General features: G+C 60.7%; 43 protein-coding genes and 1 riboswitch. Of the genes, 25 read left to right on the forward strand and 18 right to left on the reverse strand.

Annotated features, from left to right (window positions below):
- Positions 1 to 1,106, reverse strand: a 1,106-nt coding sequence (locus ACTNBB_RS05215; RefSeq protein ID WP_441071039.1) for a transposase, incomplete at its 3' end; no start/stop codon positions are given.
- Positions 1,107 to 1,634: 528 nt separating this feature from the next.
- Between ACTNBB_RS05215 and ACTNBB_RS05220 the strand changes: the two genes are divergently transcribed.
- The 3 genes from ACTNBB_RS05220 to ettA all read left to right on the forward strand — a co-directional run bounded on the left by ACTNBB_RS05220 (position 1,635) and on the right by ettA (position 4,471).
- Complete coding sequence (locus tag ACTNBB_RS05220) at positions 1,635 to 1,913, forward strand: autorepressor SdpR family transcription factor (protein WP_154517353.1); 279 nt, start codon at positions 1,635 to 1,637, stop codon at positions 1,911 to 1,913.
- Positions 1,906 to 2,607, forward strand: coding sequence for an SdpI family protein (locus ACTNBB_RS05225; RefSeq protein WP_441056997.1), 702 nt, complete (start codon positions 1,906 to 1,908; stop codon positions 2,605 to 2,607). Before ACTNBB_RS05220 ends, ACTNBB_RS05225 begins: the two co-directional genes overlap by 8 nt.
- Before the next feature lie 184 nt (positions 2,608 to 2,791).
- The gene (ettA, locus tag ACTNBB_RS05230; RefSeq protein WP_055251458.1) at positions 2,792 to 4,471 is read left to right on the forward strand and encodes an energy-dependent translational throttle protein EttA; all 1,680 of its coding nucleotides are present in this window, start codon (positions 2,792 to 2,794) and stop codon (positions 4,469 to 4,471) included.
- A gap of 215 nt (positions 4,472 to 4,686) precedes the next feature.
- On the opposite strand, the gene ACTNBB_RS05235 is transcribed toward ettA, so the two are convergent.
- Together ACTNBB_RS05235 and ACTNBB_RS05240 are read right to left on the reverse strand one after the other, a co-directional pair.
- On the reverse strand, positions 4,687 to 5,988 hold the full coding sequence (locus ACTNBB_RS05235) for a hypothetical protein (RefSeq protein ID WP_441056999.1): 1,302 nt from the start codon (positions 5,986 to 5,988) through the stop codon (positions 4,687 to 4,689).
- A gap of 138 nt (positions 5,989 to 6,126) precedes the next feature.
- On the reverse strand, positions 6,127 to 7,089 hold the full coding sequence (locus ACTNBB_RS05240) for a hypothetical protein (protein ID WP_441057001.1): 963 nt from the start codon (positions 7,087 to 7,089) through the stop codon (positions 6,127 to 6,129).
- A 203-nt stretch (positions 7,090 to 7,292) separates the two neighbouring features.
- Here ACTNBB_RS05240 and ACTNBB_RS05245 point away from each other — a divergent pair, with 203 nt between their 5' ends.
- From ACTNBB_RS05245 to ACTNBB_RS05260, 4 genes are all read left to right on the forward strand, one after another.
- On the forward strand, positions 7,293 to 9,272 hold the full coding sequence (locus ACTNBB_RS05245) for an NAD(+) synthase (protein WP_441057003.1): 1,980 nt from the start codon (positions 7,293 to 7,295) through the stop codon (positions 9,270 to 9,272).
- A gap of 118 nt (positions 9,273 to 9,390) precedes the next feature.
- Positions 9,391 to 10,554, forward strand: coding sequence for a pyridoxal phosphate-dependent aminotransferase (locus ACTNBB_RS05250; RefSeq protein WP_441057005.1), 1,164 nt, complete (start codon positions 9,391 to 9,393; stop codon positions 10,552 to 10,554).
- A 201-nt stretch (positions 10,555 to 10,755) separates the two neighbouring features.
- Positions 10,756 to 11,706 (forward strand): L-lactate dehydrogenase, encoded by a 951-nt coding sequence (locus ACTNBB_RS05255; RefSeq protein WP_022094138.1) that lies wholly within the window; start codon positions 10,756 to 10,758, stop codon positions 11,704 to 11,706.
- A 172-nt stretch (positions 11,707 to 11,878) separates the two neighbouring features.
- A complete protein-coding gene (locus ACTNBB_RS05260) occupies positions 11,879 to 12,883 on the forward strand; it encodes a nucleoid-associated protein (RefSeq protein ID WP_441057007.1) in 1,005 nt (334 codons plus the stop codon).
- Between the two features lie 247 nt (positions 12,884 to 13,130).
- Here ACTNBB_RS05260 and dapD read toward each other — a convergent pair whose 3' ends face one another.
- Genes dapD through dapA form a run of 3 tightly spaced genes read right to left on the reverse strand, consistent with a single transcriptional unit; the run spans position 13,131 to position 16,932 of the window.
- Positions 13,131 to 13,850, reverse strand: a complete 720-nt coding sequence (gene dapD, locus ACTNBB_RS05265) for a 2,3,4,5-tetrahydropyridine-2,6-dicarboxylate N-acetyltransferase (protein ID WP_427747945.1) — start codon at positions 13,848 to 13,850, stop codon at positions 13,131 to 13,133.
- Between the two features lie 39 nt (positions 13,851 to 13,889).
- Positions 13,890 to 14,630: a 4-hydroxy-tetrahydrodipicolinate reductase gene (gene dapB / locus ACTNBB_RS05270; protein ID WP_441057009.1), complete on the reverse strand. Its 741-nt coding sequence runs from the start codon at positions 14,628 to 14,630 to the stop codon at positions 13,890 to 13,892.
- Positions 14,623 to 16,932 carry a 4-hydroxy-tetrahydrodipicolinate synthase gene (gene dapA, locus ACTNBB_RS05275; RefSeq protein ID WP_441057011.1) on the reverse strand — a complete coding sequence of 770 codons (2,310 nt, stop codon included), beginning with the start codon at positions 16,930 to 16,932 and terminating at the stop codon, positions 14,623 to 14,625. Before dapA ends, dapB begins: the two co-directional genes overlap by 8 nt.
- Before the next feature lie 65 nt (positions 16,933 to 16,997).
- Positions 16,998 to 17,166, reverse strand: a riboswitch (Lysine riboswitch).
- Between the two features lie 144 nt (positions 17,167 to 17,310).
- On the opposite strand from dapA, the gene ACTNBB_RS05280 reads away from it, so the two are divergent.
- The 4 genes from ACTNBB_RS05280 to ACTNBB_RS05295 all read left to right on the forward strand — a co-directional run bounded on the left by ACTNBB_RS05280 (position 17,311) and on the right by ACTNBB_RS05295 (position 21,175).
- Positions 17,311 to 18,498, forward strand: coding sequence for an N-acetyldiaminopimelate deacetylase (locus ACTNBB_RS05280; RefSeq protein ID WP_441057013.1), 1,188 nt, complete (start codon positions 17,311 to 17,313; stop codon positions 18,496 to 18,498).
- A gap of 194 nt (positions 18,499 to 18,692) precedes the next feature.
- Positions 18,693 to 19,235: a DUF4352 domain-containing protein gene (locus ACTNBB_RS05285; protein ID WP_154517316.1), complete on the forward strand. Its 543-nt coding sequence runs from the start codon at positions 18,693 to 18,695 to the stop codon at positions 19,233 to 19,235.
- A gap of 39 nt (positions 19,236 to 19,274) precedes the next feature.
- Positions 19,275 to 19,697: an XRE family transcriptional regulator gene (locus ACTNBB_RS05290; protein WP_154517313.1), complete on the forward strand. Its 423-nt coding sequence runs from the start codon at positions 19,275 to 19,277 to the stop codon at positions 19,695 to 19,697.
- 98 nt (positions 19,698 to 19,795) lie between these two features.
- A complete protein-coding gene (locus ACTNBB_RS05295; protein ID WP_441057015.1) occupies positions 19,796 to 21,175 on the forward strand; it encodes a serine/threonine protein kinase in 1,380 nt (459 codons plus the stop codon).
- 37 nt (positions 21,176 to 21,212) lie between these two features.
- Here the strand turns inward: ACTNBB_RS05295 and ACTNBB_RS05300 are convergent, their stop codons facing one another.
- Positions 21,213 to 22,346, reverse strand: coding sequence for a coiled-coil domain-containing protein (locus ACTNBB_RS05300; protein WP_441057017.1), 1,134 nt, complete (start codon positions 22,344 to 22,346; stop codon positions 21,213 to 21,215).
- 234 nt (positions 22,347 to 22,580) lie between these two features.
- A complete protein-coding gene (locus ACTNBB_RS05305; protein WP_441057019.1) occupies positions 22,581 to 22,916 on the reverse strand; it encodes a hypothetical protein in 336 nt (111 codons plus the stop codon).
- Positions 22,917 to 23,136: 220 nt separating this feature from the next.
- Here ACTNBB_RS05305 and ACTNBB_RS05310 point away from each other — a divergent pair, with 220 nt between their 5' ends.
- On the forward strand, positions 23,137 to 24,393 hold the full coding sequence (locus ACTNBB_RS05310) for an ATP-grasp domain-containing protein (RefSeq protein WP_427748222.1): 1,257 nt from the start codon (positions 23,137 to 23,139) through the stop codon (positions 24,391 to 24,393).
- Positions 24,394 to 24,478: 85 nt separating this feature from the next.
- Complete coding sequence (locus ACTNBB_RS05315; protein ID WP_229770678.1) at positions 24,479 to 25,225, forward strand: aspartate/glutamate racemase family protein; 747 nt, start codon at positions 24,479 to 24,481, stop codon at positions 25,223 to 25,225.
- A gap of 194 nt (positions 25,226 to 25,419) precedes the next feature.
- On the opposite strand, the gene ACTNBB_RS05320 is transcribed toward ACTNBB_RS05315, so the two are convergent.
- The 5 genes from ACTNBB_RS05320 to ACTNBB_RS05340 all read right to left on the reverse strand — a co-directional run bounded on the left by ACTNBB_RS05320 (position 25,420) and on the right by ACTNBB_RS05340 (position 30,214).
- Positions 25,420 to 26,166 (reverse strand): energy-coupling factor transporter transmembrane component T family protein, encoded by a 747-nt coding sequence (locus ACTNBB_RS05320; RefSeq protein WP_441057021.1) that lies wholly within the window; start codon positions 26,164 to 26,166, stop codon positions 25,420 to 25,422.
- A complete protein-coding gene (locus ACTNBB_RS05325; protein ID WP_441057023.1) occupies positions 26,159 to 27,925 on the reverse strand; it encodes an ABC transporter ATP-binding protein in 1,767 nt (588 codons plus the stop codon). The genes ACTNBB_RS05320 and ACTNBB_RS05325 overlap by 8 nt, the downstream gene beginning before the upstream one ends.
- A gap of 162 nt (positions 27,926 to 28,087) precedes the next feature.
- On the reverse strand, positions 28,088 to 28,660 hold the full coding sequence (locus ACTNBB_RS05330) for a hypothetical protein (protein ID WP_441057025.1): 573 nt from the start codon (positions 28,658 to 28,660) through the stop codon (positions 28,088 to 28,090).
- Positions 28,661 to 28,804: 144 nt separating this feature from the next.
- Positions 28,805 to 29,035 (reverse strand): hypothetical protein, encoded by a 231-nt coding sequence (locus tag ACTNBB_RS05335; protein ID WP_441015732.1) that lies wholly within the window; start codon positions 29,033 to 29,035, stop codon positions 28,805 to 28,807.
- 261 nt (positions 29,036 to 29,296) lie between these two features.
- On the reverse strand, positions 29,297 to 30,214 hold the full coding sequence (locus tag ACTNBB_RS05340; protein WP_427727874.1) for a diacylglycerol/lipid kinase family protein: 918 nt from the start codon (positions 30,212 to 30,214) through the stop codon (positions 29,297 to 29,299).
- Positions 30,215 to 30,312: 98 nt separating this feature from the next.
- Here ACTNBB_RS05340 and rnd point away from each other — a divergent pair, with 98 nt between their 5' ends.
- From rnd to ACTNBB_RS05375, 7 genes are all read left to right on the forward strand, one after another.
- Positions 30,313 to 31,446 (forward strand): ribonuclease D, encoded by a 1,134-nt coding sequence (gene rnd, locus ACTNBB_RS05345; protein ID WP_441057027.1) that lies wholly within the window; start codon positions 30,313 to 30,315, stop codon positions 31,444 to 31,446.
- Between the two features lie 238 nt (positions 31,447 to 31,684).
- Positions 31,685 to 32,389: a zinc metallopeptidase gene (locus ACTNBB_RS05350; RefSeq protein WP_441057029.1), complete on the forward strand. Its 705-nt coding sequence runs from the start codon at positions 31,685 to 31,687 to the stop codon at positions 32,387 to 32,389.
- A gap of 115 nt (positions 32,390 to 32,504) precedes the next feature.
- The gene (gene xseA, locus ACTNBB_RS05355) at positions 32,505 to 33,965 is read left to right on the forward strand and encodes an exodeoxyribonuclease VII large subunit (RefSeq protein WP_441057031.1); all 1,461 of its coding nucleotides are present in this window, start codon (positions 32,505 to 32,507) and stop codon (positions 33,963 to 33,965) included.
- Positions 33,966 to 34,007: 42 nt separating this feature from the next.
- Positions 34,008 to 34,274 (forward strand): exodeoxyribonuclease VII small subunit, encoded by a 267-nt coding sequence (gene xseB / locus ACTNBB_RS05360; protein WP_006234311.1) that lies wholly within the window; start codon positions 34,008 to 34,010, stop codon positions 34,272 to 34,274.
- A 155-nt stretch (positions 34,275 to 34,429) separates the two neighbouring features.
- On the forward strand, positions 34,430 to 34,765 hold the full coding sequence (locus tag ACTNBB_RS05365) for a histidine triad nucleotide-binding protein (RefSeq protein WP_035137921.1): 336 nt from the start codon (positions 34,430 to 34,432) through the stop codon (positions 34,763 to 34,765).
- A 147-nt stretch (positions 34,766 to 34,912) separates the two neighbouring features.
- On the forward strand, positions 34,913 to 36,091 hold the full coding sequence (locus ACTNBB_RS05370; protein ID WP_195535873.1) for an acetate/propionate family kinase: 1,179 nt from the start codon (positions 34,913 to 34,915) through the stop codon (positions 36,089 to 36,091).
- Positions 36,092 to 36,255: 164 nt separating this feature from the next.
- Positions 36,256 to 37,434 (forward strand): acetate/propionate family kinase, encoded by a 1,179-nt coding sequence (locus ACTNBB_RS05375; RefSeq protein WP_117820680.1) that lies wholly within the window; start codon positions 36,256 to 36,258, stop codon positions 37,432 to 37,434.
- A 550-nt stretch (positions 37,435 to 37,984) separates the two neighbouring features.
- Here ACTNBB_RS05375 and pta read toward each other — a convergent pair.
- Positions 37,985 to 38,965, reverse strand: coding sequence for a phosphate acetyltransferase (gene pta, locus ACTNBB_RS05380; protein ID WP_427718446.1), 981 nt, complete (start codon positions 38,963 to 38,965; stop codon positions 37,985 to 37,987).
- A gap of 231 nt (positions 38,966 to 39,196) precedes the next feature.
- On the opposite strand from pta, the gene glf reads away from it, so the two are divergent.
- The gene (glf, locus tag ACTNBB_RS05385; protein ID WP_427729079.1) at positions 39,197 to 40,399 is read left to right on the forward strand and encodes a UDP-galactopyranose mutase; all 1,203 of its coding nucleotides are present in this window, start codon (positions 39,197 to 39,199) and stop codon (positions 40,397 to 40,399) included.
- Complete coding sequence (locus tag ACTNBB_RS05390; protein WP_441057034.1) at positions 40,392 to 41,423, forward strand: glycosyltransferase family 2 protein; 1,032 nt, start codon at positions 40,392 to 40,394, stop codon at positions 41,421 to 41,423. Before glf ends, ACTNBB_RS05390 begins: the two co-directional genes overlap by 8 nt.
- A gap of 364 nt (positions 41,424 to 41,787) precedes the next feature.
- Here ACTNBB_RS05390 and ACTNBB_RS05395 read toward each other — a convergent pair whose 3' ends face one another.
- The 4 genes from ACTNBB_RS05395 to ACTNBB_RS05410 form a co-directional block, all read right to left on the reverse strand.
- On the reverse strand, positions 41,788 to 42,789 hold the full coding sequence (locus ACTNBB_RS05395) for a P1 family peptidase (protein WP_441057036.1): 1,002 nt from the start codon (positions 42,787 to 42,789) through the stop codon (positions 41,788 to 41,790).
- A 100-nt stretch (positions 42,790 to 42,889) separates the two neighbouring features.
- Positions 42,890 to 43,471: a Maf family protein gene (locus tag ACTNBB_RS05400; RefSeq protein ID WP_154517256.1), complete on the reverse strand. Its 582-nt coding sequence runs from the start codon at positions 43,469 to 43,471 to the stop codon at positions 42,890 to 42,892.
- On the reverse strand, positions 43,468 to 44,010 hold the full coding sequence (locus tag ACTNBB_RS05405; protein WP_427729073.1) for a DJ-1 family glyoxalase III: 543 nt from the start codon (positions 44,008 to 44,010) through the stop codon (positions 43,468 to 43,470). Before ACTNBB_RS05405 ends, ACTNBB_RS05400 begins: the two co-directional genes overlap by 4 nt.
- A 577-nt stretch (positions 44,011 to 44,587) precedes the next feature.
- The gene (locus ACTNBB_RS05410) at positions 44,588 to 44,827 is read right to left on the reverse strand and encodes a hypothetical protein (protein ID WP_441057038.1); all 240 of its coding nucleotides are present in this window, start codon (positions 44,825 to 44,827) and stop codon (positions 44,588 to 44,590) included.
- 12 nt (positions 44,828 to 44,839) lie between these two features.
- Here ACTNBB_RS05410 and ACTNBB_RS05415 point away from each other — a divergent pair, with 12 nt between their 5' ends.
- The 3 genes from ACTNBB_RS05415 to ACTNBB_RS05425 all read left to right on the forward strand — a co-directional run bounded on the left by ACTNBB_RS05415 (position 44,840) and on the right by ACTNBB_RS05425 (position 48,605).
- On the forward strand, positions 44,840 to 45,571 hold the full coding sequence (locus tag ACTNBB_RS05415; RefSeq protein WP_441057040.1) for an EamA family transporter: 732 nt from the start codon (positions 44,840 to 44,842) through the stop codon (positions 45,569 to 45,571).
- A 123-nt stretch (positions 45,572 to 45,694) separates the two neighbouring features.
- Complete coding sequence (locus tag ACTNBB_RS05420) at positions 45,695 to 47,125, forward strand: 6-phospho-beta-glucosidase (protein ID WP_441040939.1); 1,431 nt, start codon at positions 45,695 to 45,697, stop codon at positions 47,123 to 47,125.
- A 31-nt stretch (positions 47,126 to 47,156) separates the two neighbouring features.
- A complete protein-coding gene (locus ACTNBB_RS05425; protein ID WP_441057042.1) occupies positions 47,157 to 48,605 on the forward strand; it encodes a PTS transporter subunit EIIC in 1,449 nt (482 codons plus the stop codon).
- The last annotated feature ends 292 nt before the right edge of the window (positions 48,606 to 48,897 follow it).

Consider the following 48,897-nt stretch of genomic DNA (forward strand, 5'->3'; position numbering starts at 1 on the left):
CGAGCCGTGACCGGAATCGGTGAAAATACGTTAGCGCAACCGGTGAAACCGCCTTTGCGCGAACGGCGCGCCTGTTTAGCGAAACTGGTGAAAAATAGATTGACGCTAACACCCTTCTGGTCGCTGCGCCCGGGGTCGCAGTAGAACAGCCTCGTCTCGCCCGGCCCCTCGCCGATGAGCGCCGCGATCGCCGCCTCGTCGGAGAACTCGGCGCCGTTGTCGGTGAGGACGGCGCGGAACACGCGGCGCGTCCCGTCGGCGCCGAGGACGGCCCGGACGCCCTCCAGGGCGCCCGCGACGCACCCGGCGGTCTTCTCCTCCAGCGGCAGCGCGAGCTGGAGCCTGCTGGGGCGGTGCAGCAGCGTGAGCAGGCAGGCGGAGTCCTCCCGGGCCCCCTCGACGGTGTCCATCTCCCAGGCCGCGGCGCACGCGTCCTCCCCGAGGGCGAGGAACGCGGCATGCGACCTGCGGGCGGAGTGGCGGGTCGCCGCCCGGCCCGCGGCGCGCTTCCTCGGCCTGTAGCCGACCTTGCGCCTGAGCTCCATGTTGGTCATGCCGTCGTAGCCCGCCGAGACCCAGCGGTAGATGGTCGACGGCGACAGGTCCACCGGGCCGCCGTTGCGCGCCGCCATCTGCTCGGGCGACAGCCCCCGGCGCAGGCAGTCCCTTATCGCCTCCAGCCTGGCCGCCGCGGCGGGCTCGTCGGCGTCTATCCCGCGCCTGGACGAGACGAGGACCGAGTCGGCGCACAGCTGCGCGGCCCGGGCCTCGTAGAAGACGTGGGGGCGGCGCTTGCAGCCGATCGCGCGGTACCGGCCGCAGCCGTTGCAGCATCGCGGCCACGCGGCCAGGCGCGGGCAGGCCGCCGACAGGTCGGCGGAGGCGTCCACGCGCTCGCCGCGCCTGGCCTTCGGCGCCGTCACGAACCTGTGCGACGCCACCTCGGCGCTCACCGTCGAGGGCGACCTGCCCAGCTCCCTCGCGATCTCCCTGCACGACGCCCTGCGCTCCAGCATCCTCTGGACCGTGTCCCGCTCGTGCCTCGTGAGCCTTCCGTAGGCCCTCGGGACCGCCCTTGCGGAGCCGCTCTTCTTCTTTCCGGACATGCCGTCCTCCGATCTCCCGGGGCCGGCCGATCCGGCCCTCAGGGTATCGGGTTCCCACATTCATCCGCACATGTACGGATGAATGTGGGAGGTGTTCGGATAAAGTTGATAATCAAGGGTATTATCACGATTCCATTTGAACCCTTGGGGTTTGTTGAAATGGGATTGGGATTCGCATAAGATTGAAGCAGATGGCGCCCGTTGCCGCGGGTTAGCCAACTCCGAAACACGTTTATGGCGTGAGAAGTGGCCGTCTTCGCATTACGCGGGGGCGGCTATTTCATTCGGCCTCCAATGTGGATGCCGAGCTCCACAGCCGCGATTACAAGCAATAACAACGTCAGGACATCGTCAATACTCATAGTCCATCTCCTTCTCGGATAGAGGGAGCTGGCCCATCTGCTTCAACTTCCATTGTAGCTAAATACGAACAAATGTTCTATAGATGCGGCTGTATTAGATAATTAGACAAACATCTAAATATCGAGTATAGTGTGCGTGTCATGAGAGTTGCTGAGGGGAGGTCCTATGCCGGGAGAGGGTTTTAAAGCGCTGGCCGATCCTACGCGGCGGCGCATTTTAGAACTACTGCGCGAGGGCGACCGCACGGCCGGGGAGCTTGCCGAGCATTTCGATATCAGCAAGCCGTCGTTGAGCCATCATTTGGCGACGCTCAAAAACGCCGGGTTGGTGACCGATGAACGTCATGGCCAAAACATCGTTTACAGCTTAAACACCACCGTCATGCAGGACTTGATCGGTTGGTTTATGGGCTTTACAAACACTGAAGGTGATAAGGATGAATAACGAAAACAAGGGCATTCACGCCACGGGGGTATCGCCACGCGTGTGGATCGCGCTGGTCGCTCTGTGCGTCGCCAATATCGTAGCGCACCTTATGGTGATGCCGAGCTTGCCTGCGCAGATTCCCACGCACTGGGGCGCGAACGGCGTTGACGGTTGGGGTCCCAGCTGGATGGCCTCCGCGCACGGCGTGCTGCCCCTGGTGCTTCTCGCAATGTTCTACGTGGTGCCGCGCATCGATCCCAAAGGTGAGGCATATCGAACCTCGGGTAAGTTCTATCAGGGCTTCGTAATCGCCTTCACCCTGTTCATTTGTGGTATAAGCTGGCTGGGAGAGCTTACGGTCTGGGGCGTGGTGCCGGCGGTCGGTTCGGTCAACGCGCTGATTTCCGGTGCTGTCGGTTTGCTGTTCATTGGCGTAGGCAACTACTTGCCGCGTGTGAAGCAGAACTATACGCTCGGTATCAAGACGCCCTGGGCGCTTGCCGATCCCGAGAACTGGCGCCGTACGCAGCGCTTTGGCGGTGCCTGCTTTATGGTGCTGGGTGTTGGTCTGATTGTGATGGGCGTTGCGGGTAGCGTGCTTTCGAGTGAAGTTGTCGCCGCGGTGATTGCGGTTCTGGCGTTTGGTTCGGTCGGAGTCGTCTACGTCTACTCGTATCTGCTGTGGCGCAAATCGCAGCGAGCCGCTCGTTAAGGTTGCGGAAAACTAGCGTACGCAGTTCATAGTATGTTCCAGGGGACTTTTCCCAGGTAGTATTAGGGGGTATGGGCAACCGTGCCCCTTTTTCGTTACGTTTTAGAGCTGGTTTTCTCATCTCGTTTCCACTAAAGCGAAACAAGAATAGGGAAACAGCAGGTAGAAAGGATAAAACAGGCAAATGGCGGAGTTTATCTACCAGATGTATCAGGCTCGCAAGGCTCATGGCGACAAGGTGATCCTTGACGACGTGACCCTGAGCTTCTACCCCGGTGCCAAGATCGGCGTCGTGGGCCCTAACGGTATGGGCAAGTCGACCTTGCTCAAGATCATGGCCGGCATCGAAGAGGTCTCCAACGGCGATGCCAGACTTACCCCCGGCTACACCGTGGGTATCCTGCAGCAGGAGCCGCCGCTCGACGACGACAAGACCGTCATCGAGAACGTGCGCATGGCATTTGGCGACATGATCGCCAAGGTCGATCGCTTCAATAAGATCGGCGAGGAGATGTGCGACCCGGACTGTGACATGGACGCACTCATGGCCGAGATGGGCAAGCTCCAGGACGAAATCGATGCCGCCGACGGCTGGGATATCGATTCCAAGCTCGGCCAGGCTATGGATGCCCTGCAGCTGCCCGATTCCGACATGCCGGTCAATGTGCTTTCCGGCGGCGAGCGCCGTCGCGTGGCCCTGTGCAAGCTGCTGCTCGAAGCTCCCGACCTGCTGCTGCTCGATGAGCCCACCAACCACCTGGACGCTGAGTCGATCCTGTGGCTCGAGCACTTCCTGCACAACTACCAGGGCGCGGTGCTTGCCGTCACACACGATCGCTACTTCCTGGATAACGTTGCCGAGTGGATCTGCGAGGTCGACCGTGGTCACCTCTATCCCTACAAGGGCAACTACTCCACGTATCTGGAGACCAAAGCCGCCCGTATCGAGGCTCAGGGTAACCGCGACGCCAAACTCGCTAAGCGCATGGAGGCCGAGCTCGAGTGGGTGCGCTCCAGCCCCAAGGCCCGTCAGGCCAAGAACAAGGCCCGTCTGGCTCGCTACGAGGAGATGGAGGCCGAGGCCCGCGCAAGCCAGAAGCTCGACTGGACCGACATCCGCATCCCTGTGGGCCCGCGTTTGGGCAACAAGGTGCTCGAGGCCCATCACCTGCACAAGGAGTTCGATGGCCGCGTGCTCATCGACGACCTATCGTTCACCCTGCCGCGCAACGGCATCGTGGGCGTCATCGGCCCCAACGGTGTGGGCAAGACCACGCTGTTCAAGACCATCGTGGGCCTGGAGCCGCTGACTTCGGGCGAGCTCGAGGTGGGCGAGACCGTCAAGATTTCTTACGTCGACCAGAACCGTTCCGGCATCGACCCCGACAAGAACCTATGGGAGGTCGTCTCGGACGGCCTGGACCACATGATGGTCGGCGAGACCGAGGTCCCCAGCCGCGCGTACGTGGCGAGCTTTGGCTTTAAGGGCCAGGACCAGCAGAAGCGCGCTGGCGTACTTTCCGGTGGCGAGCGCAACCGTCTGAACTTGGCGCTTACGCTCAAGCAGGGCGGCAACCTGCTGCTCCTCGACGAGCCCACGAACGACCTCGACGTCGAGACGCTGTCCTCGCTCGAAGCGGCGCTGCTCGAGTTCCCGGGCTGCTCGGTGGTCATTAGCCACGACCGTATGTTTCTGGACCGCGTCGCCACGCACATTCTGGCGTGGGAGGGCACCGACGAGAATCCGGGCAACTGGTATTGGTTCGAGGGCAACTTCGAGGCCTATCAGGCCAACCGCATCGAGCGCCTGGGCGAGGACGCAGCCCAGCCGCATCGTATTCACCGCAAGCTGACGCGTGACTAATTTGTTACGCGGTTTTACCAAACCGCGTAACTGCTCGACGCTGCGCGGGCCGCAAGCACCCCATCTTGCCGTTCAAACCGTCGCTCGCGTACCGAAGTACGCGTCGCTCCTCTTTCACGGCATCCTGGGGCACTTGCGGCCCGCTCGCTGTTGGTTACGCAACATCAACAAATAAAAACGGCTCAAATCCTGATTTGGATTTGAGCCGTTTGTCGTTACTGCTCGGGTTCTTCGACTTTGTCGATGGTCCAGGTGGCTCCGAGGCCGCCGGTGGTGTTGCGGCGGATGCGCACAGTGACTTCGTGGCGCTCGCCGGCCTGCGTGTAGCGCAGGGGGAAGCTTGCGCGGTTTCGCGCGGCCTCGATGGCACCGCGCTCGCGGGCGATCCAGTAGTACTCGCCGACGATGCCGAGCGTGTCGGCGCCGTAGGGGAGATAGGTCGACAGCTGGTGTAGCAATGGGCCGGGGCAGAAGACCTCGGTTGTGAAATCGACGGGGAAGTCCTCGGGGATGGTCGGTGCTGCGGGTGTGGTGACAGGTACTGCAACGGGGACCGGAGCCGGTGCAGGTGCGGGAACCTGGTCACAGGCAGATGCGGATGCGGACTCGATGGCAGGCTCAGGCGCTGTTTCCGGCTTAACTGCGAAATCCGTCGGTTCCACGGAGACGGACGTGTCTGCGGTCTCGGTTTTGGCATCGGCTCGCGGGGCATCCTCTGCCTCGACAGATGGCTTTGCCTCGGCTGGCGTGGATGCCATGGTGGTGATGCCGGCGTTTGCGTTCTCGGGGTCATAGACGACCGTGAGCGAGATGGCGGGCTGCGGCGTCTCGGGCTCCGGTGTCGACTCGGTAGCGTCTTGATCCGCGGGCTCGTCGGACTGATCGTCCTCGGCCTCGTCGCCAAAAACATCGCTGTTTTGGAACGCAGGCGTCTCGGGCTGGTTAGCGGCTTCTTCGGTTGTCGACTTGGGAGTCTCGTCGAGCTCCGCAGTGGCTTCCTGCTCTGATATGACTTCGGGATCGGTCGTGGCGGCGATTTCGGTTTCGGCTCCTGCTGCTACCTCAATAGCGACTTCGATCCCTGTCTCGGGCTCGGGTTCCGGTACGGCTTCAACCATGGCTTCGGGCTCGGGACGCTTAACGTGCTTGGGACGCACGGCCTTGAGGTCCTTCTCGCCGCGCTTTTTCTTCTTGTAGGACTGCTTGGCTCCCTTGGCGGCCTTGGGCTTGTCCTCGCCTTTGGCAAGGGCGGCATCCCAGGCCTCGTTGGCGATGACGGTGGCATACAGACGGCCGCCCTTAAAGACGGTCAGCTTAATGCAGTCGTCGAGCTCCTCGAGCAGCTCGCGCGTGGACTCGAAGCCCAGGTCATAAGCGGCCATGTCACCAGCGGCGAGCGCCTCCTCGACCTGCGTCATAAACGTTTGCTTGCCGCACCCAATCGCATCGCGCAGCAGGCGATACAGATAGATGTGGTTGCCCAGCGATAGTGTGGGCTTAACTATTGTCTTGCTCATGGCAAATCTCCTCTATACACACCAAAGCATCTTACCATCGCATGGGGCTTGCCATCTCGTCGCCCAAGGCAAACGGGCGCGACCGTTGCCGGTTCGCGCCCGTTATGCAGGTCGGTTATCTGTGAGAGCCAAACGTGCTTAGTTGCCCGATGCCGTGCCTTGGCTCGAGCTGTCAGATGGCGTGCCGGACGCGGATCCGCTCGAACTGTTCGAACTGTTCGAGCTATTGGTGTTGCTGTTGTCGGTGGAGCTTGTGCCCGATGTATTGCCGCTCGTCTGGTCGCCCGTGCTCGGCTGAGAGCTGTCAGTCGTTTGGCTTGAGTCGGTTGTGCCGGATTGCGTACTGCTGTTGTTCACAGAGGAATCGGCGCCCTGCGATTGATCGGGGGCGCTCGAGGACGAATCGGTGGATGCGGAGTTGCCCTGCGAGTCGTCCTGCTGGCTTTGCGATTGACCAGTGCTATCCGCGTCGTGCTCGGTCGTGCGCGACGATAGGATTGGCTCGGGGCGCTCGCCCAGACCCTCACCGGCGGTGGTGATAAGGATGGCGCCAGCGCAGGCGATGACCGCGACGATGGCGATGGCGATCGAGAAGACGATGACCTTCTTTTGCGTCTGGCTGCGCTCTGCCGCCGCCTTGGCACGCAGGCTGTTGGGGGCGACGCGCGCCGTGGTCGCGCGCCCCGCAACCTGACGCATCTCCTGCGTAGTCGCGGCGCCGCCCAGGTGCTCCTCGGCATTAAGGTCAACGGGCTCATAGGCGCTGGCAGGGTAGTCGACGGCGGCGTGCGTGCCTTTGAGGGCGTTGGCGCTGGCAGAGATAAAGTGGCGGTAGACCTGCGAGGACACAACGGTGATGACCGAGCTCACGGCGGCACCGATCACCGATCCGGCGATGCCGATCTTAGAAGCAAGTGCGACGCTCGTGGCGGCAGCTGCGGCGCCGGCGATGATTTGGGGAATGGAAATGTCGTCGAACAGGCCCTTTTTGGGCGCGATGGCCATGGTCTGTCCGATGGAATGGTTTTCGTGAACGCCGTTGTTGAGCGCGGCCGGTGTCATGACGCGCGTGCGCGGCGCGTCGGTGTACTTGGTTGTCATACGGGGCCCTCCCGGTGTAAATCTGCTTCGTTTCGTGTAGCCATCAGGGTACCCACCAGATGTGAATCGTACGTGACATTTAACAGATACCATCAACTCATCAATAGCTCACCAAATTGGTGGGATGCGGTTACACCCGGCGGTTGAACTACAATAGGGCTTGCTAATTGTTGTGAATGGCGTCTACGCACGGGAGCATTCTTATGAATCTTCACCTTTCTCAGTCTGATGGCTTTTTGCGTGTGGCGGCGGCCTCGCCGCGGATTCGCGTGGCCGATGTCGAGGGCAATGCCGAGGTTGCGCTGGCGGCTGTTCGCGAGGCGGTCGAGCGCGGTGTCCGTGCTCTGGTGCTGCCCGAGCTTAATCTGACTGGCTATACCGCGGCTGATCTGTTCCATAACCGCACATTACTGCATACCTGCGAGACTGCACTGGCACATATTCTCGATGAAACCCGCGAGCTGCCGATTGTCTTTACCATCGGTCTTCCCGTTGCGGTGGCCGAGAATATCTACAACTGTGCCGCCGTGTGCTGCGCGGGCGAGCTTTTGGGCCTCACGGCCAAGAAGTATCTGCCCAACTATGGCGAGTTCTATGAGCGCCGTTGGTTTGCTCCGGCGCCCGCCGATCCCGTGTGGGTTGAGTTTGCCGGTCAGGGTCCGGTTCCGCTGGGTCCGGGGCTTGTCTACCGCTGCTGTGATGAGGGCGCCGAGGATTTGGTACTCGGTATTGAGGTCTGCGAGGACCTGTGGGTGCCGGCGCCCCCTTCGACCGAGATGGCGCTTGCCGGTGCGACGGTGATCCTCAATCCGTCGGCCTCGGACGAGATTATCGGTAAGGCAGACTATCGCCGCAGCCTCATCTCCAATCAGAGTGCGCGCCTGTACTGCGCCTATGCCTACGCGGACGCGAGCGAGGGCGAGTCCACGACCGACATGGTCTTTGCAGGCGAGAACCTCGTCTACGAAAACGGTTCGAAGCTCGCCGCCACGAAGCTCCTCACCTGCGATATGGCGGTGGCCGACGTTGACCTCGACCGTCTGGTTGCCGAGCGTCGTCGTTCGACCACGTGGACGCGCGCGGATGATGCGCCGGAGGCCACGATTGTTGAGTTTTCGTTTGAGGGCATGCTGGCCGAAGAACCTGTCCTGCGTGATGCGCTTGACATCGACCGTGTCTTCCCCCGCGCGCCCTTTGTGCCGGCCGACCATGGTGACCTGGCCGGGCGCTGCGAGACGATCCTCAATCTGCAGACTGCCGGCCTCAAGACTCGCCTTGCCCATACGGGTACCAAGGCTGCAGTCATCGGTCTTTCGGGCGGCCTGGATTCCACGCTGGCACTGCTTGTGACCGTGCGTGCCTTCGATGCGCTGGGGCTGCCGCGCACCGGTATCACAGCCGTGTCCATGCCCGGCTTTGGCACGACACATCGCACCAAGTCGAATGCCGAGTCGCTCGCTCGCGACCTGGGTGTGAGCTTCCGCGAGGTTTCGATCCACACGGCCGTGGAGCAGCACTTCAAGGACATTGAGCACGACCCGGCCGTTCAGGACGTGACCTACGAGAACAGTCAGGCCCGCGAGCGTACGCAGATTCTGATGGATCTGGCTAACCAGGCTGGCGGTTTTGTCATCGGCACGGGCGACCTGTCGGAGCTGGCGCTTGGCTGGGCTACCTATAACGGCGACCACATGAGCATGTACGCCGTCAACGCGAGCGTGCCCAAGACGCTTGTGCGCCATCTGGTACGTTATGCCGCTGATGTCTTTGGCGGGCGTATTGCCGAGGTCTTGCTCGATATCCTCGATACGCCGGTGTCCCCCGAGCTTCTGCCGCCGACGGGCGACGGTGAGATTGCTCAGAAGACCGAGGATTTGGTGGGCCCGTACGAGCTGCACGATTACTTCCTCTATTACCTGCTGCGTTTTGGCTTTGAGCCGGGCAAGATCTACCGTATGGCGCTCAAGAGCTTTGAGGGCGTCTATGACGCCAAGACCGTTCACACGTGGTTGCGTACGTTCTATCGTCGCTTCTTTGCCCAGCAGTTTAAGCGCAGCTGTCTGCCCGATGGTCCCAAGGTGGGCTCGGTGACGCTCAGCCCGCGCGGCGATTGGCGTATGCCGAGTGACGCCAGCTCGCGTCTGTGGCTTGCGCGGATCGACGCGCTCAATCCAATTGACTAAGGTTGGCTAAATTGAACCAATACGGGGGTTGCAAGCGTTACACTTTTGCAATCTGATGGCCCGTATCGCGCGGCGCTCTTGTCGGAGCGCCGTATTTTTTATATCGAAAGGTGGCACCATGCAGGCATCGCAGCGTCTCGACCGCTTTGGCGCGGAGGTCTTCGCCTCGCTCAACAACAAACTTCTTGCGCTGAAGGCTCAGGGCAAGACCATTTACAACATGAGCGTGGGCACGCCCGACTTTAAGCCGTACGACCACGTGGTCGAGGCGCTCACGCAGGCCGCCCAAAATCCCGAGATGTGGAAGTATTCCCTGCGCGACCTGCCCGAGCTTAAGCAGGCCGTGTGCGATTACTATGAGCGTCGCTTTGGCGTTTCGGGCATTACGCCGTCCATGGTGCAGTCGTGCAACGGCACGCAGGAGGGCGTGGGTCATTTGGGCCTGGCCCTGCTCGATCCGGGTGACACCATTCTGGTTCCCGATCCGTGCTATCCGGTCTTTGAGGCGGGCGCCAAGATCGCCGATGCCAAGCTCGAGTACTATCCGCTGGTGGCGGAGCACAATTACCTGCCCTATGTGGCGGGCATCGATCCCGAGGTGGCCGATCGTGCCAAGTACATGATCGTGTCGTTGCCCGCCAACCCGGTGGGCTCGGTGGGCACGCCCGAGGTCTACGAGGAGATCATCGCCTTCGCCCGCGAGCACGACCTGCTGATCGTCCATGACAACGCGTACTCCGACATCGTGTTTGACGGCGAGCCCGGCGGCAGTTTCTTGCAGTATCCCAGCGCGCTCGAGGTGGGCGTGGAATTCTTCTCGCTTTCCAAGTCGTTTAACGTCACCGGTGCGCGCATCGGCTTTTTGGTCGGCCGTGAGGATGTGGTCTCTGCCTTTGCCAAGCTGCGCAGCCAGATCGACTTTGGCATGTTCTTCCCGATTCAGAAGGCCGCCATCGCCTGCCTCAATGGTCCGCGCGATGAGGTCGAGGCGCAACGTCTGAAGTACCAGGAGCGCCGCGATGCCCTGTGCGACGGTCTTGAGGACCTGGGCTGGGAGCGTCCCAACGCGCATGGCTCTATGTTTGTGTGGGCCAAGCTTCCCGGTGGCCGCACCGATTCCATGGCGTTCTGCGAGGAGCTTATGGAGAAGGCCGGCGTTGTGGTGACGCCGGGCGCGAGCTTTGGCCCTTCGGGCGAGGGGCACGTGCGCATGGCGCTGGTCCTGCCGCCCGATCAGATCGCTTTGGCTGTCGAGGCCATCCGCGAGGTGGGCCTGTATTAGAAGACTATTTGGGCTCGTCAATAGCTCGAAACCGATTTCGTGCAGTTATTTTACGAATCCTGCAAACAATTTCGGTAAACGGTCGATTTTTGGCTGCGTATAGGAGCATAATCAAAGTCCCGATTGGATGCATTGGGATTACGGCAAGCCGCTCGGGTCGTTCCCGGGCGGCTTGTTTGTGGAGAGAGATGGGAGTTTCTAATGGTTAACGAGAAGAAGGTCGCTATTGTCGGCTGCGGTTTCGTCGGTTCGTCTTCGGCGTTCGCGCTGATGCAGAGTGGTCTGTTCTCCGAGATGGTTCTCATCGACGTGGACAAGAACCGCGCCGAGGGCGAGGCCCTGGATATTGCGCACGGCATGACGTTTGCCGAGCCGATGAAGATCTACGCCGGCGATTATTCTGATGTCGCCGACGCCGCCATGATCGTCGTCACCGCTGGCGCTGCTCAGAAGCCCGGTGAGACCCGCCTGGACCTGGTCAACAAGAACGTCAGCATCTTTAAGTCCATTATTCCCGAGATTAAGAAGTCTGGCTTCGACGGCATTCTGCTCATCGTCTCCAACCCGGTCGACGTTCTGACCTACGCCGCCATCAAGATGTCCGGTCTGCCCGAGGGCCATGTCATCGGCTCCGGCACCGTGCTCGACACCGGCCGTCTACAGCAAATGCTCGGCGCCCACGTCGAGGTTGACCCGCGCGACGTTCAGGCCTATGTCATGGGCGAGCACGGCGACTCCGAGTTTGTCGCCTGGTCCAGCGCTCAGGTTGCCGGCGTGCCGCTGAACACCTTCTGCGAGCTTCACGGCCACCTGGAGCATGAGGCTGCCGAGAAGCGCATCGCCGAGGACGTCAAGAACTCCGCCTACACCATCATCGAGAAGAAGCACGCCACCTACTACGGTGTCGCTATGGCAGTAAAGCGCATCTGCACTGCCGTCATGCGTGACGAGCAGACCGTTCTGCCCGTCTCCTCGCTCATGGTGGGCGAGTACGGCCTGTCCGATCTTGCCATCTCCATGCCGACCGTCGTTGGCCGCGACGGCGTTGTCTGCCGCGTTCCCGTGCCGCTGAACGATGACGAGCAGCATGAGCTCACCGTCTCCGCAAAGGCCCTCAAGGACATTATCGACAGCGTCGACTTTTCCTGCTAAATTCGGCTCGTATAAGTAACAGGCTACAACGAAGGCGTCCGGGCCCATGTGACCCGGGCGCTTTTTTATGCAAAGGGGACAGGCTTGTTTGCACCAATCTTCGATGCGCCTGGGGTGGACTCGACCGCTATACTGGTTCGTGCCAAAAGCGATCTAGAACGGAATGCCGTATATGAAAATCAATCACGCGATTCTGCATATCCTGGACTTTGACTCTGCCGTCAACGTCATGAGCCAGCGCGAGCTGGATATCGAAAGCCGCACCGTGCGCAGCTTTGTGGCCACGCATCTGCGCCGCGCACGTACCTCGGCCGACAATAAGCGCGCCACGTTTGCGGAGAACTCTGCGTTTGGCGGCGAGCTCAAGGGCTATTTCTTTGGTGAGCGTGAGTTCGTGGACTTGTCTCAGCAGATTGCGGAGTTCATCTCTTCCGAACTCACCAAGGCCGAGAAAGCCGAGTCCACTGACGTGCTTGTGGCCGATTTTGACGACGATGAAGATGCCCGCTGGTTTGCCGTGATGCTGCTGGGCTCCAAGCAGGCATTCATGCACGAGGTGGGTCGCGAAGAGGGCGAGGTTCGTAACGACATCGCGCGCCACTACGCCATTTTGCCAAACCCCTCGCAAAAGGTGCCGAGCTATGCCATCGTGCGTGCAAGCACCATGGAGATCGGCTACGTGGATAAGAAGCGCAAGATTGCCGGCGAGGACCGCATGCTCATTCCCGACGGCCTGCTGCAGTGCGACACGGGGGTTTCGGGTAAGGAGGTCATCGACACGGTGACGCGCGTGGTCGAGGAAGTCGCCGAGGAGCACGGCGCCAACACGGCCGTAGCGCTCGCCAAGGTCAAAGCCGCCGTTGCCGAGAAGGTTGAAGACGACGAGGAGCTGCCGCCTTGGGATATCGTCGATGAGGTCTTTGAGGACGAGCCGGTCATCAAGGAGAGCGTGCGCGCGGCACTGACCGAGGAGAAGGTGCCCGAGCGCGTGCCCGTGGAGCGCAAGCAGGTCGAACGCGCGGCCGTACGCAATCACAAGATTCGTACCGACACGGGCATCGAGATCAGCTTTCCGGCCGAGATGGGTTCAAACTCCGAGTACATCGAGTTTGTCAACGAGCCCAACGGCCTCATCTCCATCGAGCTCAAAAACATCGGCAGCATCGAGAACCGATAAGTTGCGTTGCGCCTACAGCGGGAAAGCAAAGGCCGAAGCCCTGGATGGGGTTTCGGCCTTTTTACTTGGGGCTTAATCACGTTGCAGGTTGAGCATAAGTCAGCGAAAACGACCCAGAGCGAGCAAGGTGACGTGAAAGAGGAGGGCATTGACCTTCTGGTCATGCCCGACGATTGAACGTCAGATTGCCGCTCTGGGTCGTTTGGAGCGTCGAGCCGTTACGCGGTTTGGTAAAACCGCGTAACTATTAGAGCTGGCGCAGGCCTTCCTCGAGACCGGTCTTGCTGTCGGTCTTCTCGTCGCGCATCTTGATAACGCGGGCAGGGACACCGGCGACCACGGCGCCGGCGGGGACGTCCTCGACGCACACGGCGCCGGCGGCAACGACAGCACCCTTGCCCACGCGCACGCCTTCCAGGACCACAGCATTGGCGCCGATCATAACGTCGTCCTCGATGATGACGGGCGTGGCGCTGGCGGGCTCCACGACGCCTGCCAGCACGGTGCCGGCTCCGATGTGGCAGTTCTTGCCCACGGTGGCGCGACCGCCCAGCACGGCGCCCATATCGATCATGGAGCCTTCGCCAATGACGGAGCCGATGTTGATGATGGCGCCCATCATGATGACGGCACGGTCGCCGATCTCGACGCGGTCGCGGATGATTGCGCCCGGCTCGATGCGGGCGTTGATGCCCTTGAGGTCGAGCATGGGCACGGCGGAGTTGCGGCAGTCGTTCTCCACATCGTAGTAGTCGATGGAATCGACGTTGGCGTCGAGGATTGCCTTGAGCTCATCCCAGTCGCCAAATACAGTCTTGCCACGGCGGCCGCCATAGACATGCGCACTGCCCCACTGGACCTTCATGCCCGGCTTTTCGCGCACGTACAGCTTGACGGGCGTCTTCTTGGGCGCGGTGGCGATATAGTTGATAATCTCCTGTGCATCCATTTCGGCTGCGTTGCTCATTTGCGGTCTCTCCTTTGGGTGGATCCGGTTGATACCTGGTTAGGCAAACATGACCTGGTCGAAGGTATAGAAGCCGTGCTCGCGGGTGACGAGTTTCTGCGCGGCTGCCAAGGCACCGTTGACAAAGATCTGACGACTCGTGGCGCGATGCGTGAGCGTGACCTCCTCGTCCTGGCCAAAGAAACTCACTTCGTGCACGCCGGCGACAGTGCCACCGCGCAGCGAGTGCACGCCGATCTCCTTGGGGTCGCGCGCTCCGCACATGCCCTCGCGGCCATAGACGGGGTGGTAGCCTGCCTCGGGTTCGGCTTCGACGACGGCGTCGAGCAGCAACTTGGCAGTGCCGCTGGGGGCGTCGACCTTTTGGTTGTGGTGCGTCTCGACGATTTCGCAGTCAAAGCCGGGCAGCTCTCGCGTGGCCTGTGCCACCAGATGACGCAGGGCTGCGATACCGATGGAGTAATTGCCGGAGTGCATGACGCGGGCGCTCTGACCCAGCTCGCGCAGGCGATCCATCTGCTCGGGCGTATAGCCTGTGGTGCCCGAGACCAACGCCGTGCCCGTGCGCTCGACATAGGCGACGACGGCGTCGAAGGTCGCAACGTTCGAGAAGTCGATGATGACGTCGGCTGCCGGAGCGTTCTCGAGCTCGGACAAGTCGAAGCCGATCTGGGCGACGATGTCAAAAACGGGGTCTCCGGCAGCGTCGACAATACCCTCGGCGGTAGTGCGGATGAGCGAGCCCATGCGGCCCGTTCCCATAATGACGGTCTTAATCAAGCAGACCAGCTCCCTTCAGAGCATCGGTAAGTGCGGAGCGCGTGTCGTCTGCCATGGGGCACAGCGGCATGCGGTAGTTTGCCTCGATCATACCCATCTGGGCGAGCGCTTCCTTGACGGGGATGGGGTTGACCTCGCTAAAGAGGGCATTGATGAGCGGCTGGCCGGCAATCTGGATATCGCGGGCACGTGCCACGTCACCGTCCAGATAGGCGCGGCACATGTCATGTACGAGCTGCGGCTGCACGTCGGCCCACACGCTGATGGTGCCCGAAGCACCCAGACTCATGAGCGGCACGGTGAGCGCGTCCTCGCCCGAGTACATGCGGAAGTCGTCGGACAGCAGGTGGGCGATCTTGGCAGCGTAGGCGACGTTGCCCGAGGCTTCCTTAATACCCATGATGTTGGGGTGCGCGGCCAAGCGCTCCACGTTGCGCTCGCTGATGCCGCAGCCACAGCGGCCGGGGATGTTGTACAGGATGCAGGGGATGTCTACGGCATCGGCGACGGTCTTAAAGTGCTGGTAGATACCCTCTTCGTTGGATTTGTTGTAGTAGGGGGTAATGAGCAGCAGGCCGTCGGCTCCCAAGCCCTGGTAAGTGAGCGACTTGGTGAGCATGGTCTGCGTGGAGTTGGAGCCCGAGCCGGCGATGACGGGGACGCGTCCTGCAACCTGCTTGACCACCGCGGCGACAACGGAGTTGTCCTCGTCGTCGGTCATCGTGGCGCTCTCGCCGGTGGTGCCCAGGGCGAGGATGGCGTCGGTGCCATTTTGCAGGTGGAAATCGATAAGGCGCTCGAGCGCATCAAAGTCGACACTGCCGTCCTTTTTAAACGGCGTAACCAGGGCGACGATTGAGCCCTCGAGATTGCGGATGTCCATGTTCTTCTCCTTCGCTTCGGCGATCTGGATGCGCTTGTTCCATTGGGCGGCGACTGCTAGGCGCTCGTCTTGGGCGCGGTGGCGGGCACTTTCGGCGCGCGACTTGGCCAACAGTTCTCGGCCGCACGGCAGCACGTCGAGCGTGGCAAAGTAATCGCCCGGGCGCTCGGCGCGGCGGATGAGGTCGGCCGCGCCATCGGGGCGCAGCAGGACCTCGGCGGAGCGCAGCCGTCCGTTGTAGTTGTAGCCCATGGAGTAGCCATGCGCACCGGTATCGTGGATTACAAGCAGGTCGCCCATGTCGATATGCGGTAGCTCGCGATCGATGGCGAACTTGTCGTTGTTCTCGCACAGATTGCCCGTGATGTCATAGGTGTTCGTGACGGGCGCTGTGCCCTTGTCGGCGCCGCCCGGCTGACCCATCACCGTAATGTGGTGGTAGGCACCATACATGGCGGGGCGGATCAAATCGACGGCGCTTGCATCGACACCGATATAGTCCTTGTAGATCTGCTTCTCGTGGATGGCCTTGGTGACCAGGCAGCCGTAGGGGCCCATCATAAAGCGGCCCATCTCGGTGTAGATTGCCACATCGCCCATGCCTGCGGGGACCAGGATCTCGTCGTATGCCGCGTGCACTCCCTCGCCGATGGCGTGAATGTCGTTGGCCTGCTGCTCGGGCAGGTAGGGGATGCCGACGCCGCCGGATAGATTGATGAAGGCGACGTGTGCGCCGGTCTCGCGCTCCAGGCGCACGGCAAGCTCAAAGAGGATGCGCGCGAGCTTGGGGTAATAGTCGTTGGTAACGGTGTTGCTGGCAAGGAATGCGTGGATGCCAAAGTCCTCGGCACCCTTGGTCTTGAGCATACGGAAGGCCTCGAAGAGTTGCTCGGTGGTCATGCCGTATTTGGAGTCGCCGGGGTTGTCCATGATGCCGTTGGAGAGCTGGAACAGGCCGCCCGGATTAAAGCGGCAGCTGACCGTCTTGGGGATGGGCCCCGCAACACGCTCAAAGAACTCGATGTGGCTGATGTCGTCAAAGTTGACGATGGCACCCAGCTTGTCGGCGAGCTCAAAGTCCGCAGCCGGCGTGTCGTTGGACGAGAACATGATGTCGTGTCCCGTGATACCCAGCGAGCGGGCGATCATGAGCTCGGTATAGCTCGAGCAATCGCAGCCGCAGCCGTATTCGTTGAGAATGGAGATGAGTGCCGGGTTGGGGTTGGCCTTGACGGCAAAGTATTCCTTAAAGCCCGGGTTCCACGCAAAGGCGTCGCGCACCTCTTGCAGGTTGCGGCGGATGCCCGCCTCGTCGTATAGATGAAACGGCGTGGGGAACTGCTCGACGATATGCTCGAGCGTCTCCTTGTCCACAAACGGCTGCTTGGCCGCATATGCCTCGTTGGGGGTCAATGCCATGTCCCGTAAACCTCGCTATCCAGACGGCGCCATCTGCGCATCGAATCCGCATAGCGTGGACCCAATGTCCGGATAGCGCTCCCGCATTGCTGCAGACAGTCCTGTGGGTGTTCCCCGCAGGCCCACCAGGTTGTTCGTGCCCGAAAAACCCAGTTCGGCGGGTTTCGCCTCCCCGCGGGGTCAAAGCCTGCCGGCTCGCCCGCGGCTCTTCGTGCCCGCGCCTCTATCAAGTGGTAAAGACCCTATCACGATGCACTTTACCAAACAAGAGTATTCGTATATAACGTTTAAAAAATGCAGGGATATGCTGGAAACATGTGCGCCACAATCCTGTATCACAATAAGTTGCAACAAATGTGCCTCACGAAGGGATCCTCTATGACCGAGCTCCAAGAACTCCGTCGCTATCGCCGCGATCTCCATCGCATTCCGGAGCTCGATTTCGATCTTCCGCAAACCATTGCCTATATCGAGGGCGTGCTGGCACCGCTCACCTGCGAAGTGACCCATCCGTGCCCCAGCTGCGTCTGCGCTTTCTTCGACGCCGGCGTTGATGCCGCGCATGCCACGGCGATTCGCGCCGATATGGATGCGCTGCCCATTGAGGAGGCGACAGGGGCGGCCTTTGCCTCGACCCATCCCGGCAAGATGCACGCTTGCGGACATGACGGTCACATGGCCATGGCACTTGCCGCCGCGACGTATGTCGACCGTACGATTCGCGAGCAGCCGGGCGCCATGAGGCGCAACGTGCTCTTTGTGTTCCAGCCGGCCGAGGAAACGACCGGTGGTGCCAAGACGGTATGCGAGAGCGGCGTGTTCGAGCGCTATGGGGTCGACCGCATTTTTGGCTTCCATGTGTGGCCCGATCTGCCTGCCGGCACGTTGGCGAGCTGTTCCGGTCCGCTGTTGGCGCGTTCGAGCGAGACGCATATCTATATTCACGGTGCGAGCATCCATATTGCTAAGACCTATGGCGTGCCGGTCGAGGAGTCGCACGATGCCGCGTTGGCGGCAGCGAAGTTTTTGGTTGCCGAGCGCGAGCTGATGGACGAGCTGGGCGGCGACGAGCCCTGCATCGGCAAGTTTGGTCTGCTGCAGGCCGGTACGGTTTGCAACGCGGTAGCGGGGGAGGCCCATGTGGCCGGAAGCCTGCGTGTGTTTACGGACGACATGTTCGACCGGGCGCGCGAGGGCGTGCGCCGCGTGCTTGATGAGGCATGCGCTGCAACGGGCTGTACGTACGATCTCGACTTTGCCGAGGGCTATCCGCCGGTCGACAACGACCCCGAGTTGTTTGCCAGCGTCGCGCCTGCCTTGCCCGGCCTGCAGCTTGTGGAGGAGCCGCTGTTAATTGCCGAGGACTTTGCGTTCTATCAGCGCCATCTGCCGGGCGTGTTCTTCTTGCTGGGCACGGGCGTGCCGGAGGGTCAAGAAAACCCGAGCGATTCGGATGGCTGTCCCGCCTATGCCACGAGCGCCCTTCACACCGATACCATGCTCTTTGACGAGGAAATTTTGCTCAAGGGCCTCGATGTCTACAAACGATTGCTTGGCTTGGAGTGACGATGGAACGACGCCGACAGTCTGCCATATATAGTCCTGGTGGGTGCGGGTGCGGCTTGCTGCTGCTCCCGGTTATTGCTGTGAGCATTGGCCGTTTACCGCGGCCTTAGCTCTCAGCTAATGAATTCAAGTTTAATCCTTCCTACGATGTGCTGTGTACCGGCGCGGTAGCCGGATCGTAGGAAGGATGCATAATGAAAAAGCTCGAAAACGAAGTGCTGCTGAGCCGTCGCGCTGCACTTGGCGCATTCGCCACCGTCGCCTTGGGGACTGCCGGTCTTCTTGCCGGTTGTGGTAGCGATAAGGCGACCGTCACCGAGGACGCTGGCGATGGCGACAAGAAGGAAGAGGCGAAGAAGGAAGAGCAGCCTACGACTGACCTGGCGGTTGGCACGACGGTGACCACAGCTGCCGGTCTTTCCGTCGTTGTCGATTCCGTCCAGCCCGGCCTTACAAATTATGACGGTTCGACCATGACGGGCATTCACGTCACGTACGTCAACAATGGCGATGAGGGCGCAGATTACAATATCTACGACTGGAAGGGCGAGGACGCCAACGGCGCCCAACAGAATCAGGGTTACTACAGCGAGGGCTCCGATGAGCTGCAGTCTGGTACCCTTTCCGCCGGTGGCTCCGTGGCGGGCAATATCTACTTTGATGGCGATATCAAGAAGGCACTGTATTTTGCCAACATGTTTGATAAGTCTGCCACTGCAAGCTGGGTGCTGGCCTAGCATGTCGCTACCGTTGCGCCGGATGGGAGGTGAAGTCGTATGCCCGATAAAAAACTGACCGAGGAGTTGCTCAATGAGCTTCTCGATGCGCCGAACATCGATGGCTATATCAGGGAGCACGACTTTGCCGCCCCGTCGCTTTCGGATTACCTGAAGCAGCTACTGCAGGAAAAGGGCTTGGAGCGCTCGCGCGTGGTTCGTATGGCCGATCTCAATGAGACCTTTGGCTATCAGATCTTTACCGGTGCGCGTCATCCGAGTCGCAATAAGGTACTGCAGATTGCCTTTGCGATGGCGCTGACGCTCAAAGAGACCAACCGTGCGCTGACGGCTGCCGGGGTAAGCGTCCTTAACTGCAAGGACCGCCGCGATGCGATTATCATCTTTTGCATCGATCGCGGGTGCAGCCTCCAAAAGGTCAACGAGGAGCTGTATCGCTTTGGCGAGGAGACGGTGAATTAGCCGCTGATATCCGAGCTGGCGGAGCTGTCGAACAACGATGCAAACGAACGGGGCGCGGATGCCATGGGGTGTCTGCGCCCTGCGCTATGATGGAGGCTATGGATACTCAGACCCCAACATATTCCAATGACGAGCTGACCGCAGCGCTTGCCGAGCACCTGGCGTCGCTCGATCGCGACGACAGCTATCGCGTGGAGCGTGTACTTAAGCGCTCGTCCGTTGAAACAACCGAGCTCGTGTACTTTGAAGGAACCGGCGGTGGTTCGCTCGGTCCCTTTGTCCGTAAACGCATCGATGCTTCCGCTCAAATCGGCGGGGCATACGAGCGTCTGTTTGCCGCTCAGCGGGCAGGCAGGCGTTTTGAGCACCTGCCCAGAATCGTCGATTGTCGTCGTGCGGGCGACGAGCTCAACGTGGTTATGGAATACATAGAAGGGGAGACACTCGGGGCACTGGTGGACCGTCTGGGATCCGCTCCCGATTATGCGCGTGAATTGTATCCTGTCCTTTGCGACGCCGTGGGCGAGCTCCATGCCGGTTTTGCAATGGCGGGGGAGGCTTCGGCGCCGGTGATCCATCGCGACCTCAAGCCGTCGAATATCATCGTGACAGGTGCCAACTATACGCCTGATGACGGCCTGACGTTTTCATCGCTGGTGATTATCGACTTGGGGATCGCGCGCGTGTGGCGCGATGGCGCCGATGCCGATACTGTCAAGTTTGGGACACGGCCCTATGCGCCTCCCGAGCAGTATGGGTTTGGACAGACGAGCGTGCGAAGCGACGTCTACGCGCTCGGTGCCCTGCTGTTCTTTTGTTTGACGGGAGTCGACCCCAAGCCGGGTCGGGACATGCGCGAACAATGCGAGGCATGCGGCGTTCCCGGCCCATTGGCCGATGTCGTTTGCATGGCGATGGCGCTCGACCCGGCCAAGCGTTTTGCGAGTGCGGAAGCGTTGGGACGGGCGACGCGCGTGGCATACGATCTGAGTCGCCCCGTGCGGCCTCCTGCGCCTGCGCCTGTCCGTACTCCGGCCTCGGAGACGTTGTTGACGCCCCAAGGGCTCCAGAACCCCGCAAGGCTTCCTAGGCCTGCCACCTCCGCTGCATGCGGTCTGCTCTCTCGCGTTCCGGAGTCCCTGGGGCGCATTTGGAATACGCTCGTCTGCTTCTCGCTGCTTGTGTTCTTTGCCGGAAGTCACTTTGCCGTCTTTCAACCCACGGGAGCAAACCAAAGCTACCCGACGTGGCTTCTCATAATCGAGTATTTTTTCTTTGTCGATGGCCTTATGGCGCTTACGCATTTTGCGGTGCTCGATAAGCGCCGTCTACGTCGGCGATTCGCACTGCTCGACAGCTATCGCGGCAAGAAACTCGCGAAACTCTGGCTCAAGGCATTGGGTGTGCTGCTCCTATGCATGATCGTCATAGTCGCGGTTGCCAATGCGACCGGCGTCGTCGATACCTCCGCTACCTAAAAGAAAAGGGCCCCATTGGGGCCCTTTACAGTTGCACTTAGATGCGGTTCATCTGAGCGGCGACTTTGTTGTACCAGTCCTGCCACGTGGGTGGGCAGTACTTTTTGGCCGCAGCCGGGGTAAGGGTGGAGCCGTAGTTGGCGCCCAGATAGGCAACGTGAGCGAAGATGCCCTCGCTCCAGCTGCCAAAGCTGCGCCAACCGCCGCCACGTGCACTCCAGCCCCAGGCGTTGTAAGAATTGGCGCAATAAGCACCCTTGGTGCTCTCGATGCAGGCGATGGCGGGGGACCAACGGGGGTCGACGCCGGTATTCCAAGCGGCGACGGCAAAGTTATAGCCCTGGCCTGCCATAGGGGAGCCGGCGAGGTAATTGTCGATGCGGCTCGTCCACTCATTAATGAACGAATCGTAATCGGAACTACCGGTGTTTGCGTTGTTCACCGTGGTGTCGATGGTGGTGTTGGCGTTGGTGGCCTGGCTGCTGGAATTGCTGCCGCTCACGCCCTCGCCCGAGAGCTTCTCGGCGGCAGCGGCCTTATCGGCCTCAAGCTTGGCAAGCTCGGCGGCATTTTCCTGCTCGGCTTTTGCCTGTGCCTCGCTGCGGAGCTGCTGGGCCTGCGCCAGCGCATCCTCGGCGTTTTTCTGCTCTGCCTCAAGCTGAGACTTGGCCTGCTGGAGCTCGGCCTTGTTCTGCTCGAGTTCGGTTTGCATGTTATTGAGCTCTTCGATCTCGTCGACGCTCGAGCTTGTGATCTGGTTGGTGTATTTGCAGGTCGTGATGAACTCACCCAGGCTCTGTGCGTTGACCAGGAAGCTCACGATGGGGTTGGTGCCCTTCTGGTACTTGTACAGATCGCGCATGGCGGTGCATGCCTTTTCCTGCTGATCGGGAAGCTTCGCCTCGATCTTTTCGATACTTGCCTCGTTGGCGTCAATCTGCTTCTGCAGATCGTCGAGCTTGGTGCGGGCATCGTTGTAGGCGCTCGTGGCGGCTTCGATCTTCTGCTGGGCGGCGGCAAGCTGATCCTGCGTTGCCTGCGAGGCGGCATACGCCGCGACGGGGGAGAGCATCGGCGTGGCCGTCAACGCAACGGCGAGCGCGGCGCTCGTGATGATACGAGCCGGCTTCGACGCGATGAGCGCTGCGGTGCGATGATTCGAATGCTGCATCCAGTCCCTCTGCAATCAATCGTAGGTTATTGTTCCTCAGGTATTCTACTACTGCTTTCGACCTCAACTTGAACCTTAAAGGTTTTAAAGGGTCAAGTTGAACTTGAGACTTTGGCTTTGACCTGCAGTTATATCGAATTGTTGAGAAACCATAGAGTTCAACTTTAACGTTACGGGGGCCTGTTTGGGACGGGCTTTGGACTGTGAAAGTTATCTCAACGTTGGGGTTTGTGGCTATAAGGTCCCATTGCGGCGAGCTTGCTCTACTTCGTTGAGCGCCTGGGCGGGGGTGAACGAACAGGTGCCGTCGCCGAGTTTGATTACCCTGATGTTGTCCCCGGCGTGGGCATCGGAGACGAGGCCAAACTGCTCGATGGCGGTATCGTGTCCGCCGGCGACGGGCGTCTTGCGCGTGCCTTTGTGCGCCGATGTATCGATGGAGGTGATGTAGGCGGCACCGTCGTAAGCGTCGTTTGCGGTGCGCAAAGGAGCAGTCGCTTGCGCGCGCGGCGCCAACTCGCGTTTTGCGGCATCGAGGATGGGGTTATCGGTTGGAAGGTCCTGGAGCACGCGTGCGCCTTTCACTCGGGGGTATCAATATGCTGAACCCTACAACAACGGTGGGTTCATTACCGTTTGTCATACGGCGGTGAGTGCGGCCTTCATGCTGGATAATTGCGTTGATTGTCATAGATACAGTGGAGCTTTAGGAGGAAACGGTCCGGCACGCTAAAATAAACAGGTTGCATAAAGACCGCCCGTCGTGGGCAGTTCTAGATAGGAAGTTTCCATGGCATTGCAGTTTACAGAGCGCGAGTTTATCCCCGTGCTGCTCGGCGGCGACATCAACGCCTATTCGGTGGCGCGCGCCTTTTACGAGGAGTATCAGGTCAAGAGCTTGGTCTTTGGCAAGTACCAGACCGGTCCTGCGTACCGCAGCCAGATTATCGACTACACGCCCAATGTTGATATCGACACCATGCCGGTCATGATCGAGACCATTAACGGTGTCGCGCAGGCCAATCCCGATAAGAAGATTATTCTCATGGGCTGCGGCGACAACTATGTCGCGCTTGCCGCACAGGCTCAGGATGCCGGCGAGCTCGCCTCAAACGTCATCGCGCCCTATGCGCCCTACAGCATGCTCGAACAGTGCCAGAAGAAGGAAATCTTCTACGAGCTGTGCGAGAAGCACGGTGTTCCCTATCCGCATACGTTTACCTTTACCATGGCCATGCTCAACGCCCAGGGCGAGGCTCCCGCCGAGGTGCTCGACCAGATCGATTTTCCCTTCCCGATGATCCTGAAGCCTTCCGACGGCATCATGTGGTGGGAGCATGAGTTCGAGGGCCAGAAGAAGGCCTACGAGATCGCCGATCGCGCCGAGCTGGAGCAGGTCATTCGCGATGTATACGCGAGTGGCTACACCGATGATCTGATCCTGCAGGATCGCGTGCCCGGCAACGACGAGTACATGCGCGTGCTTACCAGCTATTCCGACCGCAACGGCAAGGTGCGCATGATGTGCCTGGGCCACGTGCTGCTCGAGGAGCACCAGCCTCACGGCGTTGGTAACCACGCCTGCATCATCACCGAGCCCAATGACGAGCTCATGGGCGGCGTGCGCAAGTTGCTCGAGGACCTCAAGTTTACGGGCTTCTCCAACTTTGACGTCAAATACGACGAGCGCGACGGTTCGTTTAAGTTCTTCGACTTCAACACTCGCCAGGGCCGCAGTAACTACTACGTCACCAACAGTGGCTTTAACGTTGCCAAGTACGTAGTGGACGAGTATGTGTACAACCGCCCGTTTGAGCCCGAGTTTGTGACGGCGCAGAACGAGGCGCTGTGGATGGTTGTCCCCATGGGCGTGGTCGATAAATACGTCAAGGATCCCGAGCTGCGCGCTAAGGCGCATCGCCTGGTCAAGGAGGGTAAGGCCGCCGACCCCTCGTTTATGAAGGGCGACTTTGTCTTTAACCGCTGGCTGCGCATGTGGCACACCAAACTGCGTCACTTTAAGCTGTTTAAGACGTATTACAAATAGGATGAACGTCGCGCCCGCCCGGTTTGTATCGGACGGGCGCGGGTATGATACGCGCAATGGTGCGAGCGTCACCAAGGAGGCGGCGATGGAAAAGCTGGGAGTTATCGGTGGTATGGGCGCCGAGGCCACGTCGTATTACTACGACCAGGTGGTGCGTCACACGGCGGCCGCCCGCGATCAGGAACATATCGACATGGTGGTGCTCTCTAAGTCGACCATGCCCGACCGCACGCTGGCCATTAAGACCGGCGACCATACCGAGCTGCTGGCGACCATGAAGGAATGTGCGCAGGCGCTCGAGACGCTGGGCTGCGCGCACATTGCCATTCCCTGTAACACGTCGCACTACTTCTACGATCAGATTCAGTCGTTTACTTCGGTCCCCATCATCCATATGCCGCGCGAGTCGGTGCGCTATGCGCTTGCCGGCGTGGTGATGGGGGAGTGTGAGTTCGACCCCAACTTGAGCATGCCGGCCGAGCCGGTGCGCAAGATCGGCATCATGGGTACCGATGGCACCGTGGGTGCCGGCGTCTACGGTCGCGAGTGCGAGGCGGCGGGCGTCGAAGTCGTTTATCCCAGCGAGAAACGCCAGGCCGATGTGATGTCGCTTATTTACGATGACGTGAAGGCAGGACGCGAGCCCGATATGGATAAGTTTGACCGAGTGATGTGGGAGTTTGCCCGCAGCGGCTGCGACCGCGTCATTCTGGCCTGCACGGAGCTTTCGGTGCTGCAAAAGTATCGCGAGATGCCCGAGATCACCCTCGACGCCATGGACGTTTTGGTACGCGAGTCCATCATCCGCAGCGGCGCCCCCTACCGCCTGTAGCCCTCGACCTGCCAAAAAGGGACAGGTTTATTTTGGTAGGTTTTATCTGGGAAAACAGTAAAGGCCTCGGCTCGTTTGTGCGAGCCGAGGCCTTTTGCATTTGTCGGTTGCTGCTTGGTGCTGGAGCTTAAAGGACGAGACTGACATTTGCCCATATAAAACCGACCAAAATAAACCTGTCCCTTTTTGGCAGGTTAGAACAAGAATCCGAGGACGATGAGGGCAATGCTGGCAATAAGTATGGCAATGTCCATGCCCTTAATGGGATAGCGCTTGTACGAGCTCGCGCGCGTACGCAGATAAAAGCCACGTTGCTCGGCCGCCAGGGCAGTGGCATCGGTCTTGCCCACGGAGCTCACCAGCAGCGGCACGCAGAGCGGTAGCATGAGCTGGATCTTCTTGAGGGGGTTCTTGGTGTCGTATTCAACGCCGCGCGCGGTCTGCGCCTCCATGATGGCGTTCATCTCCTGGCTAAAGACCGGTACAAAGCGCAGTGCCGTGGTAAACGTGAACGCATAGCGGTACGGCACGTGCAACACCTCCACGCAAGCGTTAGCGAGATCGCCGAGCTGCGTGATGGTGAGCATGAGGATGAGCGGCAGCGCCACGCCGAGCAGGCGAAGCGCCGCCTTGGTGCCGGCGATAAGACCATCTGTGGTAATCCAGGCAAAGATGGGGGCTCCGGTGCGGATAAAGGCGGTCTGCAGGACCAGCATGATTAGTGAGAGCGGCACCATGAGCTTGACGAGCGAGACGAGGCCTGCGGTCGATTTGGCGTAGATGCCCAAGATAAAAGTCAGCACAAGCAGGGCGATCAGGAGCACATAAGTGTCGCCGAGGAAGGTCGCCAAGATAATAGCCGCGGCCAGGGCTAGCTTGGTCACGGGGTTCAGCCGGTGCAGCAGTGAGTCTCCGGGCACGTAGTCGATCACGTTAGTCATGCTTGAGCATCTCCTTTACCAGGTCGACCAGATCGGAGACCTGACTGATTCCGGCGAATCGGGGCGAAACGTCGCGCGCGAGTTCTTTGGACAGGGCCACAACCTGCGGTGGCTCCACGTAGGCGGCGCGCATGAGGGCATCGTCGGCGAAGATCCGGTTCGCGTCGCCGCGCTCGAGGATGCGTCCGTCTACCATGACTACCAGACGCTGGGCAAAGTCCGAGACGACCTCCATGTCGTGGCACACCATGATCACGGCGCAGCCGCGCTCGGCCATCTCGCTCACCGTCTCCATCACGGTCATGCACTCGCGGTAATCGAGGCCGCTCGTGGGCTCATCGAGCAGAACCACCTGTGGGTCGAGCACAACCACGGACGCTAGGGCGACCATCTGTCGCTGTCCGCGCGAAAGCGAGAACGGCGATTCGTCCAAGGGGAGCCCAAAGCGCTCCGCCGCCACCCGTGCACGCTGGCGGGCCTCGTCGGTGCCGACACCGTGCAGTTCAAGACCAAAGGCAACCTCGTCGAGTACGGTGTCGCGGCAGAGCTGGCGGTCGGGGTTCTGGAACAGCGTCGCGCATTTTGCAGCGATCGCGCTGGTGGGGACGTCGGCGGTGTTCATCCCCGCCATACGCACGGTTCCCGACGCTGGATGCAGAAGGCCGTTCAACAGCTTGGTGAGCGTGGTCTTGCCAGCACCGTTCTGGCCGATGATGCCTACGAGCTCGCCGGGATAGACGCACATGTTGAGGTTGCTGACCGAGGCACCGCCATGGGGGTAGGCAAAGGTCACATCGGTGAGTTCGACTACTGGCTCCTGATTGACGCCGCGGGGAACCGCCGGGATATGGGGAGAGGTCTCGGGCACATCGGCGGGCGCGTCCTTGCTCGTTGCATCCGCAAGTAAGGACGAGATAAGCTGGTGCGCTTCGGAAACATTGAGGCAGGGCGCCTGATCGCTCGGCAACAGACCCACTTCTGCCAGGCTGTTCGCGATGCGCGCGACGCGGGGACTGTCGACGCCCATCTGGCGCAGCTCGCTTGCGTGGGCAAAGACCTGGTGGGGTTCGCCGTCAAACGCGAGCTTGCCGTCTGCCATGACGAGGACGCGGCTGCAGTATTTCGACAACAGCGCGACCTTCTGCTCGATAACAACCACGGTGATGCCGTGTTCGCGGTTGATCTGGCGCAGCGTGTCAAAAACGAGCGTGGAGCTTGCCGGGTCGAGCGCTGCCGTGGGCTCGTCGAGCACGAGCACGTTGGGCGCCATGGCGATGATCGCGGCGATTGCGACTTTCTGCTTCTGCCCGCCCGAAAGCGTGGCAATCTCGCGGTGGCGCAGGTCGCTAATGCCGGCGGTCGTCAGCGTCTGGCTGATGCGCTCCTCGATTTGATCGTGCGGTATGCCAAAGTTCTCGAGGCCAAAGAGAATTTCGTCTTCAACGATGGGTGCAACCATCTGGGCATCGATGTCCTGCAGCACGCTTCCCACCACGCGCGAGATATCCGTGAGGGTGATCTCGCAGGTGTCGCGGTCATCGACGAGCGTGGCTCCAAAGAGCTGGCCGGTGTAATGGTGGGGGATGGCTCCGCTCATAACGGCGGCAAGCGTCGATTTGCCGGCGCCTGAGGGGCCGATGACGCCCACAAACTCACCCTTTTCGATGGCGAGTGAGACGTGATCGAGGGCATTCTGCGCCTCGTGCCCATAGGAAAATGAGACGTCATCGAGCTTGATGATGGTATTGCTGGAGCTCATGGGGGCCTTTCTATCGTAAAAGAGCACCGGCCGCAAAACGACCGGCGGTCTACATGGTAGCAAGTATTACTACTTGGAGAAGACCTTCTTGAGCGGAATGCTGAGGGCCTGGACCAGGATGGCGTTGAAGACGGCGGTGCCTGCGTATGGCTTGTCGGCTACTTAGTCGTTGAGCTTGAGGGCCTTCTTGATGGGGATGTAGAGGGCGGTCACGATGATGGCGTTAGCAACACCGGTGGCGGCGACGACAGGAGCCATGACGCCCATGAAAGCCGGGTTGTTCATGACGCCAATGGAGAAGATCACGGCGTAGATCATGCCGGAGATGAAGGTGACAACGAAGGTGCCGACGAGCGGGAGCAGGCCCTTGGCCTTGGAGTCGGCGAGCACAGAGACGAGCAGAGCCATGACCATTGCGGCGACGGGCTCAGCGATCAGGTCGGGGCCCTTGACGGAGGCGGTGATTTGGATCACTACGCCAGCGAGGAGGCCGATAATCGCGGATTGGCCGATGTTGGGCTTGACGACGAGAATCTCGAGGCAGAAGGCTGCAATGATGAACTCGGGCGAGAGGATGCCTCCGGTGAGACCGCTAAAGAACTTGGAGACGGTCAGGTTGAGGACGAAACCGGCGGCGAGGAGGATGGCGTAGAGAGTGAGTGCCTTGAGGTCGAGTTTGCCGCGGTCGGTGGTCTGGACGGTGCGGGGCTGGGTGGCGGTGGTGTTCTGAGACATGGTGAAAATCCTTTCGGAAGGGGAGTGCAAGGGAAAAGCGGAGGCGCGTGATGCGAATGCGATCGGGCTCGAGATAGAAAAAGGCCCCCGGTCGAAACCGGAGGCCTTTCAATCACCTAGAGCGCAAAAACAGGCGTGAGGGACTCACTGTCGACCGATCGTATTCGCATCACGCCACCACCAGTTGTTGAGGGACTTCATCGCGTTCTTCATCTTGGTGGCTCCTTTCGTGATGCCATGGCGCAGTCGCACCTTGTTTCTGTTGCGTTGCACTATAGCACAGCAAAGTGTTTGCGGGGAATCTTTTTTGAAAGATTTCAGCGACGTTTCCCGCCGGTCGAAGGGGCGGGCTGAGCGGGGGGCGACCTTGGCCATCCCGCCCGCGCCTTAAGGTGTGGGGTTCTTAGGCCTTCTTGCGACGATAGATCACGAAGCCACAGACACCGATGATGATGGCGCCAACACCCATGGCGGCCATGTTGTTGCCCTTGGACGTCTCCTCGGTGATTGGATGAATATCATACCAATGTGGATTTACTTCTTTCGGCGGTGAATCAGGTTGATGGCGTAGCCCACGAGCAGGGCCAGAACGATGACGATAAAGCCAAGGATAGGGTTGTCGTTCACGGGGTTCTCCTATTTTCCGAGTGGTGAGAATTCGTCGACGATGAGGTCGAGGCATTGCGGAAGCGCGCGGGCGCCAAAGACACCGGAGTTGCTGGAGATGATCTCGCCATCGAACTGCATACCCAGCGACGGCGTGCAGGTAATCTTGGCTTCCTTGGTCTGGATAATCTTAAACTGCGGGCGGCCGAGCACCTTGCCGGCGGGGTCGAGCGCGGCGGTGATCACCGTGGGGAGCAGCTGCACCGTGCGCACGGGTTCAATAACGACGATGTCGACCATGCCGTCGTTCATGCGGCAGTTGGGGAACAGGTTGATGTCGTTTTGGATGACTGAGGTATTGCCCGCCATGCAGCAGATGCCGTCGAGCTCCTCGACCATGCCGTCGTGTTCAATGGTAAAGTGCGCCACCGTGGGGTTGGGCGTGGCGAGCGCGGAGAGGAAGTAGGCGATCTCGCCAATGTCGTTTTTGGTGGGAGCGGCCTTCATCATGATCTCGGCGTCGAAGCCCGAGCCGGCGATGATGATAAAGCCGTGGCGCTTCTCGTTACCGTTCTCGTCGATCCAAAAGAGCTCACCCATGTCCACCTTGACCGTGCGGCCGGCTCGGCAAGCCTTGGCAAGCGCCGCCGCCTCGGGGGCATTACCGATGTTGTTAAAGAACAGGCAGGCCGTGCCGGAGGGGAAGATGAGCGTAGGGACACCGCACCCGCGCATCTGGTCGAGCACGTTGGAGACGGTGCCGTCGCCGCCCGAAACGACTACGCGGTCGAACTCACGAACGTCCGCTACCGCGTCCTCGGGCTCCATGCCATCGCCGATAAAGCGCATTACGACCTCGTCGCCGCCCTGTGCAAGAGCGTGCGTGAATGCGTAGATTTCATCGGAGCTGGGACCCGATGCCGGGTTGTGGATGATAAGGCAGCGCATACTTACGTTCCCGTTCTGTGACTAACCGAGTATAGTTGTAGGGCAATGCCGATATCCTACCCGTGTTTTTCGGGCCTAACCTTATTCGATGGGTTGATATGTACATTTCCACACATCAGGCTCTACTCGACTTTTGTCAGCGCGCTCGTGAGTTCGACGCGATTGCCGTCGATACCGAGTTTTTGCGCGAGCGCACGTTTCATCCGCGCCTGTGTCTGGTTCAGATTGCCACCCCTGCCGAGAGCGTCGCGGTCGATCCTTTGGTGATCGACGACTTATCGCCGCTGGCCGAGCTTATGGCCGACGAGAGCGTGGTCAAGGTCTTCCACGCCTGCTCGCAGGATATGGAGGTCATGCTCCACACCGTGGGCGCGCTGCCGCGACCGATTTTTGACACGCAGGTCGCCGCCGCCTTTTTGGGTGAGCGCCAGCAGATTTCCTACGGCGCGCTCGTTCAGACGTTCTGCGGCGTATCGCTGCCCAAGACCGAGTCGCTGACCGATTGGTCGCGCCGCCCGCTGAGCGATAAGCAGATTGAGTACGCGATCGATGACGTCAAGTATCTGATCGTCGCCTATACCGAGATGATGAGCCGCCTGCGCGAGCTTGGCCGCGTGGACTGGGTGCTCGACGAGTTGCGCCCGCTGGCAGACGAGTCGCACTACCGCGCCGACCGGCATGAGGCATTCCGCAAGGTCAAGCGCATCAACTCGTGTAGCCGCCATCAGCTGGGCATTGCGCGCGAGCTTGCCGCCTGGCGCGAGGACCGCGCCGAGCGCCGCAACATCCCGCGCAAGTGGGTCATGTCCGACGATACGCTGCTGGCGCTCGTCAAGCGCAATCCTGTGCGCGTTGAGGAGTTCCGCAGCATCCGCGGCACCGATCAACTGGGGGAGCGCGATGTGGACAGCGCGCTCATGGCCATTAAGCGCGGCGCGAGCTGCCCGCACGATCGCCTGCCGCTCATGGTGCGCGGACATCGCCAGATCTCTCCGGAGCTGGAGAGCGTGACGGATCTCATGTACGCGCTCATTCGCCTGGTTGCCGAGCGTTCGGGCGTGGCGACCTCGGTCATTGCCTCGCGCGATGACCTGGCCGACTATATCGAGCATCCCGAGCAGAGCCCTTTGCGCGAAGGCTGGCGCTTTGAGCTTGTGGGCTCGCGCCTGGACGATCTGCTCTCGGGCAACATGGGGTTGACGGTGAAGGACGGCAAAATCGAGCTCCTGTAGGTATATGGTTACGCGGTTTTACCAAACCGCGTAACAACTCGACGCTGCAAACGGCCGAGAGCGGCAATCTGACGTTCAATCGTCGCTCGCGTACCAAAGTACGCGTCGCTTCTCTTTCACGTCACCTTGCTCGCTCTCGGCCGTTTTCGCTGACATTGCCAAAACATCGATGTTGATTTGCTGGTCAGTCGAATGGGTAGAATGCCTCCAACGTGTAACTCGATTCGGAGGAATTCGCATGCCCTATTACTATGGTTATGGCTTTGGCATCGACCCGCTGTACCTGCTGGTCGTCCTTGTTTGTACGATGCTCGGTCTTGCCGCGCAGAGCTATATCAACTCGACGTATAAAACCTGGTCCAAGGTTCGCTCGGACGGCGACACGGGCGCTGCGGTCGCGCGCCGCATGCTCGACGCCAGCGGTTGCAATGCCGTGGGTATCAAGGGCGTCGCCGGTGAGCTCACCGACCATTACAACCCGCAGGATAACAACCTGTATCTCTCGGATGCCAACCGTTCGGGCGGATCGGTCGCAAGCGTTGCCGTCGCCTGCCACGAGGCGGGCCACGCCGCCCAGCGACAAAGCGGCTATGCCATGATGAAGGTGCGCACTGCCCTGGTCCCGGTCGTCAACTTTACCCAGAACACCTGGACCATCGTGCTACTCATGGGCCTGTTTATGAACATCGCGGGACTCACGACCCTCGCGCTGATCTTCTTCTCGTTTAGTGTGTTGTTCCAGCTGGTTACGCTGCCGGTCGAGATTGATGCCAGCCGCCGCGCCGTGGCGTACATCGAGCAGTCGGGGATGAGCTCCAAGCAGGTCAACGGTGCCAAGAAGGTCCTGACGGCAGCGGCGCTTACCTATGTTGCCGCAGCGCTCACCTCGATCATTCAGCTGCTCTACCTGATGGCTCGCTACAACAGAAACTCCAACCGATAACAAATTGGCTTGACAGGTGCCGCGGGGATTTGTGTCCCCGCGGCGCTGTACTATGTATTGGACTTGAATTTGCGCAGGGCTGGAGCCTTTGTGCACGATAACGAAAGGAGGCTGCGTGGCAGGCTGGAATCTAACCGGCAATGCTGTTTCCGCCGAGTTTGACGGCTCGGGCGATCAGGAGCGCAAGGAACTCAGCGTGAGCCAGGCGGTGGAGATCGCCGCCGGTGCACTCGATGCTATTCCGCAGCTGAGTGTCTTGGGCGAGGTCACGGGCTTCCGTGGCCCCAATGCCCGAAGCGGCCACTGCTACTTCCAGATTAAGGACGATTCGGCCGCCGTTGACTGCATCATTTGGAAGGGTGCCTATCTCAAGCGCACGTTCGATCTGCGCGACGGCATGCAGGTGAGCTTTAAGGGTAGCTTCAATCTCTATAAGCCCACGGGCCGCATGAGTTTTGTCGCCCGCTCGTTTTCGCTGGCGGGGGAGGGTCTGCTGCGTCAACAAGTGGCGCAACTGGCCGAAAAGCTGAGCCGCGAGGGCCTGATGGACGAAGCGCGCAAGCGCCGCATCCCGGTGTTCTGCTCGCGTGTGGCGGTCGTCACCTCGCTTTCGGGTGCCGTAATCGATGACGTCAAGCGCACATTGCGTCGTCGCAACCCACTCGTCGAGCTCGTTTGCGTGGGTGCCAAGGTTCAAGGCGAGGGTGCGCCGGCAGAGCTCATTGAGGGTTTGCGTCGCGCCGCTTCCATTACGCCGGCGCCCGATTGCATTTTGCTGGTGCGTGGCGGCGGTTCCTTCGAGGACCTCATGACCTTTAACGACGAGGAGCTTGCCCGTGCGGTGGCAGCCTGTCCTGTGCCCGTGGTGACTGGCATTGGCCATGAGCCCGATACCTCGATTTGCGACATGGTGAGCGACCGACGCGCCTCAACGCCCACGGCGGCGGCAGAATCGGTGGCGCCGGCTATGACGGAGTTGGCCGACGTGCTTGAGACGCGCCATCAGCGTCTGGGCGCCGCGATGGCATCGATGATCGGGTCGAATCAGGTTGATTTGGAGATGCTCGATCAGCGTGGTCGCCGCGCTTGGGACACCTATACGGCTCGTCTGGGCGACGCGCTCGATGCGGCCGCGTGCCGCCCGTGCCTCAACGACCCCACATTTATGGTCGAGCGTCGCGAGTCTGAGCTTGCCCTGACGGCTGATCGCCTGTCCGGCGCCATAACGCGTTCGGTTGGGGCCTTCCGCTCCAACTTCGAGCGTCTGCCCGAGCGCTTGATCGCAAGTACCTCGGGGCTCGATGGCAAACGACATGCGCTCACGCTTGCGAGCTCCCGTCTGGAGCATCAGGGGCGCACGATGCTCAGCAAGCCCGCGTCCGACCTGGGCCGAGCTGCCGCGTCCCTCGATGCCCTGTCGCCGCTCAAGGTGCTTGCCCGCGGTTACTCCATCGCGTACAGCGAGGACAGTGTGGCTACGAGCGCCAAGACCTTTAAGCCGGGCGACGCTATCCGCGTGCGTATGGCGGACGGCAACGTGGCAGCAACGGTCGATACGGTCGATACGGTCGAGTAGACCGCCTTTCATAGCGATAAACCTTTAGGAAAGGAAACAGATATGGCAGAGAAGACCCCGGTCGAGCAGCTTACGTACAAGCAGGCCTCGCAGGAGCTGGAACTCATCATCCGCAGCCTGGAGTCGGGCGACATGGAGCTCGAGGAGTCGCTCGAGAGCTATACACGCGGCGTCGAGCTCCTCAAGAGCCTACGCACCCGCCTGTCCGATGCCGAGCAGAAGGTCTCGGTGCTCCTGAAGGACGTCGACGGCAACGACGTGCTCGCCGACGGCGAAGCCGCCAATACCGACGACAACCTCTCGTTCTAACCACCTCGCAGCCTACTTTGGGGTAGTCTTTTTGGGACGGGGCTTTTTTGACTACTTTTTCGAAAGCGCAGGCACCTGGCGAGCCGTCGCGCAAGGGTAGTCAAAAAAGCCCCGTCCCAAAAAGACTACCTTGGTCTGTGAGAAAGGAACCAACCATGTGTGATTGCATCTTCTGCAAAATTGCCAACCACGAGATCCCCTCAACCGTCGTTTACGAGGACGATCAGGTCATCGCGTTCGACGACCTCAATCCCCAGGCGCCGGTCCACACGCTCGTAATCCCCAAGAAGCACTACAGCGACATCGCCGACAACGTACCTGCCGAGACCATGGGCGCCATGGCCCACGCCATCCAGGAGGTCGCTAAGGCCAAGGGCCTGGAGGACGGTTTCCGCGTCATCTCCAACAAGGGCGTCAATGCCGGCCAGACCGTCATGCACTTCCACATGCACGTCCTCGGCGGCAAAAACCTGGGCGAGAACCTCATCTGAGGACGCTTCTTCCGTGGGATGAGGCGAAAGCTTAGGCACCGATAACTTATATATCAACGCAATAAACCCGAGCGCGAGGGCGTTTGGGTTTATTATTGAAGCGTATGTAACCTGGCGGCGCCACACCGCCTGTTAGTAGGGAGACACATGAACGTTCTGGTCGTCAACGCAGGATCTTCGACCCTTAAGTATCAGGTCATCGATACCAAATCCCACAAGGTGTCCGCAAAGGGCTCCTGTGAGCGCGTCTGCTTTACCGGCGGTACCTTCACCCACGCTGCCAACGGCTCCAAGAAGGTGACCGAGAACATCGAGTTCCCCGACCACAAGGTCGCCATCGAGGTCGTCCTGAAGGACCTCGAGGCTAACGGCGTCAAGATCGAGGGCATCGGCCACCGCATCGTTCAGGGCGGTTGGTACTTTGGCGATTCCTCCCTCGTCGACGAGGACGTTCTCGCCAAGATTCGCGAGGTCGCCCCGCTCGCTCCGCTGCACAACAACCCCGAGGCCAACGTTATCGAGTTCTGCCTGGAGCAGTACCCCGACCTGCCCAATGTCACGGTCTACGACACCGCTTTCCACTTCAACATGCCCGAGGTCGCCAAGACTTACGCCCTGCCCAAGGACGTTTGCGACAAGCTTCACATCCGTAAGTACGGCGCTCACGGTACCAGCTATCGCTACATCTCCAAGAAGGTTGCCGAGATGACCAACGGCGAGGCCCGCAAGGTCGTCGTGTGCCACATCGGTTCCGGCGCCTCCCTGTGCGCTATCGAGGACGGCAAGTGCATGGACACCACCATGGGCCTTACCCCGCTCGACGGTGTCATGATGGGCACCCGCTGCGGTTCCATCGACCCGGCTACCGTGTGCTACCTGCAGCGCGAGGGTGGCTACACCTTCGACGAGGTTGACGAGATGATGAACAAGAAGTCCGGCCTCATGGCTGTGACCGGCGGCAAGACCAACGACTGCCGTAACGTCGAGGAGCTCGCCGCCGCCGGCGATCCCGAGGCTCAGCTCGCCTTCGATATGTTCGTCTACAAGATTGCCGCCAAGGCAGCCGAGATGGCAACCTCCATGTGCGGCATGGACACGCTCGTCTTTACCGCCGGTATCGGCGAGCACGCTCCGGCTGTCCGCGCCGGTGTGGCCGACCGTCTGGCCTTTATGGGCGTCAAGATGGATCACGCTCGCAACGCTCTGCGTGGCGATGGCGCTTGGTGCCTGTCCGCTAAGGATTCCAAGGTCAAGATCTTCGTCATCCCCACGGACGAGGAATTCATGATCGCTTCCGACGTCGAGCGCATCGTCAACGGCAAGTAATTGCAAGAGGGGAGGGGCTGGACGACCGAGCGCCGTTCGGCCCCTCTTTTGTGCTCGTTGGGCGATATGCTTGATAGCTATTTATCAAGTTGTGATAACTTCTTATTAAAATGCGGCCGCCTTAAGGGGTCTGCGTCGACCGTATTGCACTGCAAAGGAGTCTCATGAACGTACTTGTTGTCAACGCCGGCAGCTCAAGCCTTAAATATCAGCTTTTGGATACCGATACCCGAGAGGTTTTCGCCAAGGGCAACTGCGAACGTATCGGTTCGGACATGGGCATCTTTGGCCACTCCGAGAACGGTGGCGCCAAGCAGACCGAGGAGGTCCCTTTCCCCGATCATCGCTCTGCTATCGCTCGCGTGCTCGAGGAGCTCGAGAAGACCGACTTTACGATTGATGGCATTGGCCATCGTATCGTTCAGGGCGGCTGGCACTTCGATGATTCTGCAGTTGTCGACGACGAGGTTATGGCCAAGATTCTTGAGGTGGCACCGCTTGCTCCGCTGCACAACTACGGCGAGGCCGCAGCAATCGAGTATTGCCGCGAGAAGTATCCGGAGCTGCCCAACGTCGCCGTCTTCGATACCTCGTTCCACATGACCATGCCCGAGGTCGCCTATACCTACGCGCTGCCCAAGGACGTGTGCGACAAGTACCACGTGCGCAAGTACGGCGCCCACGGCACGAGCCACCGCTATGAGTGGATGATGGCCAAGGAGATCCTGGGTTCGCGCTGCCACCGTCTGCTTTCGTGCCATTTGGGTAACGGTGCTTCGCTTGCCGCCATTGAGGACGGCGTGTGCCGCGACACCACGATGGGCCTCACGCCGCTTGACGGTCTGATGATGGGTACCCGCTGTGGTTCCATTGACCCGGCCACCGTGTGCTACCTCCAGCGCGAGGGCGGCTACAGCTATCAGGAAGTCGATGACATGATGAACAAGCAGTCTGGTCTGCTTGCCATCTCGGGCATCTCCAACGACGCCCGCGACATCCGTACACGCGCCTCCGAGGGCGACGAGCGCTGCCTGCTCGCCTTCGACATGTTCGCCTACAAGGCCATGCAGCAGGCCGGTTCCATGATCGCATCCATGGCGGGCGTGGACACCATCACCTTTACCGCCGGCATCGGCGAGAACGACTGGTCGATCCGCAAGGCCTTCTGCGACTGCTTTGAGTGGCTGGGCGTGCGCATCGACAACAACAAGAACCGCGAGGCCGTGGGCAACGGCCCGCAGGTCATCAGTGCCGCCGGTTCCGCCGTCACCGTCATGGTCATCCCCACCGACGAGGAATACATGATCGCCCACGACGTCGAGCGTCTGACCAAGAACAACTAACGCGCGCATTTGCATTTAAACGAAAGGCCTCCGAAGCAACAGCTCCGGAGGCCTTTTTTACTAGCAGAAGGACAGCGGAAACTCCATCCCGTTTCGAGCACAAATTCTGGGACACGCTTTCCGGTTGAGGCACGTTGCGGAAAGTGCGACCCACAATAAAGCAAAATTCCGTCCCACAGTTTCCCAAACAAGCCCCAAGCGGAAGCTGCATCCCACAATCCGCCTCCAGACCGGGACACGCTTTCCGGCACAACAACCGCCGAGGCCCCTATCAGCCTTTCAAATCCAACGTGACCATATCCGCATCGTTTGCCCCCCAGCAACGGCACCCATCCATTCAGTTTCTCAGCCCCAGCTCGTAGCCAAGCCGCCGTCCACCCCAGATCCCCTGAGCACCACGTGGCGGCAGGGACCCTACAGGGTAAAGCTCTGAAAACATTCCGCAGGACGCATGAAACCCCCGCCGCACGAAGTGCGCAGCGGGGGTTTCATGCATGTCCGAGGACGTTTTCAGAGCTTTACCCTGTAGGGTCCCGAGGGGATATGTCCGCTACTCAGCCATCTGAGCCTGGACGGCGGTGATGGCTACGACACCCACGATGTCGTCGGCAGAGCAGCCGCGCGAAAGGTCGTTAACCGGCTTGGCGATGCCCTGCAGGATGGGGCCGTAGGCGTCGGCGCCGGCGAAGCGCTGGACCAGCTTGTAGCCGATGTTGCCGGCCTCGAGGTCGGGAAACACGAGCACGTTGGCCTTGCCGGCAACGGAGGAGCCGGGAGCCTTGAGCTGGGCGACGTTGGGGACGATGGCGGCGTCGAGCTGCAGGTCGCCATCGATGGCGAGCTCGGGGGCCTTCTCCTTGCAGAACTTCACGGCCTCCTGGACCTTCTTGGCGACTTCGCCGCCGGCGGAACCCATAGTGGAGTAGGAGAGCATGGCCACGTGCGGCTCAACGTTGCCCATGAAGGTGGACCAGGAGTGAGCGGAGGCGATGGCGATCTCGGAGAGCTCATCGGAGGACGGGTTGATGTTGAGGCCGCAGTCGGCGAAGATCAGCGTGCCGTCGGTGCCGAACTGCGGGGTGTCGGTGCACATCACAAAGAAGGCCGAGACCAGCTTGGTGCCCGGGGCGGTCTTGAGGATCTGCAGCGCGGGGCGCAGGGTGTCGGCGGTGGAGTGGCAGGCGCCGGAGACCAGACCATCGGCATCGCCCATCTTGACCATCATGGTGCCAAAGTAGGTGGCGTCCATCACCTGGGCGCGAGCCTGCTCGATGGTGACGCCCTTCTTGGCGCGGAGCTCGGCAAACTTCTGCGCGTACTCCTCGTGCTTCTCGGCATTGCGCGGGTCGATGACGGTAGCGCCGGGAACGTTGATCTCGTCGGGGTTGCCCAAGATGACGATCTTTGCCAAGCCCTCCTCGATGATCTTGGTAGCTGCGATGATGGTGCGCGGATCTTCGCCCTCGGGCAGGACGATCGTCTTAAGGTCGGCCTTGGCGGCAGACTTCATACGGTTTAGGAAATCGCTCATGTTACTCCTTACAAGCGTTTCGCTAAGCTCCAGGCACCCGGCTGTCCACGAATAAACCCGCTGCTAGCGGGTTTACCTTTCAAATATGTACGCCGGGGTGCTTGAGCTTTCCTTGTGTGGCAAGCTCATTATAGGACGCATTAGCGCTATAATCGCTCTGATAAATATGTCTCGAAGAATGTTCGAGAAAAGCCCAGCTAACGAGCCCGTGGCTTTTGACAAGGAGTATCGATGCAGATTACCTCAGGCCTGCCTGAAGGCTTTAACGCCGGCGCATACGACATGATTGTCGTCGGTGCCGGGTATGCCGGTGCCGTTTGTGCCCGCCGTCTTGCCGAGACCATCGGCTATCGCGTTGCCGTTTTGGAGCGCCGTGGCCACATTGCGGGCAATGCTTACGACTGCTTTGATGAGGCCGGGATCCTGGTCCACGAGTATGGTCCGCACATTTACCATACCTTTAACGAGCGCGTCCACAATTTTCTGTCGCGCTTTACCAAGTGGACGGACTATCAGCACAAGGTGCTCGCCAACATCAACGGCACCCTTATGCCCGTGCCCTTTAACCACGCGAGCCTCAAGCTCGCCTTTGGCGATGAGCGCGGCGAGGAGCTGTATCAGAAGCTCGTGGAGACCTTTGGCAAGGACGTCAAGGTGCCCATCATGGAGCTGCGCAAGAAGAACGACCCGGATCTTGCCGAGGTCGCCGATTACGTCTACGAGAACGTCTTTTTGCATTACACCATGAAGCAGTGGGGCCAGACGCCCGACCAGATCGATCCCTCGATCACCGGCCGCGTTCCCGTCTTTGTGGGCGACGATGACCGCTATTTCCCGCAGGCTCCCTTCCAGGGCATGCCGCAGGACGGCTATACCGCGTTGTTCGAGCATATGCTCGACCACGATCTGATTGATGTGTTCTGCGACGTGGACGCCCGCGACCTCTTTGAGATTGACGAGACCACCGTCAAGATCGACGGCAAGGTCTATGGCGGCGAGATCGTCTACACCGGTCCGCTCGACGAGCTGTTCAACCTCGACTTGGGCGCTCTGCCGTACCGTACGCTCGACATGAAGTTCGAGACGCTCGATATGGACCAGTTCCAGCCCGTGGGCACCGTCAATTACACCACGAGCGAGGATTACACGCGTATCACCGAGTTCAAGAACATGACTGGTCAGGTCCTGCCCGGCAAGACCACCATCATGAAGGAGTATTCCAAGGCCTATACGCCCGGCTCGGGCGAGACGCCCTATTACGCCATTCTGGAGCCCGAGAACCGCGAGCTCTATGAGCGCTATCTTGAGCGCGTCCAGAACCTGACGAACTTCCACCCGGTGGGTCGCCTGGCCGAGTATCGTTACTACGATATGGATGCCGTGACCAACTCTGCCCTCGATCTTTCGGATGAGATTATCGCCTGCCATGCATAAAGTCATATCATTCGGTATTCCCTCGTATAACGCCGCCAAGGACATGGACCATTGCATCACCTCCATTCTGGAGGGGAGCGATTATGCCACCGATATCGAGATCATCATCGTCGATGACGGTTCCAAGGACGAGACGGCAGCTAAGGCCGATGAGTGGGAGGCGCGTTACCCCGGTATCATCCGCGCGGTGCATCAGGAGAACGGCGGCCACGGCATGGCCGTTCTCTCGGGCCTGCGCGAGGCGCAGGGCACCTACTACAAGGTCGTCGACTCGGATGACTGGCTCGACGGTGCGGCGCTTTCGACCATGCTTTCGATTCTGCGTGGCTTTGAGGAGCGCGACCAGCGCGTCGATCTGTTTATCTCGAACTATGTGTACGAGAAGGTTTACGAGGGTACGCATACCGCTATTGGTTACAAGTTTGCCCTGCCGCGCAAAAAGATCTTTACCTGGGACCAGATCGGCCATTTCCGCCCGGACCAGAATTTGCTCATGCACAGCCTGTGTTATCGCACGGATGTGCTGCGCGCGTCCAATCTGCCTATGCCGCCGCACACGTTCTATGTCGACAATATCTACGCCTATGTGCCGCTGCCGCGCTGCAAGACCATGTACTACGCCGACATCGACCTCTATCGTTACTTTATCGGTCGCGAGGGCCAGAGCGTCAACGAGGCCACGATGGTCAAACGTCTGGACCAGCAGTTTCGCGTGACGCGCATTATGATGGAGGCGTTCCATTTGTACAGCGATGTCGAGTCGTCGCGTCTGCGCGCGTACATGATGGGCTATTTCACCATGATGATGGCAATTTGTTCGGTGCTAACCAAGCTTTCCGATGAGGATTGCGCCGACGAGCGCCTGACGACATTGTGGAGTGATTTGAAGGCCTACGACGAGCGTATGTATCGTCGTGCACGCTACGGTGTGGTTGGCTTCTTTACCAACCTGCACGGGCGGGCTGGAGACAAAACCACACTCGGCCTATACCGTCTTGCCTCAAAGATCTTCAAATTCAACTAGTGCATAAACGCTCGGGTAACGGGGACCCCTGGTCCTTAACTTGCTACTTCGAACAGTCCTGCGCAAGACGGAGGCGCCACTGGCGCCTCCTTTGCGTGCGGAACTCGTATCAAGTTAAGGACCAGGGGCCCTCTGCTATGTCTCGCTTTATGTCAGCAAGCTGAATTTGAAGATCTTCGACGCGCGGTACACAGGGGCCTGGGCTGAAAAGGTCTTAGATGGTAGTCGGTCGGAGACGGGCGGGCGTTACGTTTGTCGCGAGTTCCGCATGCAAAGAAGGCCACTTAATGTGGCCTTCGTCTTGCATAGGACTGTAGAGCAGCAAACGTAACGCCCGCCCGTCTCCGACCGACGGTCGAGTGGATTACTTCGCAACGCCGGGGATGCCGTGGGATGTTTTGGCGGTTTTGGCTCCGTTTACGATGGCGGTTTCCAGGGCCCTTACGGCGAGCATGCCCAGCAGGTCTAGGGGAACGGCGGCGCTTGCCTGGCTGTCCAGCTTGCCGCTGGCAAGGGTGTAGATGGTGTCACCGTCGTTGGTGGTGTGTGTGGGGCGGATGGCGTGTGCATAGGCGTCTGCGGCCATCTGGGAGACCTTGGTGGCCTGGGCCTTAGTGAGCTCCACGTTGGTGACGATGCAGCTGATGGTGGTGTTGGTGCGGTCGAGTGGCATTTTCATAGAGCCGGCGGCGGCAAGGGCGGCGAGCTCCATGTCGACGATCTGGTCGTTATCGGCTGCGGCGCGCATGCCGGCCACCCACTCGCCGGTGGTCGGGTCGACCACGTTGCCACAGGCGTTGACCGAGACCACGGCGCCCACCTTGACGGTGCCGAGAGCCACGGCAGCAGCTCCAAGGCCAGCCTTCATGCAGGTGGCGGGCCCCATGAGCTTGCCTACGGTGGCGCCGGTGCCGGCACCTACATTGCCCTGCTCGAGTGTGGTGGGGGTATGGTCGAGCGCCTCGCGCACGGCGGCGATACCGGCCTCAATGTCGGGACGCACGGTGGGATCGCCAAAGGCGAGGTCGAAGATGCAGCTGGAACACACGATGGGCACCTGCGTGGGGCCGACGGGCAGGCCGATGCCGCGGCTCTCGAGTTCGCGGGCCACGCCGCTTGCCGCTTCGAGACCAAAGGCCGAACCGCCCGAAAGGCAGACGGCGTGGACCTTATCGACGGTGTTCTCGGGACGCAGCAGATCGGTCTCGCGCGAAGCGGGAGCGCCACCACGTACGTCAACGCCGCCGGTGGCACCCTCGGGCGCCACGATTACGGTGCAGCCGGTGCCGGCCTCCCCGTCTGTATAGTTGCCAAAGCAAAAGCCATCGACATCGCAAACGTCAATGGCTTCGAGCAGGGTGTCCATGTTTTCTCCTATCGGTTTTCCGCCGGGCCTTATGCTCGGTCGGGATCCGTACGGTACGGCAAAATTGTAGGCGCCGGGGGATACCCAGCGCCAGATGCAATTACGAGAGTTTTTGAATCGCACGTGCGACGCGAGCGATGGGTAAGCCCACCACGTTGTAGAAGTCGCCCGAAATGTCATGCACGAGCATGCGGCCGCCTGTGCCCTGGATACCGTAGGCTCCGGCCTTGTCCATGGGTTCGCCGGAGGCAACATAGTGCCCGATCTGCTCCTCGGTAAGCTCATAGAACGTCACGTCGGTCACATCGACAAACGACAGACTTTCGGCGGCATGCGGAGCTGCAGCGTCGCCGGCTTTAACGATGCAGACGCCGGTTGCCACCTGGTGCGTGCGGCCCGAAAGCTCGCGGAGCATAGTGCGTGCCTCGTCTTCGTCTGCCGGCTTGCCCAAAATTTGCCCGTCAAAGGTGACAATGGTATCGGCTGCGACAGTCAGTTCGTTGGGTTCGGCGTGCTCGGAGGCAACGGCAGCGGCTTTGGCGCGTGCCAAGCGTTCGACAAGCGTAAGCGGAGCTTCGCCATCAAAAGGTGTTTCGTCGATATCTGCGGGAATTACGCGAACGTCATAGCCCGCCTCGCGCATCAGCTCTATGCGGCGCGGCGATTGCGAAGCCAAAATCATAGCTGGATGCCCTCGGCAACCTTCTCGACGGCCTTGTCGCCGGCGAGTGTGCGCAGCAGCTCCAAGGCAAAGGGAAGTGACTGTGCCATGCCGCTGGCAGTGATGATGTTGCCGTCTTGCGTGACCTTCTCGCCGGTATAAGCACCCTCGGGGAAGCTCTTCTCAAAGCCGGGGAAGCACGTGGCTCGGCGTCCCTCGAGCAGACCAAGCTCGCCCAGGATAAACGGGGCGGCGCAGATGGCGGCAACGTGCTTGGTTGCGGCGAACTCGCAGACTACATCGCAGACACGCTGGTCGGCGCGCAGGTTGGTGGCTCCGGGCAGGCCGCCGGGCAGCACGATGCAGTCGTACTCCTCAAAGTTGATCTCATCAAAGAGCGCATCGCAGGTCACGGGAATCTGCAACGAGCTTACGACCTCGCGCGTGGGCATGATCGAGATGAGCGTGGCGCGCACGCCGCCGCGACGCATGACATCGACCATGGTCAGGCATTCAATCGTTTCAAAGCCATCGGCGGCAAGAACGGCAACGCTGGGCATAAGGGTTCCTTTCATAGGGCGGCATACAATTAGCCGTCTTATACCCCGAAGACCTATGCTTGCCACGCTCGATTTCCCAATGTTTAAAAAGGGACGGGGCTATTTTAGCTACCCCCACCCATCCTCAACAATCTCAATCTGTAACATCTAGACCCACTTTTGACCCCTAACTGTTACAGATCAAGACAAACGGAAACCGCCCCGACAAAACGTCTAAATCTGTAACATCTACGGACCAAAACCGGGTCTTACTGTTACAGATCGAGACAGTCCCCAGCGCACCGCCCCGTTCGGGGAACGACCGCCACAGGTACGGCGGGCAGAGACTCACTTTTTTCTCGGTTTTTCTTGACGGAATCTCACCTGTTGTAGTACTTTGTCTCAGTCTAAAAACGCGTGGACTTTTCTGGGCGCTAGCCACCTTTTTGCCACGCAACCGAGCAGTCGGTTGCGTGGCTTTTTTCGTCTTGGCAGCAGGTGCCACATGCACCGCCAGAAGACCGCACGAGCCCACCTTCCGACTGCAGGGAACAGACGCACGAGACGTGCATCTGCAAGACAGCAGACGGAAGGGAGCCTAATGGCAGGAACAAACACAATCAAGCAACAGGCCGCCGGGACAGGAGCCACGGGCGCGGGACAGGCCAAGGCGGCGCTCCAGGTCTTTGCGGGCGGCGCCTGCTACGGCGCGATGGCCACGACCTACAAGCTCGCCTACGCCGCGGGCTTCACCTCGGCGCAGGTGGTGGCGAGCCAGGCGTGGTTCGGCTGCCTCTTCTTCGCTCTCGCCACACTCGCGGGCCACGCACTCGGGCACCGATGGCAGCGCGTGGGCTGGAAACTCGCCCTTAAGCTCATGGGCCTGGGAGCCCTCACCTGCCTCACCTCAATCCTCTACTGCTACGCCATGAGCGTGCTGCCCGCCCCGGTGGCGCTCACGCTCCTCTTCCAGTTCACGTGGCTGGGACTCCTGTGGCAGACCGTCATGACGCGCCGACCGCCGAGGGCCCTCCAAGTGGTCTCCGCCCTGGTCATCGTCTTCGGAACGGTGTTCGCCAGCGGCGTTTACAAGACCGGCATCACCGGGTACGACCCCGTGGCCCTGCTCTGCGCGCTGGGGGCGGCCGTGTCCTGCTCCCTCTTTGTCACCCTCTCCGGCAAGGTCGAGGCCCCCTGCTCGTCCGAGCAGCGTGGCGTCATCGTATGCGCGGGCTCCGTGGTCATGTCGCTCACGGTGTGCCCGGACTACGTCGTCTCGGGCGTCCTCGCCCAGGGCATCCTGCCCTTTGCCGTCATCGCCGGCTTCTTTGGCATGCTCTGCCCGGTCCTGCTCTTCGGCATGGGCTCTCCGCACCTGCCCGCGGGCCTCTCCACTGTCATGGCCGCCGCGGAACTCCCTGCCGGCCTACTCATCGCCATGATCGTCCTCGGCGAGCCGCTCGGCGTCGTCGAGTGGCTGGGCGTCGCCATCATCCTCGCCGGCGTGTGCCTGGCGCAGGTCCCCTCCCTGCTTGGAGGCCGGGAGGCACGTCGCGCCGCCGCAGGACAAGCCGTCAGCTAGTCATCCCTTCACAGGCGGCCCGCGCGCATCAGGGAAAGGGCCACGGGCCCGGCGCGTGAGGTCGCAAGGACGTTATTAAAGCGTCCCCCGCAGAGGTGGGGACGCCAGAGAGAAGGAGGCACTATGCCATTTCCAAAAGGGTTCCTTTGGGGAGGAGCCACCGCCGCCAACCAATGCGAGGGAGGTTATGACGAGGGCGGCCGCGGCCTTGCCAATGTCGACGTCATCCCACACGGGCCGGAGCGCAACGACGTGAGTCGCGGCCTGAGGCGCATGCTCGACTTCGAGCCCGGGTACTACTACCCGGCCCAGACGGGCATCGACTTCTACCACCGCTACCGCGAGGACATAGCCCTCTTCGCGGAGATGGGCTTCAAGGTCTTTCGCCTCTCCATCGCCTGGAGTCGCATCTTCCCCAACGGCGACGAGGAGGAGCCCAACGAGGCCGGGCTCGCCTTCTACGAGGACGTGTTCCGCTGCTGCCGCGAGCACGGGATCGAGCCCCTCGTGACCATCACGCACTTCGACTGCCCCATACACCTCGTCAAGAAGTACGGCGCCTGGCGAAACCGCACCCTCATCGAGCTCTACAAGCGGCTCGTGACGGTGCTCTTCAACCGCTACCGCGGCCTCGTGCGCTGGTGGATCACGTTCAACGAGATGAACATGATCTTGCACCGTCCCTTCATGGGTGCCGGCATCGTCCTCGAGCCCGGGGAGAATGCCCGCGAGGCCGAGTACCGCGCCGCGCACAACGAGCTCGTGGCCAGCGCCTGGGCCACCAAGATCGCCCACGAGGTCGACCCGGAGAACAAGGTGGGCTGCATGCTCGCCGCGGGAAGCTACTACCCCTACTCCTGCCGCCCCGAGGACGTCCGCGCGGCGCAGGTCAAGAACCAGGAGGACCTCTTCTTCGTGGACGTGCAGGCGCGCGGGCACTACCCCGGCTACGCGCTCAAGATGCTCGAGCGCGAGGGCATCGATGTGGGCATGACCGCCGAGGACGAGCGTATCCTTGCGGAGAACACCGTCGACTTCATCTCGTTTAGCTACTACTCCTCGCGCTGCACCGCGGGCGACCCCGATTCCGTGGGCGGCGTCGCCGAGGGCAACGCCTTCGCCGGCGTGGAGAACCCCTACGTGCGCACGAGCGACTGGGGCTGGGTCATCGACCCGCTGGGGTTCCGCATCACGATCAACGACCTCTGGGACCGCTACCAAAAGCCGCTCTTTGTGGTGGAGAACGGCCTCGGCGCCTATGACGAGGTGCTTCCCGACGGCACGATCGAGGACGACTACCGTATCGCCTACCTGCGCGAGCACATCGAGGCCATGCGCGACGCCATCGAGCAGGACGGCGTCGAGATGCTCGGCTACACCACCTGGGGGCCGATCGACCTCGTGAGCGCGGGCTCCGGCGAGATGGAGAAGCGCTACGGCTTCATCTACGTGGACCGCGACAACCTGGGCAACGGCACGCTCGAGCGCAGGCGCAAGAAGAGCTTCTACTGGTACCAACAGGCCATCGCCACCAACGGAGGCGACCTGGGCTAGCCGCCCGGGCAATATCACTAAGGAGAAAATAATGGCTGAAAAATACGACGATCTGGCCAGATCCATACTCGAGAACGTAGGCGGCGCCGAGAACGTCGCCAGCGTCGCGCACTGCATCACGCGCGTGCGCTTCAAGCTCAAGGACGAGTCTCGCGCCAACACGGCCAAGATCGAGGCCCTCAAGGGCGTCATCCAGGTCATCCAGGCCAACGGCCAGTACCAGGTGGTCGTGGGTAACATCGTCGAGGACGTCTACGACGCGGTCCTGGAGGCCGGTAACTTCTCGGGCGGCGCAAGCGCCGACGACGAGCCCCAGGGCGATAAGACCGTTGCCTCCGTCATCATCGACCTCATCTCTGGCATCTTCCAGCCCATCCTGGGACCGCTTGCCGCCGCAGGCATCATGAAGGGACTGCTTGCCCTCATCACCTACTTCGTCCCGGCCTTTGCAAACGACGGCCTCTACACGCTGCTCTACGCCGTGGCTGACGGCTTCTTCTACTTCCTTCCCGTCGCCCTGGCGTTCAGTGCCGCGCGCAAGTTCCGCATGAACGAGTTCACCGGCGTGGCAATCGGCGTGGCGCTCCTCTACCCGACGATGGTCGCCCTGACCTCGGGCGAGGCGCTCGGCAGCATCGACCTCGGCGTGGCCGGCACGTTCTCGTGGTACGCCACCGCCCTCGGGGTCCCCATCATCATGCCCGTGTCCGGCTACGTGAGCTCGGTGATTCCCGTCCTTCTCATGGTGTGGTTCGGCTCTATCATTGAGCGCTGGCTCAAGAGCTGGATGCCGGCTGCGCTCAAGATGTTCCTCGTCCCGCTCGCCACGATGACGGTCTCCATCGTCTTGGGCTACCTCGTCATCGGTCCGGTGGCCACCCTCATCACCAACCTGCTGAGCGCGGCGTTCTCGTTCATCTTCCAGCTTCCCGTGGTTGGTTCCGTCTTGGGCAGCGCCCTGGTCGGCGGACTGTGGATGTGCCTCGTCATCTTTGGCTTCCACTGGAGCCTCATCCCCATCTCCATCATGAACCTGAACACCCTCGGCCACGACAGCGTGCTCGCCGCCACCATCGGCCACGGGTTCGCGCTCGGAGCGGTCATCTTTGCCATGTATCTCAGAAACAAGGACGAGCGCTTCCGCGGCATCGCCCTTCCCGCGATGATCTCCGCCTTCTTCTTCGGCGTCACCGAGCCGGGCATCTACGGCATCGCCCTCCCCAACAAGCGCGCGTTCGTCGTGGCATGCCTGAGCTCCGCCGTGGGCGGCGCCATCGTGGGAATGACGGGCGCCCTCATGTACATCTCGGGTGGCCTCGGTGTCTTCAACCTGCTCAACTTCATCGACGGGACCCCTGGTGGCGCCGGGATCTCCCACATGATCTTCGCGATCATCGCCTCGCTCGTCTCTGCCGTCCTGGCCTTCGTCATCGAGTTCATCACCTACCGGCCCAACGACGACGAGGAAGGCGCCTGCTAGCTTGGGCCCTTCTCGACCAGCTCTATGTAGTTGAGGGCAGTTGAGGTGGGTGAGGGCCGAGGGCGGTCGAGGCGGCCGCCCTCGGTCCGGGACAACCTGCCAGAAGGCGTTTAGCTTTCTCGGGCGGCAGTTCAATGTCCAAGAAATGGGGGGCGGTTTAATTTCGGGACGGGGATTAAATAAGGCTCTGTTAGACCAGGATTGACATACATGTGTCCCCACGGTGCCATATCGTTGACCCCGTAGACCGCGATGATGGGGGCAGCATGAACGCCGAAGACCTGGTCCTCAA

It is taken from the genome of Collinsella sp. HCP28S3_B9, from assembly GCF_052066095.1.
Classification (GTDB): domain Bacteria; phylum Actinomycetota; class Coriobacteriia; order Coriobacteriales; family Coriobacteriaceae; genus Collinsella.

Bases quoted from the DNA above. Each gene is read 5' to 3' on its own strand.
- ACTNBB_RS05220 (WP_154517353.1), top strand. From the start codon at position 1,635: ATGCCGGGAGAGGGTTTTAAAGCGCTGGCCGATCCTACGCGGCGGCGC.
- ACTNBB_RS05225 (WP_441056997.1), top strand. From the start codon at position 1,906: ATGAATAACGAAAACAAGGGCATTCACGCCACGGGGGTATCGCCACGC.
- ettA (WP_055251458.1), top strand. From the start codon at position 2,792: ATGGCGGAGTTTATCTACCAGATGTATCAGGCTCGCAAGGCTCATGGC.
- ACTNBB_RS05235 (WP_441056999.1), bottom strand. From the start codon at position 5,988: ATGAGCAAGACAATAGTTAAGCCCACACTATCGCTGGGCAACCACATC.
- ACTNBB_RS05240 (WP_441057001.1), bottom strand. From the start codon at position 7,089: ATGACAACCAAGTACACCGACGCGCCGCGCACGCGCGTCATGACACCG.
- ACTNBB_RS05245 (WP_441057003.1), top strand. From the start codon at position 7,293: ATGAATCTTCACCTTTCTCAGTCTGATGGCTTTTTGCGTGTGGCGGCG.
- ACTNBB_RS05250 (WP_441057005.1), top strand. From the start codon at position 9,391: ATGCAGGCATCGCAGCGTCTCGACCGCTTTGGCGCGGAGGTCTTCGCC.
- ACTNBB_RS05255 (WP_022094138.1), top strand. From the start codon at position 10,756: ATGGTTAACGAGAAGAAGGTCGCTATTGTCGGCTGCGGTTTCGTCGGT.
- ACTNBB_RS05260 (WP_441057007.1), top strand. From the start codon at position 11,879: ATGAAAATCAATCACGCGATTCTGCATATCCTGGACTTTGACTCTGCC.
- dapD (WP_427747945.1), bottom strand. From the start codon at position 13,850: ATGAGCAACGCAGCCGAAATGGATGCACAGGAGATTATCAACTATATC.
- dapA (WP_441057011.1), bottom strand. From the start codon at position 16,932: ATGGCATTGACCCCCAACGAGGCATATGCGGCCAAGCAGCCGTTTGTG.
- ACTNBB_RS05280 (WP_441057013.1), top strand. From the start codon at position 17,311: ATGACCGAGCTCCAAGAACTCCGTCGCTATCGCCGCGATCTCCATCGC.
- ACTNBB_RS05285 (WP_154517316.1), top strand. From the start codon at position 18,693: ATGAAAAAGCTCGAAAACGAAGTGCTGCTGAGCCGTCGCGCTGCACTT.
- ACTNBB_RS05290 (WP_154517313.1), top strand. From the start codon at position 19,275: ATGCCCGATAAAAAACTGACCGAGGAGTTGCTCAATGAGCTTCTCGAT.
- ACTNBB_RS05295 (WP_441057015.1), top strand. From the start codon at position 19,796: ATGGATACTCAGACCCCAACATATTCCAATGACGAGCTGACCGCAGCG.
- ACTNBB_RS05300 (WP_441057017.1), bottom strand. From the start codon at position 22,346: ATGCAGCATTCGAATCATCGCACCGCAGCGCTCATCGCGTCGAAGCCG.
- ACTNBB_RS05310 (WP_427748222.1), top strand. From the start codon at position 23,137: ATGGCATTGCAGTTTACAGAGCGCGAGTTTATCCCCGTGCTGCTCGGC.
- ACTNBB_RS05315 (WP_229770678.1), top strand. From the start codon at position 24,479: ATGGAAAAGCTGGGAGTTATCGGTGGTATGGGCGCCGAGGCCACGTCG.
- ACTNBB_RS05320 (WP_441057021.1), bottom strand. From the start codon at position 26,166: ATGACTAACGTGATCGACTACGTGCCCGGAGACTCACTGCTGCACCGG.
- ACTNBB_RS05325 (WP_441057023.1), bottom strand. From the start codon at position 27,925: ATGAGCTCCAGCAATACCATCATCAAGCTCGATGACGTCTCATTTTCC.
- ACTNBB_RS05330 (WP_441057025.1), bottom strand. From the start codon at position 28,660: ATGTCTCAGAACACCACCGCCACCCAGCCCCGCACCGTCCAGACCACC.
- ACTNBB_RS05335 (WP_441015732.1), bottom strand. From the start codon at position 29,035: ATGGCCAAGGTCGCCCCCCGCTCAGCCCGCCCCTTCGACCGGCGGGAA.
- ACTNBB_RS05340 (WP_427727874.1), bottom strand. From the start codon at position 30,214: ATGCGCTGCCTTATCATCCACAACCCGGCATCGGGTCCCAGCTCCGAT.
- rnd (WP_441057027.1), top strand. From the start codon at position 30,313: ATGTACATTTCCACACATCAGGCTCTACTCGACTTTTGTCAGCGCGCT.
- ACTNBB_RS05350 (WP_441057029.1), top strand. From the start codon at position 31,685: ATGCCCTATTACTATGGTTATGGCTTTGGCATCGACCCGCTGTACCTG.
- xseB (WP_006234311.1), top strand. From the start codon at position 34,008: ATGGCAGAGAAGACCCCGGTCGAGCAGCTTACGTACAAGCAGGCCTCG.
- ACTNBB_RS05365 (WP_035137921.1), top strand. From the start codon at position 34,430: ATGTGTGATTGCATCTTCTGCAAAATTGCCAACCACGAGATCCCCTCA.
- ACTNBB_RS05370 (WP_195535873.1), top strand. From the start codon at position 34,913: ATGAACGTTCTGGTCGTCAACGCAGGATCTTCGACCCTTAAGTATCAG.
- ACTNBB_RS05375 (WP_117820680.1), top strand. From the start codon at position 36,256: ATGAACGTACTTGTTGTCAACGCCGGCAGCTCAAGCCTTAAATATCAG.
- pta (WP_427718446.1), bottom strand. From the start codon at position 38,965: ATGAGCGATTTCCTAAACCGTATGAAGTCTGCCGCCAAGGCCGACCTT.
- glf (WP_427729079.1), top strand. From the start codon at position 39,197: ATGCAGATTACCTCAGGCCTGCCTGAAGGCTTTAACGCCGGCGCATAC.
- ACTNBB_RS05390 (WP_441057034.1), top strand. From the start codon at position 40,392: ATGCATAAAGTCATATCATTCGGTATTCCCTCGTATAACGCCGCCAAG.
- ACTNBB_RS05395 (WP_441057036.1), bottom strand. From the start codon at position 42,789: ATGGACACCCTGCTCGAAGCCATTGACGTTTGCGATGTCGATGGCTTT.
- ACTNBB_RS05400 (WP_154517256.1), bottom strand. From the start codon at position 43,471: ATGATTTTGGCTTCGCAATCGCCGCGCCGCATAGAGCTGATGCGCGAG.
- ACTNBB_RS05405 (WP_427729073.1), bottom strand. From the start codon at position 44,010: ATGCCCAGCGTTGCCGTTCTTGCCGCCGATGGCTTTGAAACGATTGAA.
- ACTNBB_RS05420 (WP_441040939.1), top strand. From the start codon at position 45,695: ATGCCATTTCCAAAAGGGTTCCTTTGGGGAGGAGCCACCGCCGCCAAC.
- ACTNBB_RS05425 (WP_441057042.1), top strand. From the start codon at position 47,157: ATGGCTGAAAAATACGACGATCTGGCCAGATCCATACTCGAGAACGTA.